Consider the following 56,282-nt stretch of genomic DNA (forward strand, 5'->3'; position numbering starts at 1 on the left):
CGCCCCGTCGGAGCCGGCCGATGGCTGACTCCCCCCGCCGCGGAACCCCCGCACCCGACTCCGAGGCCGCCCGCGTCTACCGCCACCTCAAGGAGGTGTTCGGCGCCGACGGCCCGCGCCGCATCCGGAAGACCGTCGAGCGCGCCGAGCCCAAGGGCGACGCGATCCCGTTCGGCAAGGGCCGCGACCCGCACGACCTCGGCGACGTCCTCGACTCCCTCACCGTGAAGCTCGGCTGGACGGCGCCGCTGGCGCAGGGCGACCTGATGTCGTCGTGGACGGCGATCGCCGGCGAGGAGACCGCGAAGCACTCGACTCCGGTGGGCGTCGTCGACGGCGTGCTGACGGTCGCGTGCGAGTCCACGGCGTGGTCGACGCAGCTCCGGCTGATGCGGATCGAGATCATGAACCACATCGCGGTGAACTTCCCCGACGCGGGCATCGCGTCGATCCGTTTCCAGGGCCCGGACGTCCCGAACTGGAAAAAGGGTCCCAGGTCGATTCCAGGGCGTGGTCCGCGCGACACCTACGGCTGAGGACGCATTTTCGGTCGACCGCCGATCTTTCGCGCCTCAGATCGCCGTCCAGCGCTTCGGATCGACCCGGCACGCGGTAGAATGGAGGGCCGCCGAACCGCAGTGACGCCGCCGCGCGGGCGATCTCCAGATCACCGTGCGCGTCGCGACGGACCGTCAGAGGAGAACTCCACAGCTATGACTCACGAGCCGAACGACTCCACGTCACCCGCAGCGAACGACCTGGACGCGAACGGCTCAGCAGCCCCCTCCGCTCCGCACGAGAGCATGTCGACCAAGTCGTCCGGCGACTACGGCGCGAACCAGATCCAGGTCCTCGAGGGCCTCGAGGCGGTCCGCAAGCGCCCCGGCATGTACATCGGATCCACGGGTCCGCGCGGTCTGCACCACCTGGTCTACGAGATCGTCGACAACGCCGTCGACGAGGCGCTCGCGGGCTACTGCGACAACATCGAGATCCTGATGCGCGCCGACGGAGGCGTCACCGTCTCCGACAACGGCCGCGGCATCCCGGTCGACATGCACCCGACCGAGGGCATCTCCACGGTCGAGCTGGTCCTCACCGTGCTCCACGCCGGCGGCAAGTTCGGCGGAGGCGGCTACGCGGTCTCCGGCGGCCTGCACGGCGTCGGCTCCTCCGTGGTCAACGCGCTCTCGACGCGCCTCGACGTCGAGGTCAAGCGCCAGGGCGCCGTGTACCGGATGAGCTTCACCGACGGAGTGCCGGACGCCCCGCTCGAGAAGGGCGAGGCCAGCGACGAGACCGGCACGACGATCACCTTCTGGCCCAACGCCGGCATCTTCGAGACGGTCGAGTTCGACTACGAGACCCTGCGCGCGCGCTTCCAGCAGATGGCGTTCCTCAACAAGGGCCTGCGCATCGCGCTGACCGACCAGAACGAGGTCGAGTTCGAGGGGGAGGGCGAGAACGAGACCGAGGGCGACCGGACCGACGTCTTCCACTACGAGAAGGGCCTCGTCGACTACGTCGAGTACATCAACTCGCTGAAGAAGTCGGACCTCGTGCACTCCGAGATCATCGATTTCGAGTCCGAGGACACCGAGCGCCGCATCTCGCTCGAGGTCGCCATGCAGTGGACCACGGCCTACACCGAGAGCGTCCACACCTACGCGAACACCATCAACACCCACGAGGGCGGCACCCACGAGGAGGGCTTCCGCGCCGCGCTGACCACTCTGGTCAACCGCTACGCGCGCGCGAACAACCTGCTCAAGGAGAAGGACGAGAACCTCTCGGGCGACGACATCCGCGAGGGCCTCACCGCCGTCGTGTCGATCAAGCTCGGCGAGCCGCAGTTCGAGGGCCAGACCAAGACGAAGCTCGGCAACACCGAGGCGAAGGCGTTCGTGCAGCGCGTGGCCGGCGAGCAGCTGGCCGACTGGTTCGACCGCAACCCGAGCCAGGCCAAGGACATCATCCGCAAGGCGATCCAGGCGGCCTCGGCCCGCATGGCGGCGCGCAAGGCGCGCGAGACCGCCCGCCGCAAGGGCCTGCTCGAGGGCGGCGGCATGCCGGGCAAGCTCAAGGACTGCCAGTCCAAGGACCCGTCGATCTCCGAGATCTTCATCGTCGAGGGCGACTCGGCGGGAGGATCCGCGGTGCAGGGCCGCAATCCCGAGACGCAGGCGATCCTCCCCCTCCGCGGCAAGATCCTCAACGTCGAGAAGGCGCGGCTCGACCGCGCTCTCGGCAACAACGAGGTCCAGGCGATGATCACGGCGTTCGGCGCCGGCATCGGCGAGGACTTCAACCCGGACAAGGCGCGGTACCACAAGATCATCCTGATGGCCGACGCCGACGTCGACGGCCAGCACATCACGACGCTGCTGCTGACGCTCCTCTTCCGCTACATGCGCCCGCTGATCGACCTCGGCTACGTGTACCTCGCGCAGCCGCCGCTGTACCGCCTCAAGTGGTCGAACTCCCCGCACGAGTACGTCTACAGCGACCGCGAGCGCGACGCCCTGATCGCGCACGGCTCGGCGACCAACAAGCGCATGCCCAAGGAGAACGGCATCCAGCGCTACAAGGGCCTCGGCGAGATGGACTACAAGGAGCTGTGGGAGACCACGATGGACCCCGCCACGCGGACCCTCCTCCAGGTCACGCTCGACGACGCGGCCGCGGCCGACGAGATCTTCTCCACCCTCATGGGCGAGGACGTCGAGTCCCGCCGCTCCTTCATCCAGAAGAATGCGAAGGACGTGCGCTTCCTCGACATCTAGTGGTCGAGGAAGCGGACGTCCTTCGAAAGAAGGCGGCCGGGCGGTCCAGTGGACCTCCCTCGCGACCACCTCGAACACGTCACGGCGGCCCTCGATGGGCCGCATCCTCGACCAGAACGCGACAGAGGCCCTCACCGGCCCGCACACCGACGACACACCTGACACCCAGCGCGACCGCCGCCCCCGCTCCTCCGGGGCACGGACCCACCTGAGAGACCAGAGACCATGGCAGAAGAACCCACCACCCCCACCGGCCCGGACGAGAGCGATGACATCGTCACCGAGACCGGTGTGGTGATCCACGGTCACGACAAGATCGAGCCGGTCGACCTGCAGCTCGAGATGCAGCGCTCCTACCTCGACTACGCGATGAGCGTCATCGTCGGGCGAGCCCTGCCGGAGGTGCGCGACGGCCTGAAGCCCGTGCACCGCCGCGTGATCTACGCCATGTACGACGGCGGCTACCGCCCCGACAAGGCGTTCTCGAAGTGCTCGCGCGTCGTCGGCGACGTGATGGGCCAGTTCCACCCGCACGGCGACTCCGCGATCTACGACGCGCTGGTCCGCCTGGTGCAGCCGTGGAGCCTCCGCTACCCGCTCGCGCTCGGTCAGGGAAACTTCGGCTCCCCCGGCAACGACGGCGCCGCCGCCCCCCGGTACACCGAGACCAAGATGGCGCCGCTCGCGCTCGAGATGGTCCGCGACATCGACAAGAACACCGTCGACTTCCAGGACAACTACGACGGCCGCACGCGCGAGCCGGCGATCCTGCCGGCCCGGTTCCCGAACCTCCTCGTCAACGGCTCCGTCGGCATCGCGGTCGGCATGGCGACCAACATCCCGCCGCACAACCTGCGCGAGGTCGCCGCCGGCGCGAAGTGGGCGCTCGAGAACCCGGACGCGACGCGCGAGGAGCTCCTCGAGGCGCTGCTGCAGCGGATCAAGGGACCCGACTTCCCCACCGGTGCGCAGATCCTCGGCGTCCGCGGCATCCAGGACGCGTACCGCACCGGCCGCGGCTCGATCACGATGCGCGCCGTCGTCTCCATCGAGGAGATCCAGGGCCGCACCTGCCTCGTCGTCACCGAGCTGCCGTACCAGGTGAACCCGGACAACCTGGCGATCAAGATCGCCGAGCTGGTCAAGGACGGGCGCGTCTCGGGCATCGCGGACATCCGCGACGAGACCTCCGGTCGCACCGGCCAGCGCCTCGTCGTCGTCCTCAAGCGCGACGCCGTGGCGAAGGTGGTGCTGAACAACCTCTACAAGCACACGCCGCTTCAGGAGAACTTCGGCGCGAACATGCTCGCGATCGTCGACGGCATCCCGCGCACCCTCTCGCTCGACGGCTTCATCCGCGCCTGGGTCGACCACCAGGTCGAGGTCATCGTGCGCCGCACCCAGTACCTCCTCGACGAGGCGGAGGCGCGGATCCACATCCTGCGCGGCTACCTCAAGGCGCTCGACGCGCTCGACGAGGTCATCGCCCTCATCCGCCGCTCCCCCACCGTGGAGGAGGCGCGCGACGGCCTGATGGAGCTGCTCGACATCGACGAGGTGCAGTCCCGCGCCATCCTCGACATGCAGCTGCGCCGCCTCGCGGCCCTCGAGCGCCAGAAGATCATCGACGAGCACGACCGGATCCAGGCCGAGATCGAGGACTACAAGTCGATCCTCGCGAGCCCGGAGCGCCAGCGCACGATCATCTCGGACGAGCTCGACGAGATCGTCGACCGCTTCGGCGACGACCGCCGCACCGAGATCCTCTTCGGGTTCGACGGCGACATGAGCGTCGAGGACCTGATCCCCGAGGAGGAGATGGTCGTCACCGTCACCCGCGGCGGCTACCTCAAGCGCACCCGGAGCGACTCCTACCGGGCGCAGCACCGCGGCGGCCGCGGTGTGCGCGGCGCGCAGCTGAAGGCCGACGACATCGTCGAGCACTTCTTCGTCACCACTACGCACCACTGGCTCCTGTTCTTCACGAACACCGGCCGCGTGTACCGCGCCAAGACCTACGAGCTGCAGGAGGCCGGCCGCGACGCCAAGGGCCAGCACATCGCGAACCTGCTCGCGCTCGAGCCGGGGGAGCAGATCGCGCAGATCCTCGACATCCGCGACTACGAGGCGGCCCGCTACCTCGTGCTCGCCACGCGCGACGGCCTCGTGAAGAAGACGGCCCTCTCGGAGTACGACACGAACCGCTCCGGCGGCATCATCGCGATCAAGCTGCGCGACGGCGACGAGCTCGTCTCGGCGCTCCTGGTCGAGGAGGACAGCGACGTGCTGCTGGTCTCCCGCAAGGGCATGTCGATCCGCTTCACCGCGTCCGACGAGGCGCTGCGTCCGATGGGCCGCTCCACCTCCGGAGTCCGCGGCATGTCGTTCCGCGGGGAGGACCGCCTCCTCGACGCGAACGTCGTCAGCGACGAGGGCTTCGTGTTCGTGGTCACCGAGGGCGGCTACGCCAAGCGCACCGCGGTCGACCAGTACCGCCTCCAGGGACGCGGCGGGCTGGGCATCAAGGTGGCCAAGCTGGAGGAGAAGCGCGGCGACCTCGTGGGCGCCATCATCACCGGAGAGGACGACGAGGTGCTCGTCGTGCTCGCCAGCGGCAAGGTGGTACGCTCTGCGGTGGCCGAGGTACCGGCCAAGGGTCGCGACACCATGGGAGTCGTCTTCGCACGATTCGCTGAGGACGACCGCATCATCGCACTCGCCAAGAACACCGAACGCAATCTCGACGCCCAGGACGAGGATCCCGACGCCGCGGCGCCGGCCGAGTCCGCTCCGGTGTCGGAGGAGGATGGGTCCGTAGATGAGTAGCACCGTCGCCGAGAAGCTCGCCAGGAAGTCCGCGAAGAGCCCGGCGGCGAAGCAGGTCCGCCTGAAGCTGGTCTACGTCGACTTCTGGTCGGCCGTGAAGCTCTCGTTCCTGCTGGGTCTGACGCTCGCGATCATCACGATCGTCGTCGTCTACCTGGTCTACACGGTCCTGGCCCAGACGGGAGTGTTCGACGAGGTCAACGGCCTCGTGCAGGACATCGCCGGCGCCGAGGCGTTCGACCTCAACACGATCATCTCGCTGCCGCAGGTCATGGGCTTCGCGATCGTCGTCGCGGTGCTGAACACCATCGTCACCACCGCGCTCGGCGCGATCGTGGCGCTGCTGTACAACCTCAGCGTCAAGATCACCGGCGGCCTCCTGGTGGGCTTCACCAACCAGTAGGGCGCACGGTCCGGCCGATTGGGATTCCTGCTCGATGTCGGGTAGAGTCTCCTCTGGCCATTCCGGGGGTATAGCTCAGGCGGTTAGAGCGCTTCACTGATAATGAAGAGGTCCCAGGTTCAAGTCCTGGTACCCCCACCCGGTCCGAACGGCCCGTCACCTCGCGGTGGCGGGCCGTTCGACTCTCGGAGACGGATCGCCCCGTCTCCGGCCCGGGGCCTTAGCTCAGTTGGTAGAGCGCCTGCTTTGCAAGCAGGATGTCAGGAGTTCGAATCTCCTAGGCTCCACACTTCCTTTCCGCTCGCGGGTGCTCCCCTCACAGGCCCTTCTGGTCTCCCGGCCCACGGCACTCCGGGTCCTCCGCCGTCGCGGGGTCACCGTGTCGAGGTATTCGGCGGCCTCTCCTGTCGCCCGCCGCGCGGCCATGCGATCGAGGCCGCCGCTCGGACGGCCGAGCCGCCCGCTCAGCGGTCCACGCAGGCGAGGCCGAGGAACTGCTGGACCGAGAGGGTCTCGGACGTGCCGTCGCGGATGTCGCCGACGATGATCTCGCCGACGGAGAGCGTGTCGAACTGCTCGGCCGTGAAGACGACCGGGCGGGCGAGCACGGAGCGGTCGGTCGCGTAGGCGCCCAGCGCGAGGTCGACGCCGAGCGGGAACCGCTCGATCTCCGTGTCGGCCGGCCAGACCGTGGATCCGGAGAGGTCGGTCGCGCCCAGCTGCGTGACCGGTGACGGGGAGACCCAGCGGGTGACCCTCCGCAGCCCGTCGCCGATGGTCAGGGGGGCGGAGTCGGAGGCGGCGAGGTCGAGGCCGTCGACGGATCCCGAGCACACGACGACGACGCCGAGGACCTCGCCGCGCTCGCCGCCCCGTCCGAGCCCGACCGCGGCCGTGGTCACCGGCTCCTCGGAGGCGCATCCCGAGAGCGCGAGGGCGCCGAGCAGAACGACGGTGCTCGCGAGCGCAGCGCGACGGTGCATGGGTCCTCCCGCGGCCACCCTACGTGGGCAGGGCGAGGGCCAGAGCGGCGAGAGCCTGCGGAAGGGAGGGAGCGCCCTCCGCCCGGAAGACCACCTCTCCGGCCGTATCGCGCACGACGACGGTGGGGGTCGAGCGGACACCGGCGGCCTCGGCCTCGACGGGGTGGAAGGCCACGTCGCGCTCGCGGATCTCGGCGGCGGGGACGAGCTCCGCGGCCCGCTCCAGCACCGAGCGCGCGGCATGGCAGGCGCCGCAGAAGGCGGAAGTGTAGAGCTCGACGATCACGACGAAGGGAACGCCGGGGCGCGGCCGGGGATTCCCGGGCACCGTCAGCGGAGGAGCCAGGCCTCGTTCATGGTCAGGGCCGCGTCGACGAGCTCGACGCGCTCCAGCTCCTCGACGTCGCTCAGGGGGAACCAGGCGGCGGCGTCCGTGGAGCCGTCCACCTCGTGCGTGAGCTCGCCGCCCACGATGCGGGCGCGGTAGACGACGCGGATGGCGTGCAGGGGGCCGGCCTCGGGATCGCTGCGCCGGTGCGCGGGGATCACGTGCGAGTCCACGCCGATGAGGGCCTCGAGCTCGGCACGGTAGCCCGTCTCCTCGAAGATCTCGCGGACCGCGGCGTCGGCGGGCGACTCGCCCTCGTCGATCCCGCCGCCCGGAAGCGTCCAGGCCGACCACGGCCCCTGGCTCCAGTGCGCGAGCAGCATCCGCTCGCCGTCGATGATCACGCCGTACGCGGCGACCCGGATGTCCACCGCAGAAGCCTAACCCGGGCATGCGAAGGAGCCGGACCCCCTGAGGGGCCCGGCTCCGGTGACGAGAACGTCAGGAAGCGGTCGAGGCCGCGTTCTGCGCGGCGCTCTGCGGCTCGTCCTCGGCGACCCACAGCTCGTCGTCGGCGCGGAACGTCTGCCAGACGGCGTAGCCGATGCCGCCGACGGCGACCAGCGCGGCGCCAATCGCGAAGACCGTGCCGACCTTGCTCTTCTTCTTCGGGGGAGTGGTGAGCTCCTCCCAGCGCGCCTTCGAGATCTCGGCGAGCTTCGCGCGGTTCTTCGAGTCCTTGGCGGCCTCGAAGGCGGCGGCAGCCGTGCCGCCCACAGCGGCGAAGGTCGGGACGACCTTGTGCTTGTAGGCGTGGCGGGCCGAGGAGTACGTGCCCTCGACGGCCGAGACGCCGTTGTCGTAGACCGGCTTGACGCGCGAGTCGTACGTGTCCTTGACGAAGGGGACGAGCTCCTTCTTGGCGTACTTCGACGCGTGGCGGCGGCTCTTCTCGAGCACGGAGGCCGCGTGCGCCAGTACCTCCTGCTGCTCGCCCCAGACCGCCTCGGCGTTCTTGCGAAGACGCTTGAGGTCCTTCTTGTGCTTACGTGACAGACCCATGTTGGTCCTCCATCGGCTACGAGCAGCGAACGCCTCAATACTGCCACTCATCGATCGGCGTCCGCATCGCGCACCCAGCGCATTGACACCGGGCGTTGCAGGGGCCTACAGACGCGCTGTGCGAGAATCCGAGCATGCCTTTGCACACCGCAGTCGCGACGTTCCACACCAACAAGGGCGACATCGTCGTCAACCTCTACGGGAACCACGCTCCCAAGACGGTCCGCAACTTCGTCGGTCTCGCGACCGGCGACATCGAGTGGACCCACCCCGCCACGGGTGCGAAGACGAAGGAGCCGCTCTACAACGGCACCGTCTTCCACCGCATCATCCCCGACTTCATGCTCCAGGGCGGCGACCCGCTCGGTCAGGGCATCGGCGGCCCGGGGTACCAGTTCGACGACGAGATCAACTCGGAGCTCGACTTCACCCAGCCCTACATCCTCGCGATGGCGAACGCCGGCAAGCAGGCGGGCCGCGGCACCAACGGCTCGCAGTTCTTCATCACCGTGGCGCCGACCACCTGGCTCCAGGGCAAGCACACCATCTTCGGCGCCGTCGCCGACGAGGAGTCGAAGAAGCTCGTGCAGTCGCTCTCGGCTGTTCCCACCGACGGCCGTGACAAGCCGCTCGAGGACGTCGTGATCGAGAGCGTCGAGATCACCGAGGTCTGATCGCCTCATCCACCACTCATTCGAGGGCCGGGTCCGTCAGGGCCCGGCCCTCGTTCTCCCCGGAGGCACGTCCGTGACCCAGGTCCCGCCGAGCAGCACCTACTCCTGCTACCGACACCCCGACCGGCAGAGCTTCGTGCGCTGCCAGCGGTGCGGCCGCACCATCTGCGGCGAGTGCCAGACGCCCGCTCCAGTCGGCGTGATCTGCCCGGACGACATGGCGCAGCAGCGCGCCACCGCGCCGCGCACCCGCGGTCCCCTCCTCTCCCGCGTGCGGGCCATGACCCGCGCCGACCAGCCGACGGTGACCTACGCGATCATCGCGCTCTGCATCGTGCTGTGGATCGTCGAGATCCTCCCCTTCGTCGGCGGGCCGGCGGTCAACGCGCTCCTGTACGCCCCCGCCTACACGCTCCCCGGCTTCGGTGCCGGCTTCGAGCCGTGGCGGATGCTCACCTCGGTGTTCCTCCACAGCACGTCGCTCTTCATCGTCATCCCGTTCCACCTGGTGCTGAACATGTACACGCTGTGGGTGTTCGGCATGGTGCTCGAGCGGATGCTGGGCCGCGGGCGGTACCTCACCCTCTTCCTCCTGAGCGGTTTCGCCGGGTCGGTGGGCGTCCTGCTCCTCGCGAACCCGCTGACCCCGGTGATCGGCGCCTCCGGTGCGATCTTCGGGCTGATGGGCGCGTACCTGGTGATCCTCCGGCATCTGGGCGGTCAGGCGTCGCAGCTGCTGGTGCTGGTCGGACTGAACCTCGTCATCGGCTTCCTGCCCGGGATGAACGTGGCGTGGCAGGCGCACGTCGGCGGTCTGGTGGCCGGCGCGCTCATCGGGCTGGTCTTCACGAAGACCCGGCAGCGCGCCCAGCGGCGCACGCAGAACCTCCTCGTCGGGCTCATCGGAGTCGGACTGGTCGCGATCACCGCCGGCGCCTACGTCCTCGGCTGATCCCTCCCCCTCCCGCAGCGGCGGGTCCGGCAGTGCCTCGCGCACTCCCGGGCCCGCCGCTTCGTCGTTCCCGCGGTGACCGTCTCCACCGCTGTCCACAGGTGCTCTCAACAGGTGGGGAGGAAGTTATCCACAGAGTTGTTAACACTGGGGAGAACGTCCCGGGTGTCCTCCTCGGGAGGACGATCCGGGGACGGCGGCGCGTCCGAGGACCGGCGGACTGGTGCGGATCCGGGCCCTCCTCACCTCGAGCAGGCCAGCGCGGCGGGGACCGCGGAGTTCTCCACAGGAGATTCCACAGCTGGGGATAATTACAGCGGTGTAGTTCTCCGGCGGACGGCCACCAGGGCCGTCGCCTCACGGTCGTCGTCGCGGTGCAGCGAGGTGGCGAACCCGGCCGCCTGGAACGCCGAGGCACTCGCCGCGGCCTGATCCGCGCCGACCTCGATCACGACGACGCCGTGGGGTGCGAGCCACGCCCCCGCCTCCTGAGCGATACGGCGGTGCAGGGCGAGCCCATCCGACCCGCCGTCGAGCGTGAGCATCGGCTCGTGCACCCGGGCCTCCGGCGGCATGAGCGCGATCGCCGCGGTGGGGACGTAGGGGGCGTTGACGACCACGACGTCGATCCGCCCGCGCTCACTCCGGGGGAGCGCGTCGAAGAGGTCGCCCTCGTGGACGTCGCCGCGGCCTGCGAGCGTGCGGCGCGCGCAGGCGACGGCGGCGGGGGAGAGGTCGGCCGCGAGCAGGCGGACGTCCGGCCGCTCCTCCGCGATCGACCGGGCGAGCGCGCCGGATCCGCAGCAGAGGTCGAGCAACACCGCGCCGTCCGGGAGGACCTCCAGGGCGCAGTCGACCAGCCACTCGGTGCGCACGCGGGGCACGAAGACGCCGGGTGCGACGGGGACGCGCAGGCCGCGGAAGGCGACCCAGCCGAGGATCTGCTCGAGGGGCTCGCCCGTCTCGCGGCGACGGAGCAGCAGCTCGAGGTCGGAGGGGGAGTCGGCGGCCTCCTCGAGCAGGCCCGCCTCCTCCTCAGCGAAGACGCAGCCGGCGGTGCGCAGACGCTCCACCGACGACGAACGCCCCGTCGGCGGACCGGACGGGGCGTCGTTCACGACTGGGGGAGGCTCAGCGCCAGCGCGTCGTCATCAGGAAGCCGATGAACGCGATGCCGAAGCCGATCAGGATGTTGAGGTTGCCGAGATCGGGGATCGGCAGGGTGCCCTGGCTCACGTAGAAGACGATGATCCAGGCGAGTCCGAGCAGCATGAAGCCGAACATCACCGGCTTGAACCAGACCGGATTCGGTGCGTTCTCGCCGGTCCGGGCCTCGTCGCGCTCGGGCTTCGGGCTCTTCGTCGCTCGTGCCATGCCGACCACTGTACCTGGCGGAGGCTCCGGGCCGGGAGCACCGGGGCTGCGCGGGTGCTGTGCGGACTCGCGGAGCGGCCGGTGCAGGCGCTCGAGTGGTCCCATCGGCCCTCCTCAGGCGGCGACTCGGGAGGGCTCTCCACAGGTCCGGATCATGCGCCACAGCCGGTCACGGCTCGCGCCTAGACTCGTCGCATGACCGCCCAGAACCCCGACGGGGCGGCTCTGCGGCCGCGAGCGAAGCGACGGAGGGCCCGCCCGGTCCGACGACTCTCGTTCTTCGGAGTCGTCGGCGAGCTCCTGATGACCGCCGGCGTCCTGGTCCTGCTCTTCCTGGCCTGGCAGCTCTGGTGGAACGACGCGGTGATCGCGGGCCGGCAGACGACGCAGGCGGCGGAGCTCCGCGAGACCTGGGGCGATTCCTCTCCGGCACCGCAGCCGACCGAGGCCGCCCCGGCGGAGCCGGTCGTCGCGTCGGTCGCCGCCCTCGACTCCTCCTTCGGCAACCTCTACATCCCGCGCTACGGCGAGGGGTGGGTGCGCACGATCGCCGAGGGCATCGACGCCGAGAACGTGCTCGACGAGGGGAGCATCGGCCACTACCCCGGGACGCAGATGCCCGGGCAGGCCGGCAACTTCGCGCTCGCCGCGCACCGCAGCGCGTACGGCGGAGGCATGCACCTGATCGACGAGCTCCAGCTCGGCGATCCGATCTACATCGAGACGGCGGACGGCTGGTACACCTACCGCTTCCGCAACCTCGAGTACGTCCAGCCCTCCGACGTCCAGGTGATCGACCCGGTCCCGTGGACTCCGGACGCGGCTCCGACCGACCGCCTGATCACGCTGACGAGCTGCAACCCGCTCTACTCGACGGCCGAGCGGATCATCGCGTACGGCGTCTTCGACTCGTTCCAGCCGCGGTCCGCGGGGGCCCCCGCCGAGATCGCCGCCTCGCTGGCTCAGGAGGGCTGACCGTGTACGCAGCGCTGTGGCGGCTCCTGCCCGGGCCGTGGTGGGTCCGGCTCCTGATCGTCCTCGTCCTCGTCGCGGCGGTCCTGGTCGCGCTCGACGAGTGGGTGTTCCCCTGGGTGCAGTCACTCGTGCTCGACCGGAACGTGACCGTCGGCTCGTGACCGCCGGCGCGGCCCCGCGGATCCTGGTCGTCGACCACCACGACAGCTTCGTCTTCACGCTCGTCTCGTACCTCCGCGAGCTCGGTGCCGAGGTCGACGTGGTCGAGGGCGACGACCTCGGGACGACGGCGCTCCTGGCTCGCGCGGAGGAGGCGGACGGAGTCCTGGTCTCACCCGGACCGGGCCGCCCCGAGGACGTCCCCGCGTCGACGGCGCTCGTGCAACGGGCGGAGGCGACCGGGCGGCCGCTGCTCGGAGTCTGCCTCGGCCACCAGGTGCTCGCCCATGCTCTCGGCGCCCGCGTCACGGAGGCGCCGGAGCTGCTGCACGGCCGGACGTCCGCGGTCCTTCACGACGGAGATCCGCTCTTCGACGGCCTGCCCTCCGGATTCGCCGCGATGCGGTACCACTCGCTCGCGGTCGACGGCGAAAGCCTTCCCGAGGAGCTGCGGGTGACGGCGCGGACACCGGAGGGAGTGGTCATGGCCGTCCGGCACCGGAGTGCTCCGCTCGTGGGCGTGCAGTTCCATCCGGAGTCGGTCCTCACCGAGGGCGGGCGGCGCCTTCTCGAGAACTGGCTGCGCGAGGTGAGGCCGGGCGGAGCGTCCGTATCGGCCGACGACACGCCCGGACTCTCGATCCCGGCTCGATGAGGCGGAATTCGCCGGGCTTATCGGGCTCGTTATCGAGTCGAGAGCATTGAGAATGATCAGCGACCACCGTCCCCCGAACGGGGATGCCGCCCTGAGTGCGTTCTCACGTAGAAATCCGCCATCTGACGGCTAAATAACGGCGGGCGGAGGAGAACGCCGCGACAGGGTATGAGCGTGACCTTGTCCACCCCCTTGCGCACCCCCCGATCAGGTGGCGGGTTTTGACGGGCTCCCGGCGGAGGATGCGGCCCCTTTTCCCTGCATAATCAGAGGGCGTCGACAGGGGGTCGGCGCCACAAGAGAAGTCCGGGGGGACCAGATGGTCGCATCGATCTCCTGGGCTTTCTCGGGAATCCGAGAACTCGAGAATCTCGGTCCGCGCATCGTCGTCAAACCCGGCACCGTTCCGAGCATCACCGGTTCGGGATTCGGCACCGCCGATCTGAGCGTCGTGCTGATGACGGTCTCGCCGCTGCGCGTCCTCCGCGGGACGTGGCCGGCCGACGACACCTCCTTCCTCACCTTCAGCTTCCTCATCGACGGCTTCGTGCGCATGGTCGCCCCGGACCGAACGGTGCTGCTGCGTCCGGGCTCGATCTCGTACCAGCAGGGGACGACGACGTTCACGACCGAGTCGACGACTCCGGCCACGATCCTCCACCTCTCGCTGCGCGCCGACGAGATGCGCCGCTACGGCTTCGACACGTCGGCCCCGGTCTACGCGCTCGACCCCGACGCCCGGTCCACCCGCGCCGCATACGCCTTCACGACCGCCTTCGCCCTCGCGGCGGAGTCCGGGACGGGGCTGCCCGGCGAGGGCGAGGTCACCGGCTTCGCCCACGTTGTCAAGCAGCTCCTCACCAGCGCGTTCCTCGCGGCGGCGAGCTCGCAGCCCGGCACCACGAGCGTCCGGGCCGCCACGCTCGGGCGCGCGCGCACGGTCATCGACCGGACGCACCGCACGCCGCGCTGCACCCCGGAGGCGGTGGCCGACGCGGTCAACGTGTCCACCCGCTCCCTCCAGCGGCTCTTCGAGGACGCGGGCACCACGGTCGCGAGCGAGATCGAGCGCTCCCGGGTCGCCAGCGCCGTGGAGCTCCTGCGCCGCCGCCCGCGGGAGGTCCCGCTCGAGGCGATCGCCGCCGCGTCCGGATTCTCCTCGGCGGACCACCTCCGCCGTGCGCTCAAGCGCCGCGAGGGGCTCACCCCGAGCGACATCCGCGGCAGGATCGCGCGCCCCGCCGACGGATCGGCAGCCGGCGAGGTCGTGCGGCTCCAGCCCCCGCTCGCCGACGCGCGCCGGGCGTAGCCGTTCACCTCGGGGCCGTCGGCCTCGCGGAGCATCGACCCCGACGAGCGACGTCCGGACGAGCCCTTCTCGGCGCGCAGAGCAGCGGCCCGGCCTCCACCGGGCACCGTCGGCCGACGCCGCAGCCGCAGCGGGCCGCAGGCCGGGTCAGCCCGCGCAGTAGCCGAGCTGGACGGTCGATCCCTGCGGGACGTCGCCCGGAGCCAGGGACTGAGTCGTGATGGGCGGGTTCGCCCGGGTCGCGTCGCAGGTCTCGTCCGGGACCTCAACCCCCACGAGCTGCAGCTTCTCGGAGGCGAGGGTGGCCAGCGCGCTGCTGAGGGACGTCCCGACGAGGTCGGGGAGCGTGACCTGGCCGGAGGAGACCGTGAGGTCGACCGGCGTGCCCGGGGCGACCTGCTGTCCCGCTCCGGGGGAGGCGGAGAGCACGACGTCGCCCGGGACGGTCGGCGAGTTCTCGCGGGTCTGGGAGCCCTCGACGAAGCCGACGGCGGTGAGCGCGTCGATGGCCTCGGCGAGGCTCTGCCCGACGGTGTCCGGCACGGCGACGGGCTGCGGGCCCTGGGACACGACGATGCGGATGACCGTCTCGGGTGCGACGATCGTGCCCGAGCCCGGATCCGTGCGGATCACCTCGCCCTCGGGGACGGTCGAGCTGTACTCCGCGACCTGGCTCGGCACGAGATCGAGCTCGGTCAGGGTCGACTGCGCGCTGTCGTAGGTGGTCTCGGTGAGGGTGGGGACCTCGCGCGACTGCGACGGCAGCGTCGACGCGGGCTGGAGCGTCAGCACCCAGATCACGAGTGCGGCGACGATCACGGCCAGCACGACGATCGAGGACCAGATCCAGAGGACCGGCGGGCGGCGCTGGGTGCGGACGATCGAGTTGTCCTCGGCCAGCTGGCGGAGGGCGAGCTCGGAGTCGTTGACTCCGCCCTGGCTGCGGGCCGCGAAGAGCGAGGTGGTCAGCTCGTCGATCGGGCGGTGGTCGGGGAGGCGTCCGGCGGCGGCGTCGCGCAGGTCGTCGCGGAACTCCGCAGCTCCCTGGAAGCGCTCGTAGCGGTCCTTCGACAGTGCGCGGGCGACGACCGCGTCGAGTGCTGGGGTGACGGCCGGGTTGATGGAGCTCGGCGCCGGCGGCGTCTCGCTGACGTGCTGGTAGGCGACGGCCACCGGGGTGTCGCCGCGGAAGGGCGCACGGCCGGTGAGGAGCTCGAAGAGCACGATGCCGGCGGAGTAGAGGTCGCTGCGGGCGTCGACCTGCTCGCCCTTCGCCTGCTCGGGGGAGAAGTAGGCCGCGGTGCCGAGGATCGCCGTGGTCTGAGCGACCGTGGCGGCGGAGTCGGAGACGGCGCGGGCGATCCCGAAGTCCATCACCTTCACCTGGCCCGACGGGGTCAGCATGATGTTGCCGGGCTTGATGTCGCGGTGGACGACGCCTGCGCGGTGCGAGTACTCGAGGGCGGTGAGGATGCCCTCCGTGATGCGGACGGCCTCGTCCACGTCGAGGGGGCCCTCGGCGATCAGGTCCTTGAGGAGGCGGCCCTCGATGTGCTCCATGACGATGAAGGGCCGGCGCGACTCGGCGCCGTTGTCGTCGAGCGAGACCTCCTCGCCCGCATCGAAGACCCGGACGATCGTGGGGTGCGACATGCGCGATGCGGACTGCGCCTCCTGGCGGAACCGCAGGCGGAAGGCGGAGTCGGAGGAGAGGGAGAGCTTCAGCTCCTTGATGGCGACGGTGCGGCCGAGCCGGGTGTCGGTGCCGAGGTACACCTCGGACATCCCGCCGCGGCCGAGCCGGGGCCCGACCTGGTACCGTCCCGCGATCAGGCGACCCTCATCCGTCACGCGCACGCTCCCGCCCTGTACTTCCGTGTGGTGCGGCCCCGAGGAGCCACGGCAAGTGTACCTATGGGCCCCTGGTGTTCCGGGCGGGGGCGCGACGCGACGGCCGCGAGGCGCCGGGCCGGAGCGGTGCCCCGGCCCGGCGCGCCGCCGCTACTCGGAGGGGGTGGGCGTCGAGGTGGCCTTCGAGGTGGGGGTCGGCGCCGGGGTCGGAGCCGGTTCCTCGACGGTGACGGAGAGGGTGGGCGAGGCCGCCGACTCCGACTCGCCGCAGAGCACGGTGTACGTGACGTCGATCGTGCCCGCCGTGGTGCCGGCCTGGATCGTCGCGGTCGTCGAGTTCGACGGGTTGGTGCTCGTCACGCTCGCGCCCTCACCGGTCGCGGTCACCCGGTAACCGCTCACGGAGGTTCCGCTCGGGCACTGGTTGTAGTTGCTCCAGGTGACGTTGAACGTCGCGCCCGCCTCGACGCTGGAGGCGGCGGGGGTGACGGTCGGCACGGCGGTCGGTGCGTCCGGGGTCGCGACCTCGGTGAAGACGGAGACCTCGATGGTCGTGCCCTTCACCACGTTCGCGGTGGGGTTCACGTCCTCGACGAGTCCGACCTGCTCGGCGGTGGGGGCGCTCGGACCGTCCGCGCGGCGGACGCCCATGCCCAGGGCCTCGAGCTCGGTCTCGACGTCGTCGAAGGAGCGCCCGACGTAGTCGGCCTTGTCGATGACGACCGTGTTCGAGGTCGGCGTCGGCGTGGGACTCGGAGTCTCGGACGGCGTCGGCGACGGGGCCGTGCTGGTCGGCGCGGTGGGGGAGGCGGCCGGGTCGCTGCTCCCGCCGGTCGTCAGGGCGAAGATCGTGCCCGCGATGACGACGGCGAGGATCACGATGAGGGCGATCAGCGGCCAGGTCCAGGGGCTGCGGCGACGCGGCTCCTCGGCCGGCTCGAGCGGCTCCTCGATCGGCACGAACGGAGCGGCGGCCGCGGCCGCGGGCGCGCCGGAGGGCAGCACCGTGGTCGCCTGCGTCGCGCCCTGGTTGGAGGGGAGGACCGTGGTCGCCTGCGTCGTGGGGAGGTCGCTGAGGACCGCGGGGACGGCCAGCGCCGCTCCTCGCACGTCGCCCGAGCGCAGCGCCTGGGCCGCTCGCGCGAGGTGCGCGGCGGTGGCGGGGCGGTCGGCCGGCTTCTTGGCGATGCAGGAGTAGACGAGGTTGCGCACCGGCTCCGCGACCGTGACCGGCAGCTCCGGCGGGGTGTCGTTGATCTGCGCCATCGCGATGGCGACCTGCGACTCGCCCGTGAAGGGGCGGCGCCCGGCCAGGCACTCGTACGCGACGATGCCCAGCGAGTAGATGTCGGTGGCGGGGGAGGCGGGCTGGCCGCTCGCCTGCTCCGGGGACAGGTACTGGACCGTGCCCATGACCTGCCCGGTCGCCGTCAGCGGGACCTGGTCGGCGATGCGCGCGATGCCGAAGTCGGTGATCTTGACGCGGCCGTCCGGCGTGATGAGCAGGTTGCCCGGCTTCACATCGCGGTGCACGAGGCCCGCGGCGTGCGCGGCGTGCAGGGCGAGCGCGGTCTGCGCGACGATGTCGAGGACCTTGTCGGTCGAGAGGACGCGCTCGCGCTCGAGGACGGTCGAGAGCGCCTCGCCGGGGACGAGCTCCATGACCAGGTAGGCCGAGCCGTCCTCCTCGCCGTAGTCGTAGACGTTGGCGATGCCCTCGTGGTTGACCAGCGCCGCGTGGCGGGCCTCGGCGCGGAAGCGCTCGAGGAAGCCGGGGTCGCCGAGGTACTCGTCCTTCAGGATCTTGATCGCGATGGTGCGGCCGATGACCAGATCGGTCGCCTGCCACACCTCTCCCATGCCGCCGATGGCGATCCGGGACTGCAGCTCGTAGCGTCCTCCGAAGGTGAGGCCTGTCGTGGGTCTCATTTGTTCAGCACCGCCTCTAGTACCTGTTGTCCGATGGGTGCGGCGATCAGGTTGCCGTACCCGGTCTGGCCGAGCCCTCCACCGTTCTCCACGAGCACGGTGATGGCGTACTGCGGGTCGTCCGCAGGCGCGAAGCCGGTGAACCAGAGGGTGTACGGGTCGTCCCCGCCGTTCTCGGCGGTGCCGGTCTTACCGGCCACAGTGACGCCCCCTATTGTTGCATTCGTCGCCGCGCCGCCCTGGACGCTGGCGACCATCATCGCCTCGACGGCGTCCGCGGTCTGCGTGCTCACCGCCCGGCCGAGCGACTTCTCCTGGAACTGCTGCAGCACGCTGAGGTCCTGCGAGCGGATCGAGTCGACCAGGTTCGGCTGCATCACCTCGCCGCCGTTCGCGATCGCCGCGGAGACCATGGCGATCTGCAGCGGCGTCGCGCGCACCTCCCACTGCCCGAAGGCGGTGAGGGCCGTCTGGGCGTCGTCCGTCTTCGTCGGGTAGATGCTCGCCTCGACCGACATCGGGATCTCGAGCTCGGTGTCGAAGCCGAACTTCTCGGCCTGCGAGCGGATCGCGTCCGCTCCCAGCTGCACGCCCATCTCGGCCATCGGGACGTTGCAGGAGAGCGAGACGGCGGTGGCCAGCGTGACCGTCTCTCCGGAGCCGCAGAGACCGCCTCCGGAGTTGATCACCTGCGACGAGGAGCCGGGCAGCGTGTACGACTCGACGTTGGGGAAGCTCGAGTCGGCGGTGAAGCGGCCGGACTCGAGGGCGGCCGAGGCCACGACGAGCTTGAAGACGGAGCCGGGCGGGTTGAGCGAGCCGCCGATGGCCCGGTTCACGAGGGGCTCGGAGGAGTCGTCGTTCAGCGCCCGGTAGGCGGCGAGGACGTCGTCGGTGTCGTGGGAGGCCAGCGCGGTGGGGTCGAAGGTGGGCTTCGAGACCATCGCGAGGATGCGGCCGGTGGCCGGCTCGGTCACGACGACGGCCCCCGTGTAGTCGCCGAGCGCGTCGAAGGCGGCCTGCTGGGCGACCGGGTCGATCGAGAGCTCGACCGACGCGCCCTTCGGGTCCTGGCCCGTGACGAGGTTGTTGATCTCGTCGAAGAACTGCGAGTTCGAGGTGCCCGAGAGGTAGTCGTTGAGCGTGCGCTCGATGCCGGTGGTGCCCTGGTTCAGGGTGAAGTAGCCGGTCACGGCGGAGTAGAGCGGGCCGTTCGCGTACTGCCGCTGGAACTTGTAGAGGTCGTCCGACGGCGTCGAGGAGGCGATCGGCTGACCGCCGGCGAGGATCGCACCGCGCTCGGTCGAGAAGCTCTCGTAGAGGGTCCGCGTGTTGCGGCCGTCCTCGTCGAGGGAGTCGGCCTGGATCACCTGGATGGTGGTGGTGGAGAGGAAGAGGGCCACGAACATCGTCAGCACGACGAGGCTCACCCGTTTGAGTTCTCGGTTCATCGACGGATCACACCACCAGACGAGGCTGACTGCGGACTGTGTCGGACAGGCGCAGCAGCACCGCCACGATCATCCAGTTCGCCACGAGGGAGGAGCCGCCGGCGGCGAGGAACGGCGTGGTCAGGCCGGTCAGCGGGATGACGCGGGTGACGCCTCCGATGACGATGAAGCACTGCAGGGCGATCACGAACGAGAGGCCGACTCCCAGGAGGCGCCCGAAGTCGTCCTGCCCGGCGAAGCCGATGCGGAACCCGCGCGAGACCAGCAGGAGGTAGAGGCCGAAGATCGCGAAGAGCCCGGCGAGGCCCAGCTCCTCGCCGAGGCTGGCGATGATGTAGTCGGACTGCGGGACCGGCGTGAGATCCGGCATCCCCTGGCCGAGGCCCGTGCCGAGCAGCCCGCCGTGCGCGAGGCCGAAGAGGCCCTGCACGAGCTGGTAGCTGCCGCCCGGATCCGCCCCGTAGCGCTCGGCGCTGAAGGGCTCGAGCCAGTTGGCGAAGCGGTTGCCCACGTAGTCGAGCGTCTGGCTCGCCAGCAGCGCGCCGCCGAGGAACAGGCCGACGCCGATGAGGACCCAGCCGGTGCGGCCGGTCGCGACGTAGAGCATGACCAGGAACAGGCCGAAGTAGAGCAGCGCCGTCCCCAGGTCGCGCTGGAAGACGATGACGCCCATCGTGACCGCCCAGACCACCAGGATCGGGCCGAGGTCGCGCAGGCGCGGGAAGCGCATCCCGAGGACGGTGCGGCCCCCCATCGAGAGGGAGTCGCGGTTGCGCACGAGGTAGCCGGCGAAGAAGACCGCGAGGGCGATCTTGGCGATCTCGCCGGGCTGGAAGCTCGCCACGTCGCCGATCCCGATCCAGACGCGCGCGCCGCTGACCTCGCGGCCGATGAAGGGCAGGAGCGGCAGGAGGAGCAGCACGATCGCCGCGAACCCGGCGACGTAGGTGTAGCGGAACAGCACGCGGTGGTTGCGGATGACCAGCAGCACCACGATCGCCGCCACGACGGCCAGGGCGCTCCAGAAGATCTGCCGCACCGCCACCGACTCCCAGCCGGTCGCGCCGTCGGCGATGTCGATCCGGTAGATCTCGGCGACGCCCAGGCCGTTCAGCACGGTGGCGATCGGGAGGAGGAAGGGGTCGGCCGCCGGGGCCGCGAAGCGCAGCACGACGTGCACGGCGAGCACGAGCGCCGAGAGGCCGGCGCCCAGCGAGACCAGCGTGGTGTCGATCGAGCCGAGGGCGCCGAGCTGCACGAGCACGATCGCGCCGGCATCGATGAGGCACGCGCCGATCAGGAGCAGGAGCTCGAGATTGCGCAGCTTCTGGCGGAAGAAGCCCTGCCGCTCGGGGGCGGGGCGGGCGGTGGCCGTGGCGGCGTCCGTCATGGTGCTCCGTTCGCGTCCGTGAGGCGCTCGACGATGTCGACCGCGCCGGCGTAGGAGTCGGCGCTGATCGTCTGCTCCAGCTGCTCGACGTCGTAGGCGCGGAGGGAGTCGAGCGGGATGCCCGTGTCCTCCTTCACCTCCGAGAGCGAGAGCGGGCCGACCGACTGCTGGATGCCCTGGTAGATGATCACGGTGTCCCCGTCGGTGCCGACGTAGAAGCGCGACTGCGTCCAGTCGTAGGCGAAGAGGATCCCGAGGAATCCGATGATGAGCACGAGGGACAGGCCGACGAGCCAGGTGATGCGGCGGCGCAGGTGCCGGCGGCGGTCCTCCTCGATCAGCTCGTCGAGGTAGTCCTCGGACGCGGGCTCGAAGTGGGTGGGGCCCTGCGCGGCGGGAGCCCGGGTGTGCAGGCGGAGGCCGGGGATCCGGACGCGGTTCTGCGAGTCGTCGGTGCTGAAAGGCGTGGGCGCGGCGGCGGATCCGACGACCACCGGCTCCTCCACGGGGGCGAGGATGCGCGCGGTGTCGCCCGCCCCGGGGATGTCGAGGACGACGACGGTGACGTTGTCCGGGGCGCCGTGCGAGAGGCTGTCGCGGATCAGGCGGTCGGCCACCTCCTGCGCGGTCTCGTCGCGGCTGAGCTCCTTGAGGATCTCGTCGTGCGGGACGACGCCGGAGAGGCCGTCGGAGCAGATCAGCCAGCGGTCGTGCGGCTCGGTCTCGAGCGTGAGCGTGTCGATCTCGGGGTTGGTGTGCACGTCGCCGAGGACCCGCATCAGGACGGAGCGGCGCGGATGCGTCATCGCCTCCTCCTCCGTGATGCGGCCGGAGTCGACCAGGCGCTGCACGAAGGTGTGGTCGGTCGTGACCTGCTCGAGCCGGCCGTCGCGGAGGACGTAGATGCGGGAGTCGCCGATGTGCGCGATCGCCACCGACTCGCCGACGCGGGCGATGGCGCTGACGGTGGTGCCCATGCCGGTGAGCTCGGGGTGGTCGACCACGGCGTCGGCCAGCAGGGTGTTGGCCGCCAGCAGGGTGCGCTTGAGCTCGTCCTCGGCCTCGTAGGTGGAGGCGTAGACGCGGTCCGCCTCCGCGATGCGCTTGATCGCGATGGAGGAGGCGACGTCGCCGCCCGCGTGGCCGCCCATGCCGTCGGCGACGACGAAGAGCTGCCGGCCCGCGTAGCCGGAGTCCTGGTTGTTCGAGCGGATCCTGCCGACGTGCGAGACGGCGGCGCTCTCGCGCACCGCGCCGTGGCCGGAGCCGTTCTCCGGAGTGGGGGCCACGCGCTACGACCGCCGCAGTTCGAAGGTGGTGGTGCCGACCTTCACGGGCGTGTCCAGCGGCACCTTGGTGGGCGCGCCGACGCGGCGGCCGTCGAGGAAGGTGCCGTTGGTGGAGTCGAGGTCCTGGATCATCCACTCGTCGTTCCAGAGGAGCAGGCGCGCGTGGTGGGTCGAGGTGTAGTCGTCGCGGATGACCAGCGTCGACTCCGCGGAGCGGCCGATCGTCAGCGGGTCGCCGGTCAGCTCGAGCTCGGTGCCCCGCTTGGGGCCCGAGGTGATCACGAGGCGCTGCGCCGTGTGGACCGTGGCGGCGCCTCCCTGCTCGGCGCGCTCGGCGGCGGCCTCTCGGCTCCTCCGGGCCGAGGGGGCCGACGGAGAGGCGGGCTGCGCGGGCGTGGGAGCCGCGGCGGCCGCGGCGACCACGGGCTGGGCCGCCGTCACGAACGGGGCCTCGGGGGACGCGGCCTGCGCGCCGGGCGGCAGCTTGCGCACGCGCTGCCCGAACAGGTCGGAGCGCAGCGCGTAGACGATGCCGAACACGAAGAACCACAGCAGCGCGAGGAACGCGATGCGCAGGAGGAAGAGAGTGAGCTCGCTCATAGCCGGTCGTCCCAGAATCCCTCGGAGCCGCGTCCGGCTGCCCTGCCGGACGACGGGCGGTCGGTGCGTGCGGGCGCGGAGCCCTGCACGACGCGGTAGACGATCGAGGTGCGCCCGATCGTGATGGTCTGCTCGGGGGCCAGGGGCGCCTGCGTGACGGGCCGGCCGTCGAGCTTGGAGCCGTTCGTGGACCCGAGGTCGTGCACCTGGGCGCGGGAGCCGTCCCAGAGGATCTCGACGTGCTTGCGGGACGTGCCCGAGTCGTCGACGGTGATGTCGGCGTCACTGCCGCGGCCGATGACGGTGCGCGCCTTCGTGATCGGGTGGCGCCGGCCGTCGATGTCGAGGACGGGCGTGTAGGCGACGGTGCCCTTCACGCTGCGGGAGTCGACCTCGACCATGCCGTCGCTGAGCGCCGGATCGACGGCGAGGGAGATGTCGATCGGGCCGGGGAAGCGGAAGCCCTGCTTGGTGGCGTGCTCGGTGGCGACCGTGGTGAGCTCGTCGATCAGCGTGGCGCCGAGGCGCTGCATCCGGTCGAGGTCGGTCGCGGACATCCGCAGGACCAGGCTGTTGGGGACGAGGATGCGGTCGCGGCTGACCACGGCGGCGGTGGTGTCGAGCTCCCGGCGGAGGGCGGAGGCGAGCTCGACCGGCTGCAGACCCGACTTGAAGGTCCGCGCGAACGCGCCGTTGACGACGCGCTCGAGTCCCTTCTCGAAGTTGTCCAGTATGCCCACAGTCTTCCGATCTTCCGGTTCTTCGCCTTCTCGGCGGTCGCGCACGGATCGAGATGTCTGCGCGCCCGTCGCCGCTTCCTCTTCTTGGTCTGCGCCGCGCACGGCTACGGGCATGTTACTGGGATGGTCTGGATGCGCGATCCTCCGCAGTGGTTTCGCGGCAGGAGTGCCGTGTGCGCGCTCTCACCGGGGCGGCTCGGCGGCGGCTCCCGGGGGAGCGGCGGCCCGGGACGGTGAGCGCCGGTTCGGCTCGGGGGCCGGGGGATGCTACGATTTCTCGTCGGCGCTTCGGTGCCGCTGGTGAGCGCGAGTGGCGGAATAGGCAGACGCGCACGGTTCAGGTCCGTGTGCCCGAAAGGGCGTGGGGGTTCAACTCCCCCCTCGCGCACCAGAGTTCACGAGAACCGGAGTTCGAGAGAACCGGGTTCGAGAGAACCAGAGGAGAAGCCCCCGATCGGATGTCCGGTCGGGGGCTTCTCCCGTTCCCGTGTGCGGTGCGCCGCGGGGCGGGCTCCTGTCGTGTCGTTCTCGCGGACGGCGTCCCGCGGAGGCGCGGTGTTCACCGGGAGGTCGGCCGGAGGTCGTCCGGCGCGGGCACGCTCGCGGAGTGATCGCCCTCCGTGCCGACGTGTCCGCCCTCGATCCGCGGGCGCTGCCCGAGCTGCTCCGACGCCTCCGCCGGCACCGGAGCGTGCAGGTGGGGGAGCGCCAGTGGATCGCGGTGCTGCCCGGATCGGGCCCGGTGCTGCTGACCTCCGGCGACCGGCTGGTGCTCGAGCTGCTGATCGAGCGGCGCGCGCTGCTCCCCGTGGTGATCGACGCGCTCGAGGCGGAGCTGCGCAGCGGCGGCTTCCGCGAGCGGATCGCGCTGCGCTGGAGCACGCCGGACACGGTGCCCGTGCCGCTGCGCTGACGAGCCGCGGTCAGCGGCGGGTGAGCTCCACGACGGGGATGGTGCGGGTGGTGCGCTTCTCGTAGTCGAGGAAGCCGGCGGAGGCGGTGGTGAAGCGTGCCCAGCCGGCGTCGCGCTCCTCCCCGGCGAGGACGCGGGCCCGGACGTCGACGGTGCCGTCGTCGGGGGTCTCGATCGCCAGGTCCGGCTGGGCGATCATGTTGTGGAACCAGGCGGGGTGCTTCGGCGCACCGGCGGCGGACGCGGCGAGCAGCCAGACGTCGTCGGAGGGGTGCAGCGCCATCAGCGGAGTCACGCGCTCCTGACCGGAGCGGGCGCCGCGGTGGTGCACCAGCACGAGGCTCCTCCCGAAGCCGCCCGTGGTCACGGTCCCGCCGTTCGCGCGGAACTCCTCGATGATCGTGTCGTTCCAGTCGGCCATGCTCGTCCTCCTCGACGCGGTGCCGGCACTCGAGTGCCGGGGTCAGGCGCGGGCGCCCAGGGCGTCCTCGCGGCTGCTGCTCCCACCCGGCGGCTGCGCGCCCCCGGTGACGGCGGCGGGATCCGCCAGCGCCCGCCGCCAGGGTAGCTCCGCGGCGCCGACGAGTTCCAGCCTCGAGCGCAGGGCGGCCCGCTCGATCCGCACGCCGCGCGCGAGGTCGCTCAGGGCCCGGGCGGAGACGCGGGCGGCGAGGCGCTCGCGGTCGACGGTGAGCAGCGAGCCGAGGAAGCCGCCCAGCACGACCGCGGTGGGGTTGAAGAGGTTGATGTAGGTGGACAGGCCCTCCGAGAGCAGGTCGACCTGGCGGGCGACCTCGCCGAGGACGGCGGGGTCGCGGGAGGTGCCCAGGGCGATGTCGAGCTCGTCCTGGTCGAGGACGCGGGCGCCGAGGACGTCGAGGAGGGAGCGCATCCGGACCTCGGCCTCGAGGCAGCCGCGCCGGCCGCAGCCGCAGAGGCGGCCGTTCGTGGCGACGAGGGTGTGGCCCAGCTCGGCCGCGAACCCCGAGGAGCCCTGGAGCGGGACGCCGCCGATGATGACTCCTCCGCCGATGCCGCCCGCGCCGCCGGTGACGTAGACGACGTCGGCCACGCCGTGCGCGGCTCCGAAGAGGGACTCGCCGATGGCGCCGAGGGTCGCGTCGTTGCCGACGGCGACCGGGAGGTCGAGGGCGCGGCTCAGCTGGGTGGCGAGGTCGACGTCGCGCCAGCCCAGGTGCGGGGCGCGGTGGACGAAGCCGGAGTCGGCCTGGACGAGGCCGGGGACGGCGACGCCCGCGCCGACCAGCGTGCGGAGCGACTCCCGCTCGGAGCGGAAGCCCTCGACGATCCCGGTGACGACGCGGACCACCGTGGCCGGGCTCGCGGGCTTGGGGGTGTCGAAGCGGACGCGGCGCAGCAGCTCGCCGTGCAGCCCGACCAGGCCGACGATGATCGCATCGGTGTCGAGGTGGACGCCCACGGCCGCGAACCGGTCGCCGGGGACGACGGTGGCGCTGGGGCGGCCGATGCGGCCGTCCGGTGCGGTGGTCTCCTCCGCCACCCAGCCGAGCTCGCTCAGCTCGCCGACCAGGTTCGCGACGGCGGAGCGGTTCAGCCCGGTGAGGCGGCCGAGCTCGGCGCGGCTGGTGGGACCGGAGCGGTGCACCAGGGTCGCGAGGCTCGCGAGGTTCGTGCGGCGCAGCAGCGCGTTGCTGGAGGCTCCGACTGCTCCTGCCATGATCGCCTGCCTGTCGCTGGACCCCGACGGGTCTCGGATGCACTCGGGCGCGGCTCCCCCGAGGAGAAGCCGCGCCCGAGAACTGTAGAAGAGAAGGACGAGGAGCGCTGCTGGGCGGCGCCCGGCGTTCGCCTAGCGGCCGCCGGCGCGGCGCTTGTTGAAGATGTCGAACGCCACCGCGAGCAGGAGCACGAAGCCCTTGATCGCCATCTGCCAGGCCGCGTCGACCGAGAGGATGGACAGGCCCATGTTGAGCACGCCCATCACGAGTCCGCCGATGACGGCTCCGACGACGGTGCCCACGCCTCCCTGGACGGCGGCGCCGCCGATGAAGACCGCGGCGATCGCGTCCAGCTCGTAGTTCTGTCCGGCCGAGGCGACCGCACCGCCGGCGCGGGCGGTGCTGACGATGCCCGCGACTCCGGCCAGTGCGCCCATGTTGACGAAGATGAAGAAGTTGACCCACTTCGTCTTGACGCCGGACATCATCGCGGCGAACAGGTTGCCGCCCATCGCGTAGATGTGGCGGCCGAAGACCGTCCGGCCGAGCACGAAGCTGTAGGCGAGGATCAGCACGGCGAGCACGATCAGGATGATCGGGGTTCCGCTGTAGCCGGCGAGCAGCCAGGAGAGGGCCATGATCGCGATGACGGCGATGGCCGACTTCGCCACCAGCGAGCCGATGGGCTCGCGGGGCAGCTCGAGGCGGCGGAGGGTCGCACGGCTGCGGAGCTGCTGGGCCACGAGGACGACGCAGACGATCAGGCCGAGGACCAGGGTGAGCGCGTCGCGCCCGGCGATGCCGCCGAGGACGCCCGGGAGCCAGCCGGCGCCGATCGCGGTGAACTCGGTGGGGAGGCCGTTGATCGTTCCGCCGGTGAGGAGGACGAGGGTGAAGCCGCGGAAGATCAGCATGCCAGCGAGGGTCACGATGAATGCCGGTATGCCGACGAAGGCGACCCAGAAGCCCTGCCATGCTCCGACGGCGGCGCCGGTGACGAGGGCGACGACGACGGCCGCCCACCAGGGCAGGCCCCAGTTGTTCATCGCGATCGCCGAGATGGCGCCGACCATCGCCACGACCGAGCCGACCGAGAGGTCGATGTGGCCGGCGATGATGACCATCACCATGCCGATCGCGAGGATCAGCACGTAGGCGTTCTGCTGGATCAGGTTGTTGACGTTGCCGGGCAGGAGCAGGCGCCCGCCGGTCAGCACCTGGAAGAGCAGGATGATGATGGCCAGCGCGGCGAGGATGCCGTACTGCCGGAGGTTGATGTTCAGCCGGCGCGAGCGCTTGGGCGGGGTGGAGGGCGTGTTGGCGGGCGTGTCCGCCGGCGCTGTGGTGGTCGTGGCGCTCATCGGGCCTGTTCCTTTCCGGCGGTCATGTAGTGCATGAGGTGCTCCTGGGTGGCGTCGGCGCGATCGATCTCGCCCGTGATCCGTCCCTCGGAGATGGTGTAGATGCGGTCGGCGAGGCCGATCAGCTCGGGCAGCTCGGACGAGATGACGACGACCGCCTTGCCCTGGGCCGCGAGCTCGTTGATGATCCCGTAGATCTCGTACTTGGCTCCCACGTCGATGCCGCGGGTGGGCTCGTCGAGGATCAGCACGTCGGGACCGGAGAAGATCCACTTCGAGAGGACGACCTTCTGCTGGTTGCCGCCGGAGAGCTTCCCCGTGACGGCCGAGACGGTCGGCGCCTTGATGTTCATCTTCGATCGGTACGAGTCGGCGACCTTGTACTCGCGGTGCTTGTCGATCACGCCGAGCCGGGCCAGGCGCGAGAGCGCGGCGGCCGAGACGTTGACGGTGATGTCGCCGATGAGGTTGAGCCCGTAGCGCTTGCGGTCCTCGGTCGCGTAGGCGAGGCCGTTGCGGATCGCCTCGTCGACGGTGCGGGTCTGGATCTCCTCGCCGTCCTTGTAGACGCGGCCGGAGATGCCGGTGCCGTAGCTCCTCCCGAAGATGCTCATCGCGAGCTCGGTGCGTCCGGCGCCCATCAGGCCCGCGAAGCCGACGATCTCGCCGGCGCGGACGGTGAAGGAGGCGTCGTCGACGACCACGCGGTTGATGTCGACGGGGTGGTGGACCGTCCAGTTCTCGACGCGCAGCTTCTCCTCGCCGATCTGCGGGTCGCGCGGCGGGAACATGCTGTTGAGGTCGCGGCCGACCATCGCGCGGATGATCCGGCTCTCGGACGCCTCCTCGCCGGCCATCGGGAAGCTCTCGATGGTGCGGCCGTCGCGGATGATCGTGACGGTGTCCGCGATGGCGCGGATCTCCTTCAGCTTGTGGCTGATGATGATGCAGGTGATGCCCTGCTTGCGGAGCTGGTCGATCAGGCCGAGCAGGTGGTCGCTGTCCTCATCGTTGAGGGCGGCGGTGGGCTCGTCGAGGATGAGGAGCTTCACCTCCTTGGCGAGGGCCTTGGCGATCTCGACGAGCTGCTGCTTGCCGACGCCGAGCTCGAGGATCTTGGTCGCGGGGCTCTCGGCGAGGCCGACGCGGGCGAGCAGCTTGGCCGCCTCCGCGTTGGTCGCGTTCCAGTTGATGACGCCGCGGGTCGACTTCTCGTTGCCGAGGAAGATGTTCTCGGCGATGGAGAGGTAGGGGCTGAGGGCGAGCTCCTGGTGGATGATCACGATGCCGTCGGCCTCGCTGTCGTTGATCGACCGGTACTGCGCCTCCTCGCCCTCGAACTCGATGGTGCCCTCGAAGCTGCCGTACGGGTACACGCCGGAGAGGACTTTCATCAGGGTCGACTTGCCGGCGCCGTTCTCGCCGCAGATGGCGTGGACCTCGCCGGGCTGGACCGAGAGCGAGACGCCGTCGAGGGCGCGGACGCCGCCGCCGAACTCCTTGACGATGTCGCGCATGATGAGGATGGGACTGGCCAACAGGGCCTCACTTCGTTGGGGGGGAGTGGTGTGCGGACGGGGAGGCGGGGGCGGGGAGGATCGCTCCTCCCCGCCCCCGCCCGACGGATCAGAGTCCGACGTCGCCGGCCTTGAGGAAGCCGGAGTCGACGAGGACCGACTGGACGTCGTCCTTCGTGACGACCTGCGGCTCCAGCAGGTAGGACGGGACGACCTTCTCGCCGTTGTCGTAGGTCTCGGTGTCGTTGACCTCGGGCTCCTCGCCCGCGACGATCGACTGCACCATCTGGAAGACGCGGTCGCCGAGGGTGCGGGTGTCCTTCCAGACCGTCATGGACTGCTCGTCGGCGAGGATCGCCTTGACGTTGGCCTTGTCGGCGTCCTGGCCGGTGATGACCGGGTAGTCGGCGCCGGGGGTGTAGCCGGCCGACTTCAGCGAGGCCTCGATGCCGATGGCCAGGCTGTCGTTGGGGGAGAGCACGACGTCGACCTTCTGGCCTCCGGTGTAGAAGGACGAGAGGCGGTTGTCCATCTCGGACTGCGCCTTGTCGGAGGCCCAGCCCTGGATGCCGATCGAGGCCCAGTCGTCGTCCGATGCGGGCGACTTGCCCGAGGGGACGGTGAGCTTGCCGCTCTCGATGTAGGGCTGCAGGACGTCCCACGCGCCGGAGAAGAAGAACTTCGCGTTGTTGTCGTCGGGGCTGCCGGCGAAGGGCTCGAGGGTGAAGGGACCCGCGGCGTTCTTCAGGTCGAGGGTCGACTCGATGTACTGGCCCTGGAGCTGGCCGACCTTGTAGTTGTCGAAGGTCGCGTAGTAGTCGACGTCCGCGGTGCCGTTGATGAGACGGTCGTAGGCGATGACGGTGGCGTTCTGCTTCTTCGCCTCGGCGAGGACGGGCGCGAGCGCCTCGCCGTCGATCGCGGCGATGACCAGGATCTTGGAGCCGCCGGCGATCTGGTTCTGGATCTGCGAGATCTGCTGATCGGTCTTGTTGTCGGCGTACTGGAGGTCGACGGTGCAGCCGTCGCCCTCGAGCTGCGACTGGAGGCCTTCGCCGTCGTTGATCCAGCGCTCGAGACTGCGCGTGGGCATCGAGATGCCGACGGTGCAGTCGCCTTCCGCGCCGGCGCCGGCAGCGGCGCCTCCGGAGTTGGCGGGGCTCGCGGAACAGGCCGCGAGGCCGAGGGAGATGATGCCGGCGGCGGCCAGCGTGGTGATGCCGCGGGAGAACTTCATGGAGTGCATTCCTCTCTGAAAGCAGTGTCCGAGGGAGAGGACGACAAGAGGCGTGCACGTGTGGCGCACGTCGTCGTGTCGTCGCCCGGGAGGGCGGGAGAGCCCCGAGGGGCTTTGTCCACGGAGAGAACATATTCCCTTCGATCGGGGGGAGTAAAGCGCGGGCGGCGAATTTGTCCAGGCGATGCCGAAATGTGATCTTCGGGACGTCGACCCCCGCCGTTGCTGGGGGAGAACGCTCTCACCGCTCGGCTCCCGCCCGGCTCGCGCTCCTCCGCCGGGCGCCCGCCGCCGTCCGCGTGAGGGAAACGCGAGGACTCCGGGCCGGGCCGTAGGGGAACCGTGAGGACCGCTCCGAGGGGCCCCCGCGAGGTGTTGCATCGCTTCCTGTGCCGCTTCCCGGCAGGCGTCCGGTCCCGGGCGTCGTCCGCTCCCCGGATGGAGTCCTCCGTGCTCGACCTCGCCTACCTCCTCGGCGTGCTCGCCCTCTTCTCGCTCATCGCTCTCGCCGCGAAGGGGGTCGAGCGGCTGGGCGGACCGCCCCCCTCGGCGACCCGCGGGACCCGCGAGAAGGAGGCGGGCCGGTGATCGTCTTCGACGCCCTCGCGGCCGTGCTGGCGCTCGCCGCCGTCGTCTACCTCGTCGCGGCCCTGATCCGACCGGAGCGCTTCTGATGGATCCGCTCCTCGCCGTCCTCCAGGTCGCGACCGTCGGCCTGGCCGTCGCCCTCCTCCACCGCCCCCTCGGCGACCACATGTTCCGCGTCTACACCTCGACGCGCGACCTCGCCCTCGAGCGCGGCGTCTACCGCCTCATCGGCGTCGACTCCGCGGGCGAGCAGAGCTGGCGCGCCTACCTCCGGGCCGTGCTGGCCTTCTCTCTCGTCGGCGTGCTCCTGCTCTACGGGATGCAGCGCCTCCAGGCGGTCCTGCCCGGCTCCCTCGGCCTGCCCGCGGTGCCGGAGGGGCTGGCGTTCAACACCGCCGTCTCGTTCGTCACCAACACCAACTGGCAGTCCTACTCCCCGGAGGCGACCCTCGGCTTCGCGGTGCAGCTCGGCGGCCTCGCCGTGCAGAACTTCGTCTCGGCGGCCGTGGGCCTGGCCGTGGCGGTGGCGCTGATCCGCGGATTCGCGCGCCGCTCCTCCGGAACGCTCGGCAACTTCTGGGTCGACCTCGTGCGCGGCACGCTGCGCCTCCTGCTGCCCCTCGCGGTGGTGGCGGCGGTGGTGATGATCGCGGGCGGCGTGATCCAGAACCTGAACGGCCCGCTGACGGTGACCACGCTCACCGGCGGCGAGCAGAGCATCCCGGGCGGCGCGGTGGCCTCGCAGGAGGCGATCAAGCTGCTCGGCACCAACGGCGGCGGCTACTTCAACGCCAACTCCGCGCATCCGTTCGAGAACCCCTCGGCGTGGGTGTCGCTGCTGCAGATCGTGCTGATCCTCGCGATCCCGTTCTCGCTGCCGCGCACCTTCGGCCGGATGGTCGGCGACGTGCGGCAGGGCCGCGCGATCCTCGCGGCGATGGCGACGATCTTCGTCGTGTCGCTCGCGGCCCTCACCGCGCTGGAGGCGGCGGGCGGAGGATCCGCGGCACAGGCCGCCGGAGCCGCGATGGAGGGCAAGGAGACGCGCTTCGGCATCGCCGGCTCCGCCCTCTACGCGACCGCCTCGACGCTCACCTCGACCGGCGCCGTCAACGCGATGCACGACTCCTTCACCGCGCTCGGCGGCATGCTGCCGATGCTCAACATGATGCTCGGGGAGGTCGCCCCCGGCGGCGTCGGCTCGGGCCTCTACGGGATGCTCGTGCTCGCGGTGCTGGCCGTGTTCGTCGGCGGGCTGCTGGTCGGCCGGACGCCCGAGTACCTGGGCAAGAAGCTCGGCCCGCGCGAGATCAAGCTCGCGAGCCTCTACATCCTCGTGACGCCGACGCTCGTGCTGGCCGGCACGGCCCTGAGCTTCGCGATCCCGGCGGTGCGGGAGGACGTGGAGAGCACGTCGATCCTGAACCCCGGGCTGCACGGGCTCTCGGAGGTGCTCTACGCCTTCACCTCCGCGTCCAACAACAACGGCTCGGCGTTCGCGGGGCTGACGGCGAACACGCCCTGGCTCAACACGGCGCTCGGCGTCGCGATGCTCCTCGGCCGCTTCCTCCCGATCCTGCTGGTGCTCGCCCTGGCCGGCTCGCTCGCGGCGCAGTCGCCGGTGCCCTCCAGCGCCGGCACGCTGCCCACCCACCGGCCGCAGTTCGTCGGCCTCCTCGTGGGCGTCACGGTCGTCGTGACCGCGCTCACCTACTTCCCCGTACTCGCGCTGGGCCCCCTGGCGGAAGGACTGCGACTCCGATGACCACTGCACTCACCGAGGCCCCCGCGGAACCCGCGCGCCCCACCCGCGCCGCCCTCGGGCCGCGCCAGCTCGCCGCCGCCCTCCCCGGAGCGCTGCGCAAGCTCGATCCGCGCCTGATGTGGCGCAACCCCGTGATGTTCATCGTCGAGGTCGGCGCCGTGCTGACCACGGTGCTGGCGATCGCCGAGCCGTTCCTCGGGGGGCCGGAGGAGTCGGGCGGATCGACGGTGCCCGTCACCTTCACGGGCGGCATCGCGATCTGGCTCTGGCTCACCGTGGTGTTCGCGAACCTCGCGGAGTCGGTGGCCGAGGGCCGCGGCAAGGCGCAGGCCGAGAGCCTGCGCGCCACCCGGACCAGCACTCCGGCCCGGCGCGTGGCCGACTACGACCCCGCGGACCCCTCCGCCCTGTCGGCCCGCCTGGTCGAGGTCTCCTCGGCCGAGCTGCAGCTGGGCGACGTGGTCGTGGCGGAGGCGGGCGACCTCGTCCCCGGCGACGGCGACATCGTCTGGGGCATCGCCTCCATCGACGAGTCGGCGATCACGGGCGAGTCGGCGCCGGTCGTCCGCGAGAGCGGGGGCGACCGCAGCGCGGTGACGGGCGGCACGCGAGTGCTCTCGGACCGGATCGTGGTGCGCATCACCTCGCGGCCGGGCGAGACCTTCGTCGACCGGATGATCGGCCTGGTCGAGGGCGCGTCGCGGCAGAAGACGCCGAACGAGATCGCGCTCGACATCCTCCTGGCGAGCCTCTCGATCGTGTTCGTCGTGGTCGTGCTGACCCTGAACCCGATCGCGTCGTTCGCGGGAGCCTCCGTGAGCGTCCCGGTGCTGGTCGCCCTGCTCGTCTGCCTCATCCCGACCACCATCGGCGCCCTCCTCTCGGCCATCGGCATCGCCGGCATGGACCGGCTCGTGCAGCGCAACGTGCTCGCGATGTCCGGCCGGGCGGTGGAGGCGGCGGGCGACGTCACGACGCTCCTGCTCGACAAGACGGGGACCATCACCTACGGCAACCGCCGCGCGGTGGCGTTCCTCCCCCTCGACGGAGTGGCGCAGGCCGCCCTCGTCGACGCGGCCGCCTCCTCCTCGCTCAGCGACCCGACGCCCGAGGGGAAGTCGATCGTCGACCTCGCGGGCGACTCGGGCCGCCCCGCCGTCGAGCCCGCTCAGGCCGCCGTGGTGCCGTTCACCGCGCAGACCCGGATGAGCGGGCTCGACCTCCCCGACGGCTCCTCCATCCGCAAGGGCGCCGGCTCGGCCGTGCGCGCCTGGGTGGAGGAGGAGGGGCCGCTGCCGTCCGCGGTCGCGGCGCGCCTCACGGTGCTCGTCGACGGTGTCTCGGAGAGCGGCGGCACGCCCCTGGTCGTCGCGGTGAAGGACGCCCACGGCGCCCGCCTGCTCGGCGTCGTGCACCTGAAGGACGTGGTGAAGGACGGGCTCGTCGAGCGCTTCTCGGAGCTGCGCGCGATGGGCATCCGCACCGTGATGATCACGGGCGACAACCCGCTGACCGCGAAGGCGATCGCGGCGGAGGCGGGAGTCGACGACTACCTCGCCGAGGCGACCCCCGAGGACAAGCTCGCCCTGATCCGGCGCGAGCAGGAGGGCGGCGCGCTGGTCGCGATGACCGGCGACGGCACCAACGACGCCCCGGCCCTCGCGCAGGCCGACGTGGGCGTGGCGATGAACACCGGCACCTCGGCGGCGAAGGAGGCGGGCAACATGGTCGACCTCGACTCCGACCCCACCAAGCTCATCGACATCGTGCGGATCGGCAAGCAGCTGCTGATCACCCGCGGCGCGCTCACCACGTTCTCGATCGCGAACGACGTGGCGAAGTACTTCGCGATCATCCCGGCGATGTTCGCGGGGGTCTTCCCCGGGCTCGCGGTGCTGAACGTGATGCAGCTGCACTCGCCGGCCTCGGCGATCCTCTCGGCGATCGTGTTCAACGCGCTGGTGATCGTCGTGCTGATCCCGCTCGCGCTGCGCGGAGTGGCGTACCGCCCGGTCGCCGCCTCGCGCATCCTCAGCCGCAACCTCCTGGTCTACGGGCTGGGCGGAGTGATCGCTCCGTTCCTCGGGATCAAGCTCGTCGACCTGATCGTCGCCGCGATCCCCGGCTTCTGACCCACCCGTCCCGACCACTGAAGACAGAGAGAAGAGACCATGTTCCGTCCCTACGGTGTCGCGCTGCGCGCGATGATCGTGCTCACCGTGCTGCTGGGAGCGGCGTACCCGCTCGCGGTGCTCGGGATCGGGCAGCTCGCCCTGCCCGCCCAGGCGAACGGCTCGCTGCTGCGCCAGGACGGCGCGGTGATCGGCTCGTCGCTGATCGGCCAGTCGTTCACGGACGCCGACGGAGCGCCCCTGCCGGAGTGGTTCCAGTCGCGTCCCTCCGCCGCGGGCTACGACGCCGCGGCCTCGACCGGCAGCAACCTCGGCCCCGAGAACGCCGACCTGGTCGCGTCCGTCGAGGAGCGCCGGGCCGCGATCGCGGCCTTCGAGGGCGTCGACCCGGCCGCGGTTCCGGCCGATGCGCTGACCGCCTCCGCCTCGGGGCTCGACCCCGCGATCAGCCCCGCCTACGCGCAGCTGCAGGCGCCCCGCGTCGCCGCCGCCCGCGGGCTCGACGTGAGCGCCGTGCGCGCGCTGGTCGACGAGCACACCGCGGGCCGCGAGCTCGGGTACCTCGGCGAGCCGACGGTGGACGTGCTCGAGCTCAACGCCGCTCTCGCGCGGCTGTGACCGCTCCGGTGGCGCCTCCGGCTCGTAGAATCGCGATCGGCTCGTCGGGACCGTCCGATCGAGCGGATCGACGCCGGACCCGCGAGCCCGGGACGCCCCGGAGCCGCGAGCACGAGGGGAGGCCGGGAGCATGACGAAGGGCCGCCTGCGCGTGCTCCTCGGAGCCGCGCCCGGAGTGGGCAAGACCTACACGATGCTCGAGGAGGGCCGCCGGCTCGCCGCCGAGGGTCGCGACGTCGTGGTGGCCGTGGTCGAGACGCACGGCCGCTCCGCCACCGCCGCGATGGTCGAGGGGCTGGAGGTCGTGCCGAGGAGGGCCGTCGAGCACCGCGGCGTGCTGCTCGACGAGATGGACCTCGACGCGGTGCTGGCCCGCCGGCCCGACGTCGCGCTGGTCGACGAGCTCGCGCACACCAACGCCCCCGGCTCCCGGCACGAGAAGCGCTGGGAGGACGTGCGGACGCTCCTCGACGCCGGCATCACCGTCTTCTCGACCGTGAACATCCAGCACATCGAGTCGCTCAACGACGTCGTGCACGCGATCACCGGAGCGCCGCAGCGCGAGACGATCCCGGACGCGGTCCTCCGCGCCGCCGACCAGATCGAGGTCGTCGACCTGGCGCCCCAGGCGCTGCGCGACCGCCTCGCCGACGGCCGCGTCTACCCGCCCGAGCGCATCGACGCGGCGCTGTCCAACTACTTCCGGCTCGGCAACCTGACCGCCCTGCGCGAGCTCGCGCTGCTCTGGCTCGCCGACGAGGTCGACAGCGCGCTCCGCGACTACCGCGTCGAGCACGGCATCGACAGCACCTGGGAGGCGCGCGAGCGCGTGGTCGTGACCCTCACCGGCGGCCCGGAGGGGGAGACCCTGCTGCGGCGCGGCGCGCGGATCGCGGCCCGCGCCTCCGGGGGCGACCTGCTCGCCGTGCACGTGGTGACCCCCGACGGCCTCCGCACTCCCCGGCCGCACGTGCTCGAGGCGCAGCGGGTGCTGGTCGAGAAGCTCGGCGGCAGCTACCACCAGGTGGTCGGCGAGGACGTGCCGCGCACGCTGGTCGAGTTCGCACGCTCGGTGAACGCGACGCAGCTGGTGATCGGCGTGAGCAGGCGGAGCCGCCTCGCCTCGGCGCTGACGCCCGGCACCGCGTCGACGGTGATCCGCGAGTCCGGCAACATCGACGTGCACATCGTCAGCCACTCCGCCGCCGGGCGCACCGCGGTGCTGCCGAGGCTCGACGGGGCCCTGACGCTGCGGCGCCGCCTCCTGGGACTGGCCCTCGCCCTCGTGGGCGGCCCGCTGGTGACCTGGCTGCTCTCGACCCTCCGCAGCGACGAGTCGATCACGAGCGACGTGCTCTCGTACCAGCTGCTGGTGGTGGTGGTCGCGCTGGTCGGCGGGCTCTGGCCGGCCCTCTTCGCGGCCGTGCTCTCGGGGCTGACCCTCGACTTCTTCTTCGTCGATCCGCTCTACACGATCACCGTCGACGAGCCTCTGCACGCGCTGGCGCTGGTGCTCTACGTGCTCAACGCGGCGCTCGTCAGCGCCGTGGTCGACCGCGCGGCCCGGCGGGCGCGGGCCGCCAAGCGGTCGGGGGCGGAGTCGGAGCTGCTGGCGACGATCGCGGGCGGCGTGATCCGCGGGCAGGGGGCGCTGCAGGCGATCCTCGAGCGCTCTCGCGAGGCGTTCGGGCTGACCGGCGTGCGGCTGCTGCGCGGCGGCGAGCTCGTCGCGGCCGACGGCGAGCCGCAGCCGGAGGGCGATCCCGCGCGCATCGCGGTGGGCGAGGGCGCGGTGCTCGAGCTGCACGGCCGCGAGCTGGAGGGGAGCGAGCGGCGGCTGCTCCAGGTCGTCGCCGCCCAGCTGGACTCGGTGCTCGAGAACGCGGCTCTCAGCGAGACGGCCAGCTCCCTCGCTCCGCTGGCCGAGACCGACCGGGTGCGCAGCGCCCTGCTCTCGGCCGTCAGCCACGACCTGCGCCGGCCCCTCGCCGCGGCCACCGCGGCCGTCAGCGGACTGCGCTCGCCCGAGGTGGTCTGGAGCGAGCGCGACCGGGAGGAGCTGCTCGCCACCGCCGACGAGAGCCTCACCGTGCTCGCCGCGCTGGTCACCGACCTGCTCGACGTGACGCGGCTGGAGGCGGGGGCGCTCGCCGTGGCGCTCGCTCCGCTCGACGCCGCCGACGTGGTGCTCCCCGCGCTCGACGAGCTCGGGCTCGGTCCCGGCGAGGTCGACCTCGACCTCGATCCGGAGGGCCCGGCGCTGCTCGCCGACGCCGTGCTGCTGCAGCGCGTCGTGGTCAACCTGCTCGCGAACGCCGTCCGCTACGCGCCGTCCGGCACCCGGGTGCGCGTGGCCGCCAGCGCCTTCGGCGGGAGCGCGCAGCTGCGGATCGTCGACCACGGCCCCGGGGTGCCCGAGGAGCGCCGCGCCGAGATCTTCGTGCCGTTCCAGCGACTCGGCGACGACGACAACCTCACGGGCCTGGGCCTCGGCCTCGCGCTCTCGAAGGGGTTCACGGAGGGGATGGGCGGCACGCTCGAGACGGAGGACACTCCGGGGGGCGGGCTGACGATGGTGGTGACGCTGCCGCTGGCGAAGGAGACTGCTGCCGCTGCTCCTGCGGCTCACGTCGCTCCTGCCGCCCCGCACGACGGCGGGTCGGGCGCCGCCCCGCACGAGGACTCCGGAGGAGCCGCATGAAGATCCTGATCGCCGACGACGACCCGCAGATCCTGCGCGCCCTGCGCATCACGCTCACCGCCCGCGGATACGACGTGGTGACGGCCGGCGACGGCACCGAGGCGATCAACCGCGCGGTGGACGAGCATCCGGACCTCTACATGATCGACCTCGGCATGCCACGGCTCGACGGGGTCGAGGTCATCCACGGACTGCGCGGCTGGACGAGCGCGCCGATCCTGGTGGTGTCGGGACGGACGGGCGCGGCCGACAAGGTGGGCGCGCTCGACGCCGGCGCGGACGACTACGTCACCAAGCCGTTCTCGATGGACGAGGTGCTCGCGCGCATCCGGGCCCTCTCGCGGCGGGTGCAGCCGGCCGACGGCGAGCCGCTGGTCGTGATCGGCGAGGTGACCGTGGACCTGGTGGCCAAGAGCGCGACGCGGGACGGCGTCTCCGTGCGGCTGACTCCGACGGAGTGGCAGGTGCTCGAGATCCTCATCCGCAACGCGGGCAAGCTGGTCACCCGCCGCTCGCTGCTGGCCGAGATCTGGGGCCCCGCGCACGTCACCGACACCGGCTACCTGCGGCTCTACCTCGCGCAGCTGCGCAAGAAGCTCGAGCCCGACCCCGCGCATCCGCGGCACCTGCTGACCGAGGCGGGCATGGGCTACCGCTTCGTGCCCTGACCGGCCTGTGCTCGGCGGGGGGAACCCTGGACCGTCGAGGGGGCCCGCTGGCCGTGGCTCCGGCGACGGTCCGGGATCGCCTCGGCGGAGGGGGGCAGGTCACCAGTCGTGGACGGTGCCGTCGGCGAGTCGGTTGAAGGGCAGGTACGCGCGCACGTAGGGGTACTTCCCGGCGGCGTCGACGTCGAGCTCCACGCCCAGACCGGGGGCGTCGCCCGGGTGCAGCCGTCCCTCGCTCCAGGTGAACGACTGCTGGAAGACGCTGTCGGTCCGCTCGCCGTGCTTCATGTACTCCTGGATCCCGAAGTTGTGGATCGCCAGGCCGAGGTGCATCGCGGCCGCCATGCCCACCGGGGAGACGTCGGTGGGTCCGTGCATCCCGGACTTGATCTGGTACTGCGCGGCGTGGTCGAGGATCCTCCGGAGGTGGGAGACGCCTCCGGTGTGCGTGACCGCGCTCCGGATGTAGTCGATCAGCTGCTCGCGGATGAGGAGCTGGTAGTCCCAGACGGTGTTGAAGACCTCGCCGATCGCCAGGGGCGTGGTGGTGTGCTGCCGGACGAGGCGGAGGGCCTCCTGGTTCTCGGCGGGCGTGCAGTCCTCGAGCCAGAAGAGGTCGTACGGCTCGAGGGACTTGCCGAGGGCCGCGGCCTGGATCGGTGTCATCCGGTGGTGGCCGTCGTGGAGGAGGGGGAGCCCCGGCCCGAACTCGTTGCGGACGGCCTCGAAGACGCGGGGGACGTGGCGCAGGTAGGCGCGGGTGTCCCAGTCCTCCTCGGTCGGCAGGCCGCCGCGCTGCGCCGGTTCGTGGTCGTAGCGCACACCGGCGTTGCCCTCGAGGACGGCGTTGGAGGCGATGCCGTAGATCGAGGTCAGCCCCGGCACCGCGGTCTGCACGCGGATCGCGCGGTACCCCTGCTCCTGGTGCTCGCGGATGCTGTCGAACAGCTCCGCGTCCGTCCGCCCGGACGCGTGGCCGTAGGCGAGCAGGCCGGTACGGGACGCGCCTCCGAGCAGCTGGTAGAGCGGCATGCCGGCGGCCTTGCCCTTGATGTCCCAGAGGGCGGTGTCGACCGCCGCGATCGCCGCCATCGTGACCGGCCCGCGGCGCCAGTAGGACGACCGGTAGAGGAACTGCCAGGTGTCCTCGATGCGCGAGGCGTCGCGACCGAGGAGCAGCGGCACGACGTGGTCGGCGAGATAGGAGACCACGGCGAGCTCGCGGCCGTTGAGGGTCGCGTCGCCGAGGCCGGTCAGCCCGTCGTCGGTCGTGAGCTTGAGGGTGACGAAGTTGCGGTCGGGACTGGTGACGACGACCTCGGCCTTGTCGATCTTCATGGGATGCCTTTCGTGGTGGGGGATCGGGTCAGGGGTTCCGGCCGGGAGCGCGGTCCATCGAGAACGCGGCGGTCGAGAGGCCGGGCGCCACTGGCGCGGCCTGTCCCGTGCTCTCGCGGCGCTCGGCTATTTCGGCGACGATCTGCGCGTGCCGGCGGTCGGTCAGCGGGTAGAACGCCATGATCAGCACCGCGAGCAGGGCCGCGACGGCCGGGATGAGGCCGGCGGCGGCGCGGATGCCCCACTCGGCGTGCTCGCTCTGCTCCGCGGCCCCGGCCACGTAGCCGCCCCAGGCCAGCGCGTACGCGGCGAGGGCGCCTCCGACCGCCTGGCCGGTCTTGCGGGTGAAGGAGAACAGGGCGTAGATCGTGCCCTCGGAGCGGATGCCGGTCTTCCACTCCCCGTACTCGACGGTGTCCGCCTCGATCGCCCAGACGAGCATGTTGACGAGCTGAATGCCGACGTAGGCGAGGACCAGTCCGCCGAAGCCGACCGCCACCGCGTCGCCCGGGGCGAGGAAGACGACCGTTCCGCCGCTGATCAGGACCCCGACTCCGGCCATGTAGGCGTTGCGCTTGCCGAACCGCCGCACGATCGTCGGGACGAGGGCGGCCAGGCCGAAGGTCAGGGCGAGCTGGATCAGCGACATCGCGGCGTAGAGCTGGACCGATCCGAGCACGTCGCGCAGGTAGTAGAGCTGCACGGTCTGGAGCGCGAGCGTCCCGGTGAGGAACAGGAACGAGCTGAGGCAGAGGAAGAGCAGCGGCCGGTTGGAGCGGAGGGTCGTCATGCTCTGACGGAACGTGACGTGCGCGACGTCGCGCTGGACCCGCTCCTTCGCGGTCAGGATCGTGAAGAGGTAGAGCGCGGAGCCGACGACGACGAAGCTCAGCGTGACGATCGAGAAGAGCGACTGCAGATGGGCGCCGGGGACGACCAGCGGGGCCATGAAGGTGCCGAGCCCGGCCCCCACGATCGCGCCGCCGATGGCGCGGGCGCTGGCGAGCTTCGCGCGCTCGGTGCCGACCTGCGTCATCGCTCCGGCGAGCGAGCCGTAGGGGATGTTGACGAGGCTGTAGGCGAGGCCGAGCGCGGCATAGCTCAGGTAGGCGTAGAGCAGGGTTCCGCTCTCGCCGATCTGCGGGACGGAGAAGGTCGCGGCCGAGAGCAGCAGGAGCGGGACCGACCCGAACATCAGGAAGGGCCGGAACTTGCCGAAGCGCCTGCTGTAGGTGCGGTCCACGACCCGGCCGGCGAAGACGTCGGCGAACGCGTCGAAGATCCGCACGACGAGCAGCAGCGTGCCCGCCGCGGCCGCGGAGATCCCGGCGACGTCGGTGTAGTAGACGAGCAGGAACATCGTGGCGGTGGTGAAGGCGAGGTTGTTCGCCGTGTCGCCGGCGCCGTAGCCCACGATGCTCAGCTTCGAGAGCTTCTCAGCGGCGGGCGCTCCGGGCGCGGTGGTGCGGGGGGTCATGCGGGCTCCTTTACCCGGGCGCGGACCCGTCGGGGATCCGCGCCGCATCGAGACGGTGCGAGGGTGGCAATCGGTTGCCGACGGCGCCGGAAGGCGCCGCGCGGAGGGGCGGGGTGGAGGTCTAGGCCGCCTGAGCGGCGACCGCGGCGACGAGGGCCGGGTCGTCGGCGAGGCGCGTATCGACGAGCCGCAGCAGCGCCTCGACGGGTCGGGCGGAGCCGAGGGCGCGGTCGAGGGCGGGGCGCTGCGCGTCGGGCAGGCGGTCGCCCTGGAGCAGCAGTGCGATCCAGTCGGCGACGGCACGGAGGGAGGCGGCTCCGTCGTGTCCGCCCGCGCGCTCCGCGAGGAGCACGGGCGCGATCCGGATGCGGAGCTTGGCGGTCGCGTCGGCGCCGATCTGCTCGAGGCGGTGCTCGATCCGGGGGTTGCCGAAGCGCCCGAGGAGGGCGGCGCAGTAGGCGTCCGCGTCGAGACCGGCGGGGAGGCCGGCCGCCGCCTCCGCCCAGAACGCCTCGACGGCGCTCCGGCAGGCGGGGTCGGCGATCGCCTCCGCGACGGTGGCGAGACCCCGCCGGCGGCCGGTGGCGGCGAGGAGCGTGTGCGCGCCGTTGAGGAGTCGCAGCTTGCGCCGCTCGAAGGGCTCGATGTCGTCCACGAAGCGGGCTCCGGCGCGCTCCCAGGCGGGCCGACCGGCGGGGAAGCCGCCGCAGAGGACCCAGTCGCGGAACGGCTCGGTCACGACGGACGCGGCGTCGCTGATGCCGGTGAGCTCGGCTGCCGCCTCCCGGTCCGCCGCCGTGGTCGCCGGGGTGATCCGGTCGACGGAGGTCGACACGAACGAGACGGTGCGGTCGATCCAGTCGGCGAGCGACGGGTCGAGCCGCTCGGCGAGCAGGAGCAGTCCACGGCGCACGAGAGGGCCGTTGCCGGAGAGGTTGTCGCAGGGGACGACGGCGAGCGGGCCGGAGCCGGCGTCGCGCCGGGCCGCGAGGCCGAGGAGGAGGCGGCCGAGCGCGGTCGCCGGCGCTCCTCCCGATCGGAGGGCGGCGAGGTCGCTCCGGACGGCGGGGTCGTCCAGGTCGGGGCCGCCGTCCGCGGCGAGACGGTACCCGGCCTCCGTGATCGTCAGCGTGACGATCGCCGTCGCCGGAGCCGCGACGAGCTCGACGAGACGCGCGACCTCCGCGCCGTCGACCGCCTCGACGATGCTGCCCACGACCGTCGCCGAGTCGCCCTCCGGTCCGCGCTCGATCAGCGTGAACAGGCCGTCCTGCGCGGCGAGCTCCTCGGCCGCGCGGGGGCTCCGGCCGGTGAATGCGGCGATGCCCCACTCGTGGTCGTCGTCGACGGCGTGCGTGTACCAGGCCTGGTGCGCTCGGTGGAAGGCGCCGAGGCCGAGGTGGACGATGCGGACGGGAGCCGCCGGCAGGCCCGCGGACGCGCGATCGAGACCGCCTCCTCCGCCGTGCCCGCTCACAGCTTGAAGACCTTCCGCGGCTGGGCGTCGACGAGGTCCAGGATGACGGCGCTCGCCGTCTCGGAGTCGATGCGCCCCTCGGCGACCAGGCGCGCGAGGAACGCGGCGTCCAGCCTCCGCGCCATGTCGTGACGGGCCGGGATGGAGAGGAACGCGCGGGTGTCGTCGATGAAGCCGGAGCTCCGCGAGAAGCCGGCGGTCTCCGTCACGGCGGCGCGGAAGCGCAGCACCGCGTCGGGCGCGTCGAGGAACCACCACGGCGCTCCGAGGAACACCGACGGGTAGTAGCCGGCGAGGGGAGCGAGCTCGCGCGAGTGGGTGCTCTCGTCGATCCCGAAGAGGACGAGGTGGAAGCCCGGTGCGTTGCCGAGCTCCTGCAGCAGCGGGCGGAGGGGCTCGGCGAACCGGGTCGCGACGGGGATGTCGTGGCCGGTGTCGGGACCGAAGCGCTCGAAGGTCGGCCGATCGTGGTTGCGCAGCACGCCGGCGTGGACGGTCATCACCAGGCCGTCGTCGACGCTCATGCGGGCGGACTGCAGCAGCAGGTGGGCGGCGAGGACGCGGCTGCCCTCGGCGTCGATCGTGCCGGCGCGGGCGCGGGCGAAGAGGGACTGCGCCTCGGCGGGGTCGAGGTCGACGGTCAGCGGCTCCAGCACTCCGTGGTCGGCGGAGACGGCGCCGTGGTCGAGGAAGTGCCGGCGCCGGGCGCGGAGGGCCTCGAGGAATCCGGGGAAGCTGGACTCCTTCGTTCCGGTGGCGGCGGCCAGGGCGGCGACGCGCTCGGGCCAGCCGGGGGCGGAGGGATCGAGGTAGGCGTCGGGGCGGAAGGTCGGCAGCACGCGGCCCGGGAACGCCGGATCCTCCGCCAGAGCCCGGTGGACGGCCAGGTCGTCCAGCGGATCGTCGGTCGTCGCCAGCACCTCGATCCCGAACCGCTCGAAGAGCGCCCGCGGGCGGAAGGCGGCGGACGACAGCCGGGCCCCGATCGCCGCGAAGAGGGCGTCGGCGGTGGAGGCGTCGGGCTGCTCGGTGATGCCGAACTGCTCGGCGAGGATCGACTGGAGCCAGTAGCCCGAGGCGGTTCCCGCGAAGATCCGCCAGTGCGCGCAGAACGTGCGCCACACCTCCTCCGGGCCGGCGAGGCGCTCGCCTCCGGGGATGCCGAGATCGCCGAGGTCGATCCCGGCGGAGTGGAGCAGCCGGGTGACGTAGTGGTCGTGCCGGAGGAAGAGCTCGGATGCGTCGGCGAAGGGGCGGTCCTCGAGCAGGAGGCGCGGATCCACGTGCCCGTGCGGGGAGAGGATCGGCAGGTCGGCGACGCTCGCGTGGAGATCGCGGGCGATCGCCCGGGTCGTCGGGTCGATCGGCAGGAGTCGGTCGGGATCGTTCAGCAGCTTCGTCGGCACGGGGCCATCCAAGTATGGGTGCCGAGAAGTGTCAACCGATTGCCAGAGGTGTCGCACCGGATGGCGCGCCAGGCGCGGACCGGGGTCAGGAGTCGCGGCGGGGCCCCGTTGAGGCGCGCGGGACGAACTCCGTCGGCAGGTCATCGGCCCGCTCCGGAGGCTCCTCGTCGCCGAGCACCCGGCGGACCGCCCGCTCGCCCATCCGGCCCAGCGGTGCGCTGATGGTCGACAGTGGCGGCGAGGTGAAGTCGCTCCCGAAGATGTCGTCGAAGCCGATGATGCTGAGCTGCTCCGGGATCGCGACGCCCGACTCCTGAGCCGCGCGCATCAGTCCGATGGCGACCAGGTCGTTGTAGGCGATCACCGCGCCGACGCCGGAGGCGGTCACCCTCGCGAGCGCGCTCCTCCCGCCCTCGAGGGTCGAGACGCCCGGCCCGATCTCGACGACCGTCATGCCCCGCTGCGGAGCGCGGTCGAGGAGGAGCTCCCATCGCGCGGCGCTCATCCACGAGTCGGGCGGACCGGCGATGAAGGCGAGGGAGCGGTGGCCGAGGGCCGCGAGGTGGTCGAGCGCGGCGTCGATCCCGGGGGCGAGATCGGGCACGATCCCCGCGACGCCGGGGACCACGCGGTTGAGGACGACGACCGGGATGCGCCCGGCCAGCGCGATGATCTCCTCGTCGCTGAGGCGGGTGCTGACGAGGACGAGCCCGTCGGTGGAGGCGGCGATGCGGTCGGCCGCCTCGGCCTCGCGCTCCCCGGACTCCTGCGACTCGGCGAGGATCATCGTGAAGCCGCGGAGCGACGCCGCCCGCTCCGCTCCGCGCACGGCGGGGAAGAAGGCCGGGTTGGTGATGTCGGCCACCAGCAGCCCGAGGGTCGAGGTGCGGCCCGTCGGCAGCGCGCGCGCCATCGGGTTGAGCCGGTAGCCCAGCTCCTTCGCGGCGGCGCGGATCCGCTGCTCGGTCGCGGCGTTCAGCCGTCCGGGCGTGCTCAGTCCGCGGGAGACGGTGGAGGGGGCGACGCCGGCGAGTCGGGCGACGTCGTAGATCGTCGTCGCGGAGCGGCCGCGGCGTCTCCCGGCGGAGGGGCCGGTGGGCGCGTCTTCGCTGGGCACGATCGCGGTCTTCTCTCGAGGGGCACGGCGGCGGACGGGGCGCCGTCCGCCGCCCATGCTGCCACAGGGCCGAGAAGCCCGCCCGGCCCGTCGCTCGCGTCCGGGTCGCGCCGGATCGGGGAGCCCGCGCTCCGGGAGGCCGCCGTCGCCGGCCGGCCGCCCACCGCTCCGGTCCCGTCCAGCGCGGCTCCGCGCGGCTCCGCCCCGTCAGCTCCGCTCCGGGAACGCCCCCTCCTCGCGGATGCGCTCGTTGAGCGCCGCCAGGAACACGCCCTCGTCGAGGTCGAGCGGTACCTCGCGTCCCGTCCAGCTCGAGTAGTGGATGGCGTTGGCGAGCCGGACCCCGAGGATCCCCTCCGCCCCGGGTGCGAGCAGCGGCGTGCCGTGCAGGATGCTGTCCGCGAAGTCCTGCAGGACGGCCGTGTGCTGCTCGCCCCAGACCGACGCCGACTCGATCCGCTCCGTCGTGGAGAGGCCCGCGGTGTCGTAGCGACCGCTGAGCAGGAGGCCCACGTCCTCGGCGCTGAGGGCGGCGCTGACCTCGCGCTCGGGGGCGTTCAGCCGGGTGATGGTTGCGACCCGGGAGTCGTCGACGACGATCCGGCCGCGGTCGCCGACGATCTCGAGGCGGTCGGTGCCGATCGGGTCGTGCGTCGTGGTGACCAGCACTCCGGTCGTGCCCCCGCCGAAGTCGGCGAGCACCGTCACCTCGTCCTCCACCGCGATGTCGCGGCACCGCCCGTAGCCGGCCTTGGCGACCACCGACTCCGGCACTCCGCACAGCCACTGCCACAGGTCGAGCTGGTGGGGCGCCTGGTTGACCAGGACGCCTCCGCCCTCGCCTCCCCAGGTCGCGCGCCACGCGCTCTGGTCGAAGTAGGCCTGCGGCCGCCACCAGGTCGTGATGATCCAGTTCGAGCGCAGGATCCGGCCGATCCCGCCCTCGTCGACGACCTCCTTGAGCCGGCGGTAGAGCGGGTTCGCCCGCTGGTTGAACATGATCGCGAAGCGCTGACCGGGACGGGCGGCGGCGGCCTCGTTCAGCTCCGCGACCTGCGCGGCGTAGACGCCCGCCGGCTTGTCGACCAGCACGTGCAGCCCGTGCTCGAGAGCGTCGATGCCGATCCCGGGGTGGAGGTAGTGCGGAGTGCAGACGACGACGGCGTCGACCTCCCCGCTCGCGAGGAGGGAGCGGTGGTCGGCGTGGAAGGACGCTCCGTGTGCGAGCGCGGCGGCCGCCGCCTCCCGGGCGGGGTCGACGTCGGCGACGGCGGTGACGACGAGGTCGCGCACTCTGCCGTCGGCGAGGAAGCGGGCGTAGGAGGAGCCCTGGGCGCCGAATCCGATGATGCCGAGGCGGACGGTGGTCATGGGAGGAGTCCTTCGTTCGGGGTGGAGTGGGGGATCCGCGCGGGCGCGCTCGGGGCGTAGGCGGCCTGGACGATCGCGAGCGACCTCGCCGCCTCGCGGGGCGAGATCCAGAAGGGCTCGTCCTCGCCGAGGCGGGCGTAGAAGTCGTGCACGAGCAGCTCGTGCGAGGCGCCCCAGTACGAGCGCCCGCCGGATCGGCGCTCCGTGTCCGGGACGGCCTCGACGGATCCGTCGTCGCGCCGCACGGTGAGGGCACCGCGCAACGAGACGGTGGCGCGCTCGGTGCGCAGGCGGAGCTCGACCGGCTCGTCCCACGCGTTCGCCACGGTCGCGTAGAGGACGCTGCGCGCGCCGGAGGCGTGGGTGAGCACCAGGTCGGCGGTGTCCTCGACCTCGATCGGAAGCAGGCGCGTGGAGGCGGAGCCGCTCACCGCGACCACCTCGCCGAGGAGCCACTGCAGGAGGTCGACGGTGTGGATCGCCTGGTTCATCAGCATCCCGCCGCCGCCCTCGGCCCGCATCCCGCGCCAGGGGCGGTCGAGGTAGTAGCCGGGAGTGCGGTGCCAGAGCACGGTCGCGGCCGCACCCGTCACGGCGCCCAGGGAGCCGGACACCAGCAGCTCGCGGAGGCGCTGCACGGGCGGGTTGTAGCGGTTCTGGAAGCAGACGCCGATGCGCGCCCCGCCCCGCTCGGCCGCGGCGATCACCTGCTCGCCCTCGGCGACGGAGGAGGCGAGCGGCTTCTCGAGGAGCACCGCGACGCCGCGGTCCAGGGCCGCGACCGCCAGCGCGGCGTGCGTGCTGTGCGGAGTGCAGACGTGCACGACGTCGGGGCGGACGGAGTCGAGCATCCGGACCGCCTCGGGGAAGCCCGGCACCGCGTGCCTCTCGGCGGCCGCGGCGAGCCGGCCCGGGTCGGTGTCGCAGACCGCCACCAGCTCCGCGCCGGGTGCGGTGCCGATCGCCGCGAGGTGGACGGAGGAGATGTCGCCGCAGCCGATCACCGCCGCGCGGACGGTCATCGCAGGTCGATCCCGAGCGAGGAGGCGAGCCCCCGGAAGGCCCGAGCGGCCACTCCGAACGACTCGGGGCCGGAGAATCCGCCGAGGGCGTCCGTGATCGCGAGGTGCGGCTCCAGCGAGGCGACGCCCGTCCAGCCGTCGTCGCGCAGGGCGGTGAGCGTCTCGCGCAGCTGGCCGTCGCCCGCGCCGGCGGGCACCACGGTGCCGGTCGCGGCCACCGCGTCCTTCACCTGCAGGTAGTCGACGTAGGGCCGCAGCGCCGTCCAGCCGTCGTCGAAGGGCCGCACCCCGCACTGCACGAAGTTCGCGTTGTCCCAGGCGAGGCGCAGGGCGGGCGAGCCGACGGACTCGACCAGGTCGAGGATCCGCTCGGGAACGTCGCCGTAGATGTCCTTCTCGTTCTCGTGCAGCAGCACCACGCCCTCGCGCTCGGCGCGGTCGGCGAGCATGCGCATGCGCAGCAGGACGTCGTCGCGGATGCTCTCGACCGGCACTCCCTCGCCCCGGTAGAACGAGAAGACGCGGATGCTCGGTGTGCCGAGGGCGTGCGCGGCGCGGATGACGCGGTCGAGGCGCGCCACCTCGAGCTCGGGGTCGAGGGCGACGTCGACCTTGCCGATGGGCGAGGCGACGGCCGAGACGGACTGGCCGCCGCGCTCGAGCACGGCGGCCAGGCGGGCGAGGCGCTCGTCGTCGAGGTCGACGACGTTCCGGCCCCAGGCGCTGCGCACCTCGATGCTGTGCGCGCCGAGCGCTCGGAGGACGGCGACCTGGACGACCGGGTCGGGGTCGATCTCGTCGCCGAAGCCGGAGAGGGTCCAGGGTGCGGGGTTCGCGGGTGCGGGGGTCGCGGGTGCGGTGGTCACGGTGCGTGCCTCGTTCTCGTCGTCGGGAACCGGCGGGCAGGAGCGCCGCCGTGCCACGACCATACGCGTATTGGCAACCGATTGACAAGATCGGAGGCGCGCCTCTACCGTCGGGGGCGTTCCGGGCCGCGGAGACGCCGGCCCCCACCGCGACCGGGAGGACTGCCGTGACCAGGATCGGCGTGCAGGCGATGATGCTGAAGGACGCGTTCGCCTCGGCGGGCGCCTTCGCGACGCTCCGGGAGGTCCGAGCGATCGGCTACCGGTCGGTGGAGATCTCGCAGATCCCGCTGACGGCGGCCACCGTGGCCGAGCTGCAGCGGGCGCGGGACGAGCTCGGCGTCGAGATCGCGGCGATCTCGGCGGGCCTGGCACCGGGGGACTCCCCGGGCGCCGCGCTCGAGGGCGGGCTCGCCGGGATCGTCGCCGACGCCCGCGCGCTCGGCACGCGCACGGTCCGGATCGGCATGCTGCCCGCCTCCGCGGCGGTCTCGCCGGCCGCTCTGCTCGACTTCGCCGACCGCTGCCAGACCGCCGCGGCGAGGCTCCGCGACGACGGGCTGCGGCTGCTGCTCCACAACCACCACCACGAGTTCGCGCGGCACGACGGCCGCCTCCTGCTCGACGTCGTCGCCGAGCGGGCTCCGCTGCTGGGGCTCGAGCTCGACGTGCACTGGGTGCAGCGGGGCGGGCTCGATCCCGTGACGACGCTGCGCCGGTACGGGGAGCGCGTCGCCCTGGTGCACCTGAAGGACTACCGGGTCGGGCCGCCCGCCGATGCGTCCGGCGGGTGGTCCGTGCACGCCTTCACCTCGAACGTGCAGTTCGCCGAGGTGGGGGAGGGCAACCTCGACTTCCCGGGGATCATCGGGACGAGCCTCGCGCTCGGCGTCGACCACCTCCTCGTCGAGCAGGACGAGCGCTACGGGCGGAGCGCGCTCGACTGCCTGCGGATCTCGCACGACAACCTCGTCGCGATGGGTTTCGCGGACCTGTTCTGAGGAGCGGCCGAGGCTCCTCCCCAGGGATCGGAGCGGCCCGTTCTCCACTGCTCAGGGGCCCGGGTCCCCGCCGCGCCGGGCGCGACGGCATGCTCGACCCGTCGACGGAGGAGGTGGTGGCGGTGGTCGTTCCGGACAGTGTGCTCGGCGTGACGGCGCTCGTCGCGCTGGTGCTGTCCGGGGTGCTCCACGCCTCCGTGCGGGTCTGGGCGGCGGGGTCCCGCTGGACGACCGCACGGTCTCCGCGCGCCTGTTCAGGGCGGTCCTGGTGATCATCGCGCTCGACACGGCGTACCTCGTCGTGGCCGGCGAGGAGCTCTTCGCATCCGGGCGCAGCCCCGGAGAAGAAGCAGCCGGATCCGCCGGGGTCCGCCTCCGCTCCGCGGAGCGGAGGACAATGGAGGGACCCCCAGCGAAGGAGACCACCGTGGATCAGCCGCGCATGAACGTCGAGTCGTTCAACCTCGACCACCGCACCGTCGCAGCGCCGTACGTGCGCCTCGCCGACGCGAAGACGCTGCCCGGAGGCGACCACCTCGTCAAGTACGACGTGCGCTTCACCCAGCCCAACCGCGGGCACCTCGAGATGCCCACCGTGCACTCGCTCGAGCACCTGTTCGCCGAGAAGTCCCGCAACCACTCCGACCGCGTGATCGACTTCTCGCCGATGGGCTGCCAGACCGGCTTCTACCTGCTCCTCTCGGGCGAGCCCGAGCTCTCCGAGGTGCTCGGCCTGGTCGAGGCGACGCTCCAGGACATCACCGAGGCCGACGAGGTCCCGGCCGCCAACGAGACCCAGTGCGGCTGGGGCGCCAACCACTCCCTCGAGGGGGCGCAGGAGGCGGCGCGCACGTTCCTCGCGCACCGCTCGGAGTGGGAGACGGTCACCGCGTGAGCACGGCGATCGTCCTGGTCGCGATGGACGAGGAGGCCGCGCCGTTCCTCGCCGCCGCGTCCAGCGCCTCCGAGCCGCGCGCCGTCGGCAACGCGCTGCAGTGGGAGCTCGAGCTCGACTCCCGCGCGGTGCTGCTCGTCCGCACCGGCATCGGCCTCGTCAACGCGGCCGGCGGTCTCACCGCAGCGATCCTGCGGGAGGGCGGCTCCCGGCCGCTCGTGGTGAGCGCGGGGACCGCCGGCGGCCTGGGCGCCGACGTCCGCGTGGGCGAGGTCGTGATCGGCGCCGAGTACGTGCAGACCGACGCCGATGCGCGGGCGTTCGGCTACGCGCTCGGGCAGGTCCCGGGGATGCCCGCCCGCTACTCCGGGGACGACGCGGCGCTCGCCGCGGAGCTCGAGCTGCTGGAGGGGCCGCCGGTGCGCCGCGGCCTGATCGTCTCGAGCGACGTCTTCGTCTCGAGCGCCCACGTGGACCGCGTGCGGAACGACTTCCCCGGCGCGCTCGCCACCGACATGGAGTCCGTCGCCCTCGCGCAGACGGCGCACGTGCACGGGCTGCCGTTCGTCTCGGTCCGCGGGATCTCGGACCTCTGCGCCCCCGGCGAGTTCGAGGCGCACGTCGACGACGCGGCCGATCGCTCCGTCGCCGTGGTGCAGGCGCTGCTGCGCGGGCTCGGCGACCGGGACTGATGGACGGGCGGCCCTCCGCGACAGCGCGGAAGGGCCGCCCGGCGGTCAGTCGTTGCCGACGTGCTGGTCGCCGGCCTCCTGGGCCTTGTCGACCTGGCCGGCGAACTTCCCGCCGGTCGCGGAGTCGGCGGCGTCGCCCGCCTTGTCGAGTCCCTTGTCGGTCAGCTCCTCGCCCTTGTCGCTGTTCACGGCGTTCTTCGCCTTGTCCGCGAGTCCTCCGAGATCCACCATGGGGTCGTTCCTTCCGTCGATGAGCGCCCGTCGAGCAACGGGCCGCCGCCAGTCTCCGCCGCTCGGCGAGGATCTGCGCGGGGTTGCGTCTCACGGCCGCGCCGAGGACGATGCACCTCCGGCCCGGCCCGTCAGCCCGCTGCGCCGAGCCCCGTCACCGCACCGGCGATCGCCGTCGTCTCCTCGCCGTCCGGCCAGCGCAGCCGCACGCCCGGCTCCGTGACGACGCTCCCCACCGCGGCCGTCGCGGTCCAGGGTGTGCCCATCCTCGACTCCCCCCGCCGGTCGGCGGTGATCATCGCGAAGCCGGGGAAGCAGCCGAGCCAGTCGGCGGTGCCGGCCGCCTCGGGGACGGGGACCGCCGCGAGGTCGATCACCGCTCCTCCTCCGCTGGCCTCGGCGAGCATGCCGACCGTCCCCACCAGCCCGGCCATGCTCACGTCCTTCGCCGCCCTCGGCCGCGCGAGTCCGACGGAGGCGGCCATCGCCCGGAGCTCCTCCGCGCGCCGGGACGACGTCGAGTCCCACTGGGCGCCCGCGAAGCCGGGCCGCCAGCCGCCGCCGAGGTCGGCCGTCAGCGAGAGCTCGTCGCCCGGAGCGGCGGCGCCCGGCACCGGCGCCGCGGTACGGCCGAGACCGGTGACGCTCAGGGCCGCCGGCACTCCGAGCTGGGTGTGCCCGCCGAGCACGGGGACGCCCCAGGCGGCGGAGGCGGCCCGCAGACCGCTCACGATGCGCGCGGCGGCGGCCGCGTCGCGAGCGCCGATCGCGTCCATCAGCCCGATGCCGGTCGCGCCCATCGCGGTGAGGTCGTTGACGTTGACCAGCACCGAGCACCACCCCGCCCACTCCGGGTGGCGCTCCACCATGGACGGGACGATCGCGTCGCAGACGGCGATCAGGTCGCTGCCCGGGACCGGTGCTCCGTCGTCGCCGACGAAGCCGGCCCCACCGAGGCCCCCCTCGGCCGCCAGCGGAGCCAGAAGGGCGCCGAGGGCCGCCTTGGCCGCGGTGGCCGCCCGGTCGAGCCGGTCGACCGGCCAGCGCATCCGGGCGTGCTCGACTCCGGCGACGGTGCTCGTGCCGATCCTCCGCCAGCCGAGCCGCCGGAACAGCACCTCGTTGCGCAGCTGCACCGAGGCCTCGAAGCGGAGCACCCCGCGCGCCTCCGCCTCCGCGCAGGCCGCGCGCACGAGGGCGGCACCGATCCCGGAGCCGCCCCGCGCCTCGCGCGCCACCACCAGGCGGCTGCCGGTCCACCAGCCCAGATCGCGTCCGCCGCCGACAGGCGCGATCCGGACCCCGCCGAGCACCGCGCCGTCCGGAGCCACCGCGACGAGCACCACCGAGCGCGGATCGTCGTCGGCGTCGTCGTGGTCGTCGCCCGCGAACAGCCCCTGCTCGGCGACGAAGACCTCGCGCCGCAGGGCCCGGTGCGCGGCGAGCTCGCGCTCCTCCGCCCGCACCACCGTGAACGCAGGCGCGACCCGAACACCCTCGAGGATCGAGAGCTCCACCATCAGGCGCCGGCCGTCTTCAGGACGCCGCAGGCCCCGCACGCCGCGCAGCCCGCACTCTGGCCGCTGCTCAGCATCCCGGCCTCGATCAGGAGCGCGGCGACCTCGGCGCTGACCCGCTCCAGCAGTGACCCGGCCGGCGGGAGCACGTGGTCGACCTCGGTCGCCAGGGTCCCGCGCAGCGGACGGAAGGGCACCACGAAGGGGTAGACCCCCATCCCGATCAGCTCGCGGGCGCTCGTGACCAGCTCGTCCGGGTCCTCGCCGAGGCCCACCAGGAGGTAGGTCGAGACCTGGTTGCGGCCGAAGATCCGCACCGCCTCGCGCCACGCCCAGCGGTACTCGTCCAGGCTGACCCGCGCCTTGCCCGGGGTCCAGCGCTGCCGCACCGCGTCGTCCATCGACTCCACGTGGATGCCGATCGAGACGGCGCCCGCGTCCTTCAGCGCCTGCAGCGCCGAGACGTCGGAGGGGGGCTCGCACTGGACCTGGATCGGCAGCCCGGGGACCGCCGCGAGCACCGCGCGGACGCAGCGCGCGAGGTGGGCCGCTCCGCGGTCGCGGCCCTTGGAGGTGCCGGTGGTCATCACCATCTGGCGCACGCCGTCGAGGCGGACCGCCGCCTCCGCGACCTCGGCGAGCTGGGCCGGGGTCTTGACCGCGATGGTCGCACCGGCTTCGAGCGAGGCCTCGATCGCGCAGAAGCGGCAGCGCTCCGCCTCGTCGTAGCGCATGCAGGTCTGGACGACGGTGGTCGCGAGGATGTCACGGCCGTGCAGCCGGGCGATCTTCTCGTAGGAGACGCCGTCGGCGGTGTCGAGATCGTAGAAGCGCGGGCGGCGGACGGGAGTCACGTCCAGGCCGATGTCGGCGCCCTCGAGCAGGAGGCGGTTCCCGCTCACCACGTAGGGGCTGTCGGGGTTCACCGGGATCGCGGCGCCCAGGCCGCCGAGCATCACGTGCCCGTCGTCGCTCGGGCCGGCGCCGGCCTCGCGGTGCACCGGTGCCTCGACGCGGATGCCCTGCAGGGCGATGTCGACGCGGGTGCGGAGGGCGGAGGGGCCGGTGCGGCGGATCCCGGTCGAGTGCGCCCCGCCCGGGGAGTGCGCCCCGCCGACCGGGTGCGGGCCGGCGGCCGGGTGCGCCGCACCGGTTGCCGGCGGCGAGGACGCGGGGGAGGGACTGCGGAGATCGGTCACGAGGACTCCTTCGTGGCACCGCGGAGCGGGCCGGACGGGCCGCGCACAGCGGCGGCCGGGATGTCGGTGCGGTCGTCTCACCCCCCAGTCAAGGCGCCTCGTGTTTCGCCCTCGTGACGGGAGGAACGCGGTCTCGTTACGGATCCGCCGTCACGGGAGCTTCTTCCGGTGGAAACCACTCCGAAACATCCCGGCCGTTGACTGGACGCGTTCCACTCCGCACCACTGCTCCACCCCGGCGGACGTCGTCCCGCGTCGTCTCAGCGCATCCCGCCGGAGCCATGCACTCGCACGCCGCTTCGGCGGACCGACACCAGGAGGAACCATGTCCGTCTCCCAGGAGATCGAAGACCAGGTCAGCGCCAACATCGAGATGTCGCGCTCCGAGATCGCCCACCCGGCGCTCCCGAAGGGCAGCAACCTCTACGGCTCCACCAAGGTCTTCCCCGACTACCAGGCCGAGCCCGGGGAGTCGTACCTGACCCTCGTGCACGGCATCGCCCACGAGTCCTCGGTCAGCTTCGTCGCAGTGCTCCAGGCCACCCGCGCGGCGCGGAAGGGCTACGAGTCCGCGCTCTACTTCTACGGGCCCGGCACCATCAACGCGATGGCCACCCGCGGCTTCCCGACGGTCGGCGACTCCGGATTCCCCGGCGAGCAGAACCTCAACAACGCCATCGAGACCTTCATCCAGGAGGGGAACCGCGTCTTCGTCTGCCGGTTCGGCATGGCGCTCCACGGCCTCCGCGAGGAGGACCTGATCGAGGGCTGCATCCCCTGCCACCCGCTCGACGTGCAGGACGCGCTCATCCACTACGCCCGCAAGGGCGCGATCATCAACTCCACCTACAACCTGTAGGCGATCGCGATGACCCTCGTCGGATCGGTCGCGGCGAACTTCACCCGCGACCTGGATCAGAACTACGCGCTCATCGCCTCCCTGGCCGAGGAGGCCCGCGAGAGGGGAGTGCGCTTCCTGGTGCTCCCCGAGGCCGCGATCGGCGGCTACCTCTCCTCGCTCGGCAACCACGGCGACACGGTCGCCACCACCCGCCGCTCCCTCCCGCCGGCGGTGCGCCTGGACGGGCCGGAGCTGCGGCGGGTGCAGGAGATCGTCGGCGACCTGGTGGTGGCGATCGGCTTCTGCGAGCTCGACGACGACGGCGAGACCCGCTACAACGCGGCCGCGCTCCTGGACGGCGGGCAGGTCTACGGCAGCTACCGGAAGGTGCACCAGCCGCTGGGCGAGCACCTCTCGTACTCGCCGGGCCCGGGCTACGGCACCTTCGAGACGCCGGTCGGCCGGGTGGGCCTGCAGATCTGCTACGACAAGGCGTTCCCCGAGGCGGCGCGGTCGATGGCGCTGGACGGCGCCGAGATCATCGCCTCGCTCTCGGCGTGGCCGGCCGCTCGGACGGCGACGGCCGAGAACCTGCAGGAGGACCGCTGGACGTACCGGTTCAATCAGTTCGACATCGCCCGCGCCCTCGACAACCAGGTGTTCTGGCTCGCCTCGAACCAGTCGGGGACCTTCGGCTCGCTCCGCTACGTCGGGAACGCGAAGGTCGTCGATCCCGGCGGCAACGTGCTCGCGACGACGCTGCTCGGAGCAGGCATGGCCGTCGCCGACATCGACGTGCGCGGCGCCTTCGAGGCGATGCGCGGCGGGATGTTCCACCTGCGCGACCGGCGGCCCGACGCCTACGACATCGACCGGGTCTGGAACGGAGGACTCGTCCA

General features: G+C 72.0%; 53 protein-coding genes and 3 tRNA genes (2 of these 56 only partly in view). 27 read left to right on the forward strand and 29 right to left on the reverse strand.

All coding sequences use genetic code 11. From position 1 onward, the window contains the following. The first annotated feature begins 20 nt into the window (after window positions 1–20). The 6 genes from C5B98_RS11750 (at window position 21) to C5B98_RS11775 (ending at window position 6,299) form a co-directional block, all read left to right on the forward strand. On the forward strand, window positions 21–536 hold the full coding sequence (locus C5B98_RS11750; protein ID WP_104268818.1) for a DUF721 domain-containing protein: 516 nt from the start codon (window positions 21–23) through the stop codon (window positions 534–536). Between the two features lie 267 nt (window positions 537–803). Continuing rightward, window positions 804–2,783: a DNA topoisomerase (ATP-hydrolyzing) subunit B gene (gene gyrB, locus C5B98_RS11755; RefSeq protein ID WP_208543372.1), complete on the forward strand. Its 1,980-nt coding sequence runs from the start codon at window positions 804–806 to the stop codon at window positions 2,781–2,783. Between the two features lie 225 nt (window positions 2,784–3,008). Next, window positions 3,009–5,609 carry a DNA gyrase subunit A gene (gene gyrA / locus C5B98_RS11760; protein WP_104222674.1) on the forward strand — a complete coding sequence of 867 codons (2,601 nt, stop codon included), beginning with the start codon at window positions 3,009–3,011 and terminating at the stop codon, window positions 5,607–5,609. Then, complete coding sequence (locus C5B98_RS11765) at window positions 5,602–6,012, forward strand: DUF3566 domain-containing protein (RefSeq protein WP_104222673.1); 411 nt, start codon at window positions 5,602–5,604, stop codon at window positions 6,010–6,012. Before gyrA ends, C5B98_RS11765 begins: the two co-directional genes overlap by 8 nt. Window positions 6,013–6,076: 64 nt before the next feature. Then, a tRNA-Ile gene (locus tag C5B98_RS11770) sits at window positions 6,077–6,150 on the forward strand. A 76-nt stretch (window positions 6,151–6,226) separates the two neighbouring features. Next, window positions 6,227–6,299, forward strand: a tRNA-Ala gene (locus C5B98_RS11775). 177 nt (window positions 6,300–6,476) lie between these two features. Here C5B98_RS11775 and C5B98_RS11780 read toward each other — a convergent pair. The 4 genes from C5B98_RS11780 to C5B98_RS11795 form a co-directional block, all read right to left on the reverse strand. Continuing rightward, complete coding sequence (locus C5B98_RS11780; protein ID WP_104327863.1) at window positions 6,477–6,995, reverse strand: hypothetical protein; 519 nt, start codon at window positions 6,993–6,995, stop codon at window positions 6,477–6,479. A gap of 19 nt (window positions 6,996–7,014) precedes the next feature. After that, on the reverse strand, window positions 7,015–7,323 hold the full coding sequence (locus tag C5B98_RS11785) for a thioredoxin family protein (RefSeq protein ID WP_258063508.1): 309 nt from the start codon (window positions 7,321–7,323) through the stop codon (window positions 7,015–7,017). Window positions 7,324–7,325: 2 nt separating this feature from the next. Next, window positions 7,326–7,754, reverse strand: coding sequence for an NUDIX hydrolase (locus C5B98_RS11790; protein ID WP_104222671.1), 429 nt, complete (start codon window positions 7,752–7,754; stop codon window positions 7,326–7,328). Between the two features lie 70 nt (window positions 7,755–7,824). Next, window positions 7,825–8,385 carry a hypothetical protein gene (locus tag C5B98_RS11795; RefSeq protein ID WP_104247539.1) on the reverse strand — a complete coding sequence of 187 codons (561 nt, stop codon included), beginning with the start codon at window positions 8,383–8,385 and terminating at the stop codon, window positions 7,825–7,827. Between the two features lie 134 nt (window positions 8,386–8,519). On the opposite strand from C5B98_RS11795, the gene C5B98_RS11800 reads away from it, so the two are divergent. Continuing rightward, window positions 8,520–9,059: a peptidylprolyl isomerase gene (locus C5B98_RS11800; RefSeq protein ID WP_104222669.1), complete on the forward strand. Its 540-nt coding sequence runs from the start codon at window positions 8,520–8,522 to the stop codon at window positions 9,057–9,059. 73 nt (window positions 9,060–9,132) lie between these two features. Further along, on the forward strand, window positions 9,133–10,011 hold the full coding sequence (locus C5B98_RS11805) for a rhomboid family intramembrane serine protease (protein ID WP_104222668.1): 879 nt from the start codon (window positions 9,133–9,135) through the stop codon (window positions 10,009–10,011). Between the two features lie 311 nt (window positions 10,012–10,322). Here C5B98_RS11805 and C5B98_RS11810 read toward each other — a convergent pair whose 3' ends face one another. Together C5B98_RS11810 and C5B98_RS11815 are read right to left on the reverse strand one after the other, a co-directional pair. Continuing rightward, entirely contained in the window at window positions 10,323–11,129 is an 807-nt protein-coding gene (locus C5B98_RS11810; RefSeq protein WP_181065527.1) for a putative protein N(5)-glutamine methyltransferase, read from the reverse strand. Window positions 11,130–11,142: 13 nt separating this feature from the next. Then, the gene (locus tag C5B98_RS11815; RefSeq protein ID WP_104222667.1) at window positions 11,143–11,385 is read right to left on the reverse strand and encodes a cell division protein CrgA; all 243 of its coding nucleotides are present in this window, start codon (window positions 11,383–11,385) and stop codon (window positions 11,143–11,145) included. Window positions 11,386–11,580: 195 nt separating this feature from the next. Between C5B98_RS11815 and C5B98_RS11820 the strand changes: the two genes are divergently transcribed. From C5B98_RS11820 to C5B98_RS11830, 4 genes are all read left to right on the forward strand, one after another. Beyond that, the gene (locus C5B98_RS11820) at window positions 11,581–12,360 is read left to right on the forward strand and encodes a class E sortase (RefSeq protein ID WP_104273228.1); all 780 of its coding nucleotides are present in this window, start codon (window positions 11,581–11,583) and stop codon (window positions 12,358–12,360) included. Between the two features lie 2 nt (window positions 12,361–12,362). Then, window positions 12,363–12,521: a hypothetical protein gene (locus tag C5B98_RS17020; protein WP_167299010.1), complete on the forward strand. Its 159-nt coding sequence runs from the start codon at window positions 12,363–12,365 to the stop codon at window positions 12,519–12,521. Further along, window positions 12,518–13,174, forward strand: coding sequence for an aminodeoxychorismate/anthranilate synthase component II (locus C5B98_RS11825; protein WP_104222665.1), 657 nt, complete (start codon window positions 12,518–12,520; stop codon window positions 13,172–13,174). The genes C5B98_RS17020 and C5B98_RS11825 overlap by 4 nt, the downstream gene beginning before the upstream one ends. A gap of 319 nt (window positions 13,175–13,493) precedes the next feature. Next, entirely contained in the window at window positions 13,494–14,483 is a 990-nt protein-coding gene (locus C5B98_RS11830; RefSeq protein ID WP_104222664.1) for a helix-turn-helix domain-containing protein, read from the forward strand. Between the two features lie 147 nt (window positions 14,484–14,630). Here the strand turns inward: C5B98_RS11830 and pknB are convergent, their stop codons facing one another. The 7 genes from pknB to C5B98_RS11865 all read right to left on the reverse strand — a co-directional run bounded on the left by pknB (window position 14,631) and on the right by C5B98_RS11865 (window position 23,733). Then, window positions 14,631–16,334 carry a Stk1 family PASTA domain-containing Ser/Thr kinase gene (pknB, locus tag C5B98_RS11835; RefSeq protein WP_104222663.1) on the reverse strand — a complete coding sequence of 568 codons (1,704 nt, stop codon included), beginning with the start codon at window positions 16,332–16,334 and terminating at the stop codon, window positions 14,631–14,633. Window positions 16,335–16,484: 150 nt separating this feature from the next. Next, window positions 16,485–18,263 carry a serine/threonine-protein kinase gene (locus C5B98_RS11840; RefSeq protein ID WP_104222662.1) on the reverse strand — a complete coding sequence of 593 codons (1,779 nt, stop codon included), beginning with the start codon at window positions 18,261–18,263 and terminating at the stop codon, window positions 16,485–16,487. Further along, the gene (locus C5B98_RS11845; protein WP_104222661.1) at window positions 18,260–19,714 is read right to left on the reverse strand and encodes a penicillin-binding protein 2; all 1,455 of its coding nucleotides are present in this window, start codon (window positions 19,712–19,714) and stop codon (window positions 18,260–18,262) included. The genes C5B98_RS11840 and C5B98_RS11845 overlap by 4 nt, the downstream gene beginning before the upstream one ends. A 7-nt stretch (window positions 19,715–19,721) precedes the next feature. After that, complete coding sequence (locus C5B98_RS11850; protein WP_104222660.1) at window positions 19,722–21,104, reverse strand: FtsW/RodA/SpoVE family cell cycle protein; 1,383 nt, start codon at window positions 21,102–21,104, stop codon at window positions 19,722–19,724. Further along, window positions 21,101–22,393, reverse strand: a complete 1,293-nt coding sequence (locus C5B98_RS11855; protein ID WP_258062186.1) for a Stp1/IreP family PP2C-type Ser/Thr phosphatase — start codon at window positions 22,391–22,393, stop codon at window positions 21,101–21,103. Before C5B98_RS11855 ends, C5B98_RS11850 begins: the two co-directional genes overlap by 4 nt. Before the next feature lie 3 nt (window positions 22,394–22,396). Next, window positions 22,397–22,993, reverse strand: a complete 597-nt coding sequence (locus tag C5B98_RS11860; protein WP_104222659.1) for an FHA domain-containing protein — start codon at window positions 22,991–22,993, stop codon at window positions 22,397–22,399. Beyond that, window positions 22,990–23,733, reverse strand: coding sequence for a DUF3662 and FHA domain-containing protein (locus tag C5B98_RS11865; protein WP_104222658.1), 744 nt, complete (start codon window positions 23,731–23,733; stop codon window positions 22,990–22,992). The genes C5B98_RS11860 and C5B98_RS11865 overlap by 4 nt, the downstream gene beginning before the upstream one ends. A 304-nt stretch (window positions 23,734–24,037) precedes the next feature. Between C5B98_RS11865 and C5B98_RS11870 the strand changes: the two genes are divergently transcribed. Together C5B98_RS11870 and C5B98_RS11875 are read left to right on the forward strand one after the other, a co-directional pair. Then, window positions 24,038–24,124 (forward strand) — tRNA-Leu (locus C5B98_RS11870). 216 nt (window positions 24,125–24,340) lie between these two features. Then, a complete protein-coding gene (locus tag C5B98_RS11875) occupies window positions 24,341–24,646 on the forward strand; it encodes a hypothetical protein (RefSeq protein WP_104222657.1) in 306 nt (101 codons plus the stop codon). A 10-nt stretch (window positions 24,647–24,656) separates the two neighbouring features. On the opposite strand, the gene C5B98_RS11880 is transcribed toward C5B98_RS11875, so the two are convergent. The 5 genes from C5B98_RS11880 to chvE all read right to left on the reverse strand — a co-directional run bounded on the left by C5B98_RS11880 (window position 24,657) and on the right by chvE (window position 30,461). After that, complete coding sequence (locus C5B98_RS11880; RefSeq protein WP_104222656.1) at window positions 24,657–25,067, reverse strand: nitroreductase/quinone reductase family protein; 411 nt, start codon at window positions 25,065–25,067, stop codon at window positions 24,657–24,659. Between the two features lie 42 nt (window positions 25,068–25,109). Next, a complete protein-coding gene (locus C5B98_RS11885) occupies window positions 25,110–26,345 on the reverse strand; it encodes an ROK family transcriptional regulator (protein ID WP_104222655.1) in 1,236 nt (411 codons plus the stop codon). Between the two features lie 132 nt (window positions 26,346–26,477). Next, window positions 26,478–27,707: a multiple monosaccharide ABC transporter permease gene (gene mmsB, locus C5B98_RS11890; protein WP_104222654.1), complete on the reverse strand. Its 1,230-nt coding sequence runs from the start codon at window positions 27,705–27,707 to the stop codon at window positions 26,478–26,480. Beyond that, window positions 27,704–29,224 carry a multiple monosaccharide ABC transporter ATP-binding protein gene (mmsA, locus tag C5B98_RS11895; protein WP_104222653.1) on the reverse strand — a complete coding sequence of 507 codons (1,521 nt, stop codon included), beginning with the start codon at window positions 29,222–29,224 and terminating at the stop codon, window positions 27,704–27,706. Before mmsA ends, mmsB begins: the two co-directional genes overlap by 4 nt. A 109-nt stretch (window positions 29,225–29,333) precedes the next feature. Beyond that, entirely contained in the window at window positions 29,334–30,461 is a 1,128-nt protein-coding gene (chvE, locus tag C5B98_RS11900) for a multiple monosaccharide ABC transporter substrate-binding protein (protein WP_374952918.1), read from the reverse strand. A 438-nt stretch (window positions 30,462–30,899) separates the two neighbouring features. Between chvE and C5B98_RS17025 the strand changes: the two genes are divergently transcribed. From C5B98_RS17025 to C5B98_RS11930, 7 genes are all read left to right on the forward strand, one after another. Continuing rightward, window positions 30,900–31,049: a hypothetical protein gene (locus tag C5B98_RS17025; RefSeq protein ID WP_167299012.1), complete on the forward strand. Its 150-nt coding sequence runs from the start codon at window positions 30,900–30,902 to the stop codon at window positions 31,047–31,049. Next, window positions 31,046–31,135 (forward strand): K(+)-transporting ATPase subunit F, encoded by a 90-nt coding sequence (gene kdpF / locus C5B98_RS11905; RefSeq protein ID WP_068209492.1) that lies wholly within the window; start codon window positions 31,046–31,048, stop codon window positions 31,133–31,135. The genes C5B98_RS17025 and kdpF overlap by 4 nt, the downstream gene beginning before the upstream one ends. After that, window positions 31,135–32,814: a potassium-transporting ATPase subunit KdpA gene (gene kdpA, locus C5B98_RS11910; RefSeq protein WP_104222651.1), complete on the forward strand. Its 1,680-nt coding sequence runs from the start codon at window positions 31,135–31,137 to the stop codon at window positions 32,812–32,814. Before kdpF ends, kdpA begins: the two co-directional genes overlap by 1 nt. Beyond that, window positions 32,811–34,946 carry a potassium-transporting ATPase subunit KdpB gene (gene kdpB / locus C5B98_RS11915; protein ID WP_104222650.1) on the forward strand — a complete coding sequence of 712 codons (2,136 nt, stop codon included), beginning with the start codon at window positions 32,811–32,813 and terminating at the stop codon, window positions 34,944–34,946. The genes kdpA and kdpB overlap by 4 nt, the downstream gene beginning before the upstream one ends. A 39-nt stretch (window positions 34,947–34,985) precedes the next feature. Beyond that, window positions 34,986–35,564, forward strand: a complete 579-nt coding sequence (gene kdpC / locus C5B98_RS11920) for a K(+)-transporting ATPase subunit C (RefSeq protein ID WP_104222649.1) — start codon at window positions 34,986–34,988, stop codon at window positions 35,562–35,564. Between the two features lie 130 nt (window positions 35,565–35,694). Beyond that, the gene (locus C5B98_RS11925) at window positions 35,695–38,265 is read left to right on the forward strand and encodes an ATP-binding protein (protein WP_104222648.1); all 2,571 of its coding nucleotides are present in this window, start codon (window positions 35,695–35,697) and stop codon (window positions 38,263–38,265) included. Then, window positions 38,262–38,933, forward strand: a complete 672-nt coding sequence (locus C5B98_RS11930) for a response regulator (protein ID WP_104222647.1) — start codon at window positions 38,262–38,264, stop codon at window positions 38,931–38,933. The genes C5B98_RS11925 and C5B98_RS11930 overlap by 4 nt, the downstream gene beginning before the upstream one ends. Window positions 38,934–39,032: 99 nt before the next feature. Here C5B98_RS11930 and manD read toward each other — a convergent pair whose 3' ends face one another. From manD to C5B98_RS11970, 8 genes are all read right to left on the reverse strand, one after another. Beyond that, entirely contained in the window at window positions 39,033–40,271 is a 1,239-nt protein-coding gene (gene manD, locus C5B98_RS11935; RefSeq protein WP_104222646.1) for a D-mannonate dehydratase ManD, read from the reverse strand. Window positions 40,272–40,299: 28 nt separating this feature from the next. Beyond that, window positions 40,300–41,748 carry a glucuronide transporter gene (uidB, locus tag C5B98_RS11940; protein ID WP_104222645.1) on the reverse strand — a complete coding sequence of 483 codons (1,449 nt, stop codon included), beginning with the start codon at window positions 41,746–41,748 and terminating at the stop codon, window positions 40,300–40,302. A gap of 121 nt (window positions 41,749–41,869) precedes the next feature. After that, window positions 41,870–43,225: a mannitol dehydrogenase family protein gene (locus C5B98_RS11945; protein ID WP_258063509.1), complete on the reverse strand. Its 1,356-nt coding sequence runs from the start codon at window positions 43,223–43,225 to the stop codon at window positions 41,870–41,872. Then, window positions 43,222–44,631, reverse strand: a complete 1,410-nt coding sequence (gene uxaC, locus C5B98_RS11950) for a glucuronate isomerase (RefSeq protein WP_104222644.1) — start codon at window positions 44,629–44,631, stop codon at window positions 43,222–43,224. The genes C5B98_RS11945 and uxaC overlap by 4 nt, the downstream gene beginning before the upstream one ends. An 85-nt stretch (window positions 44,632–44,716) precedes the next feature. After that, entirely contained in the window at window positions 44,717–45,748 is a 1,032-nt protein-coding gene (locus C5B98_RS11955) for a LacI family DNA-binding transcriptional regulator (RefSeq protein ID WP_181065528.1), read from the reverse strand. Window positions 45,749–45,955: 207 nt separating this feature from the next. Continuing rightward, window positions 45,956–47,119 carry a Gfo/Idh/MocA family protein gene (locus C5B98_RS11960; RefSeq protein ID WP_104222642.1) on the reverse strand — a complete coding sequence of 388 codons (1,164 nt, stop codon included), beginning with the start codon at window positions 47,117–47,119 and terminating at the stop codon, window positions 45,956–45,958. Further along, complete coding sequence (locus C5B98_RS11965) at window positions 47,116–48,141, reverse strand: Gfo/Idh/MocA family protein (RefSeq protein ID WP_104222641.1); 1,026 nt, start codon at window positions 48,139–48,141, stop codon at window positions 47,116–47,118. The genes C5B98_RS11960 and C5B98_RS11965 overlap by 4 nt, the downstream gene beginning before the upstream one ends. Continuing rightward, window positions 48,138–49,007: a sugar phosphate isomerase/epimerase gene (locus tag C5B98_RS11970; RefSeq protein ID WP_258062180.1), complete on the reverse strand. Its 870-nt coding sequence runs from the start codon at window positions 49,005–49,007 to the stop codon at window positions 48,138–48,140. The genes C5B98_RS11965 and C5B98_RS11970 overlap by 4 nt, the downstream gene beginning before the upstream one ends. Window positions 49,008–49,174: 167 nt before the next feature. Here C5B98_RS11970 and C5B98_RS11975 point away from each other — a divergent pair, with 167 nt between their 5' ends. From C5B98_RS11975 to mtnN, 3 genes are all read left to right on the forward strand, one after another. Then, window positions 49,175–50,008, forward strand: a complete 834-nt coding sequence (locus C5B98_RS11975) for a sugar phosphate isomerase/epimerase (RefSeq protein WP_258062179.1) — start codon at window positions 49,175–49,177, stop codon at window positions 50,006–50,008. A 397-nt stretch (window positions 50,009–50,405) separates the two neighbouring features. Next, window positions 50,406–50,903: an S-ribosylhomocysteine lyase gene (locus C5B98_RS11985; protein WP_308470742.1), complete on the forward strand. Its 498-nt coding sequence runs from the start codon at window positions 50,406–50,408 to the stop codon at window positions 50,901–50,903. Then, on the forward strand, window positions 50,900–51,595 hold the full coding sequence (mtnN, locus tag C5B98_RS11990; protein ID WP_258062178.1) for a 5'-methylthioadenosine/S-adenosylhomocysteine nucleosidase: 696 nt from the start codon (window positions 50,900–50,902) through the stop codon (window positions 51,593–51,595). The genes C5B98_RS11985 and mtnN overlap by 4 nt, the downstream gene beginning before the upstream one ends. A 45-nt stretch (window positions 51,596–51,640) precedes the next feature. Here mtnN and C5B98_RS11995 read toward each other — a convergent pair whose 3' ends face one another. From C5B98_RS11995 to C5B98_RS12005, 3 genes are all read right to left on the reverse strand, one after another. Then, a complete protein-coding gene (locus tag C5B98_RS11995) occupies window positions 51,641–51,826 on the reverse strand; it encodes an antitoxin (protein ID WP_104222638.1) in 186 nt (61 codons plus the stop codon). Window positions 51,827–51,957: 131 nt separating this feature from the next. Further along, window positions 51,958–53,346: an MSMEG_0567/sll0787 family protein gene (locus tag C5B98_RS12000; RefSeq protein WP_104222637.1), complete on the reverse strand. Its 1,389-nt coding sequence runs from the start codon at window positions 53,344–53,346 to the stop codon at window positions 51,958–51,960. Further along, a complete protein-coding gene (locus tag C5B98_RS12005; protein WP_258059779.1) occupies window positions 53,346–54,542 on the reverse strand; it encodes an MSMEG_0568 family radical SAM protein in 1,197 nt (398 codons plus the stop codon). The genes C5B98_RS12000 and C5B98_RS12005 overlap by 1 nt, the downstream gene beginning before the upstream one ends. A 325-nt stretch (window positions 54,543–54,867) precedes the next feature. Here C5B98_RS12005 and C5B98_RS12010 point away from each other — a divergent pair, with 325 nt between their 5' ends. Continuing rightward, window positions 54,868–55,401: an MSMEG_0572/Sll0783 family nitrogen starvation response protein gene (locus C5B98_RS12010; protein WP_104222636.1), complete on the forward strand. Its 534-nt coding sequence runs from the start codon at window positions 54,868–54,870 to the stop codon at window positions 55,399–55,401. A gap of 9 nt (window positions 55,402–55,410) precedes the next feature. Continuing rightward, window positions 55,411–56,282, forward strand: partial view of a carbon-nitrogen hydrolase family protein gene (locus C5B98_RS12015; protein ID WP_104222635.1) — the 5' portion only. 7 nt of this gene lie beyond the right edge of the window; only the first 872 of its 879 coding nucleotides appear in the window; its start codon is at window positions 55,411–55,413; its stop codon lies off the right edge, out of view. Further along, window position 56,282 carries a 1-nt sliver of an MSMEG_0570 family nitrogen starvation response protein gene (locus C5B98_RS12020; protein WP_104222634.1) on the forward strand. Its footprint extends 308 nt past the window's final position, so just 1 of its 309 coding nucleotides falls inside the window; only part of the start codon is in view: it crosses the right edge, with 1 base visible at window position 56,282; its stop codon lies off the right edge, out of view. The genes C5B98_RS12015 and C5B98_RS12020 overlap by 8 nt, the downstream gene beginning before the upstream one ends.

The sequence above is a fragment of the Rathayibacter sp. AY1A5 genome (assembly GCF_002930875.1).
Classification (GTDB): Bacteria; Actinomycetota; Actinomycetes; order Actinomycetales; family Microbacteriaceae; genus Rathayibacter.

Coding starts and splice junctions, on each gene's coding strand:
- C5B98_RS11820 (WP_104273228.1), top strand. CDS start 11,581: ATGACCGCCCAGAACCCCGACGGGGCGGCTCTGCGGCCGCGAGCGAAG.
- kdpC (WP_104222649.1), top strand. CDS start 34,986: ATGTTCCGTCCCTACGGTGTCGCGCTGCGCGCGATGATCGTGCTCACC.
- kdpA (WP_104222651.1), top strand. CDS start 31,135: ATGGATCCGCTCCTCGCCGTCCTCCAGGTCGCGACCGTCGGCCTGGCC.
- uidB (WP_104222645.1), bottom strand. CDS start 41,748: ATGACCCCCCGCACCACCGCGCCCGGAGCGCCCGCCGCTGAGAAGCTC.
- C5B98_RS17025 (WP_167299012.1), top strand. CDS start 30,900: ATGGAGTCCTCCGTGCTCGACCTCGCCTACCTCCTCGGCGTGCTCGCC.
- C5B98_RS11830 (WP_104222664.1), top strand. CDS start 13,494: ATGGTCGCATCGATCTCCTGGGCTTTCTCGGGAATCCGAGAACTCGAG.
- C5B98_RS11765 (WP_104222673.1), top strand. CDS start 5,602: ATGAGTAGCACCGTCGCCGAGAAGCTCGCCAGGAAGTCCGCGAAGAGC.
- C5B98_RS11860 (WP_104222659.1), bottom strand. CDS start 22,993: ATGAGCGAGCTCACTCTCTTCCTCCTGCGCATCGCGTTCCTCGCGCTG.
- mmsA (WP_104222653.1), bottom strand. CDS start 29,224: ATGCGCGACATCGTCAAGGAGTTCGGCGGCGGCGTCCGCGCCCTCGAC.
- gyrA (WP_104222674.1), top strand. CDS start 3,009: ATGGCAGAAGAACCCACCACCCCCACCGGCCCGGACGAGAGCGATGAC.
- C5B98_RS11780 (WP_104327863.1), bottom strand. CDS start 6,995: ATGCACCGTCGCGCTGCGCTCGCGAGCACCGTCGTTCTGCTCGGCGCC.
- C5B98_RS12010 (WP_104222636.1), top strand. CDS start 54,868: ATGTCCGTCTCCCAGGAGATCGAAGACCAGGTCAGCGCCAACATCGAG.
- chvE (WP_374952918.1), bottom strand. CDS start 30,461: ATGAAGTTCTCCCGCGGCATCACCACGCTGGCCGCCGCCGGCATCATC.
- C5B98_RS11965 (WP_104222641.1), bottom strand. CDS start 48,141: ATGACCGTCCGCGCGGCGGTGATCGGCTGCGGCGACATCTCCTCCGTC.
- C5B98_RS12000 (WP_104222637.1), bottom strand. CDS start 53,346: ATGGTGGAGCTCTCGATCCTCGAGGGTGTTCGGGTCGCGCCTGCGTTC.
- gyrB (WP_208543372.1), top strand. CDS start 804: ATGTCGACCAAGTCGTCCGGCGACTACGGCGCGAACCAGATCCAGGTC.
- C5B98_RS11840 (WP_104222662.1), bottom strand. CDS start 18,263: ATGAGACCCACGACAGGCCTCACCTTCGGAGGACGCTACGAGCTGCAG.
- kdpB (WP_104222650.1), top strand. CDS start 32,811: ATGACCACTGCACTCACCGAGGCCCCCGCGGAACCCGCGCGCCCCACC.
- C5B98_RS11995 (WP_104222638.1), bottom strand. CDS start 51,826: ATGGTGGATCTCGGAGGACTCGCGGACAAGGCGAAGAACGCCGTGAAC.
- C5B98_RS11930 (WP_104222647.1), top strand. CDS start 38,262: ATGAAGATCCTGATCGCCGACGACGACCCGCAGATCCTGCGCGCCCTG.
- C5B98_RS11880 (WP_104222656.1), bottom strand. CDS start 25,067: ATGGCCGACTGGAACGACACGATCATCGAGGAGTTCCGCGCGAACGGC.
- manD (WP_104222646.1), bottom strand. CDS start 40,271: ATGAAGATCGACAAGGCCGAGGTCGTCGTCACCAGTCCCGACCGCAAC.
- C5B98_RS11885 (WP_104222655.1), bottom strand. CDS start 26,345: ATGGCAGGAGCAGTCGGAGCCTCCAGCAACGCGCTGCTGCGCCGCACG.
- C5B98_RS11850 (WP_104222660.1), bottom strand. CDS start 21,104: ATGACGGACGCCGCCACGGCCACCGCCCGCCCCGCCCCCGAGCGGCAG.
- C5B98_RS11845 (WP_104222661.1), bottom strand. CDS start 19,714: ATGAACCGAGAACTCAAACGGGTGAGCCTCGTCGTGCTGACGATGTTC.
- C5B98_RS11985 (WP_308470742.1), top strand. CDS start 50,406: ATGGAGGGACCCCCAGCGAAGGAGACCACCGTGGATCAGCCGCGCATG.
- C5B98_RS11815 (WP_104222667.1), bottom strand. CDS start 11,385: ATGGCACGAGCGACGAAGAGCCCGAAGCCCGAGCGCGACGAGGCCCGG.
- C5B98_RS11750 (WP_104268818.1), top strand. CDS start 21: ATGGCTGACTCCCCCCGCCGCGGAACCCCCGCACCCGACTCCGAGGCC.
- C5B98_RS11925 (WP_104222648.1), top strand. CDS start 35,695: ATGACGAAGGGCCGCCTGCGCGTGCTCCTCGGAGCCGCGCCCGGAGTG.
- mmsB (WP_104222654.1), bottom strand. CDS start 27,707: ATGAGCGCCACGACCACCACAGCGCCGGCGGACACGCCCGCCAACACG.
- C5B98_RS11795 (WP_104247539.1), bottom strand. CDS start 8,385: ATGGGTCTGTCACGTAAGCACAAGAAGGACCTCAAGCGTCTTCGCAAG.
- C5B98_RS11800 (WP_104222669.1), top strand. CDS start 8,520: ATGCCTTTGCACACCGCAGTCGCGACGTTCCACACCAACAAGGGCGAC.
- C5B98_RS11960 (WP_104222642.1), bottom strand. CDS start 47,119: ATGACCACCGTCCGCCTCGGCATCATCGGATTCGGCGCCCAGGGCTCC.